Below are 57,671 nucleotides of genomic sequence, written 5' to 3' on the forward strand. Positions count from 1 at the left end.
ATGCATGGCACCATGCAATAATGAATGGCCGAAGCTAGTAATCGGAACGGTTGCACCAGCACCAGCGAAGTCTATCAGCTTGTCATAGATCCCGAATCCATCCAGTATGGCTCCTGCAACCACGAAACTGCTCATCACATGGGCAGGAGTCAGTTTGGCAAAATCCAATAGAAGCTGGCCAATCACACAAATCAATCCACCGACCACGAATGCTATAAGATATTCCATCTACTGCTCCACCCTCTCTAACACGACACCATGCGCAATGGTTGGAATTGATTCTTTCTGTTGAACCATTGTCGGACTCAACAAAGCACCAGTCGCCACAACCAACACCCTTTTCAACATGCCTGTTTTCAACTCATTGATTAGATGAGCGTAAGTAACTACTGCACAACACCCACAACCGCTTCCACCTGCGAAAACTTCCTGGTCAGGCCGGAAAATCATAAGCCCGCAATCACTATGCTTTACGGTAATATCATAGCCCTCTTCTTTTAACAGTTCTTTAAGAATTGGACTTCCCACCCCCGATAAATCCCCTGTAACAATAAGATCATAATTGTCAGGATTGACGTTAAGATCCTGGAAATGAGCCTGAATAGTATCTGCGGCAGCTGGCGCCATTGCCGACCCCATATCAAAAGGGTCTGTAATCCCAAGATCGATCACTCTCCCGATGGTTGCAGATGTGATCTTAATCTGACTCGGCTCCCTGCTGACCAAGGCAGTCCCGGACCCAGTCACCGTATATGTGGCCGAGTCAGGTTTTTGTCCTCCGTATTCTGTAGGATAACGAAATTGACGCTCAGCTGTAGCATTATGGCTGCTTGTGGATGCCAGAACTCTATTTGCAAAACCTGCATCCACCAATGCAGCTCCCAGCGCCAACGTTTCCATGGAGGTGGAGCATGCCCCGAACATACAGAGGAATGGAATCTGGTGATGCCGTGCAACATAGTTGGCTGTTACATTCTGATTCAGGAGGTCACCAGCAAGGAAGAAATCAATATCCTTATATTTCAGGTTTGCTTTTTCTAGGCAGGATTGAATGGACTGCTCCATCAGCCTCCTTTCAGCAAGTTCCCAGTTGTCCTCTCCACAGTGGAGTTCTTGATATGTTTTATCAAACAATTTTCCGAGAGGTCCATCCGCCTCTTTCGGACCAACAGCTGTACCAGACGAACTGATATAGATTGGATTTTCAAAAATCCAGCTTTGTTTTCCAACCAGTCGCATTTTCCATCCCCCTATCCTGTAAAACTCATATTGAGTAGGTATCTAATCATGCCTACAACATAAGCGGCCACCACACCAAATACGATGACACTTCCTGCAAGTTTGAACATGTTTGTTGCGACCCCAAGGACGATACCCTCGCTTCGATGTTCCATTGCCGCACTTGTCATCGAATTAGCAAATCCTGTAACCGGCACCGCCGAACCTGCACCAGCAAATTGGCCAAGCTTGTCGTAAATTCCAAATCCCGTAAGGAGGGCAGAAATAAGAATGAGTGTAGCAACGGTGGGATTACCAACATTTTTTTCCGAAAAATTAAAAACAGTCATATAGAAGTTTTGAATGCCCTGTCCAATTAAACAAATAAGGCCGCCAACAAGAAAGGCTTTTATACAATTAACGACGTAAGGCGGCTTCGGCTGGAATTTTTTAATGTTATTTTTATAGTCGTCTTTCAGCTTTTCACTCATTGTTCCCACTCCTTCACTTACTACAAATTGACGAATACAAGCCAGTGATATAAAGACCCAACTATCTTACCGAATACGATGGCCATAAGCAGGATTGCCATCTGTCCATCCACGCCAATACGTTTCGCCAATATAGGTAAGACATTCAACACTTCTGTTAGTGCTGCAGCCAACAACCCGATAAAAACACCGCAAAATAGACCTATCGGAATTGCAAGAAATGCTGGTAGGTGGAAAGCGACACTGTTTAAACTTATCCAGCTGCCAAATAGTGCACCACCTATAACTCCCCACTCATAGCCAAACACAAATTTTGTTGTCTTGGTTAGCTGGGTTAATCTCGGAATGATACCTAGCACAGCGAGAAATGCAACAAAACCAGATCCAACAGCAAGTCCGCCAGCCAATCCCAAAAACACGACAAATACAATATTAATGGTCATCAATTTTCTTCGAGCTCTCCTTGTTCTCATGCATAATGACATACTGGTCCAAGTCCTGCTGGTAATTGAACATTTCCACTTCTAGCGGGCTTGGCTCCTCATTGATCCGTTTACGAAAAACATGATTGAAAAACAAGATCATCCCGAGCCCCAAACCGATAGAGTAAGGAATTTGAAGGAGTAAAGGCTTATCATCCTCCAGCCCTGTTAAGGTTTTAAAAATTTTCTGGTGGACGACCCGCATGCTCACGTCCTCATGAAAATTCATGATGGCAAGAGCAGCTCCAAGGAATAGCAGAAGCCACACTCCAATAAAAAACAATGGCCGGAACCTTTTTTTCTTATACACGATCTCAACAATGGTTTGCGCGGGACCAAAAGTCTGGATATCGAGTTCTCCGTCCACGTTTCTTATCTCTTTAATAATCCGCATAATATCCAATACAACGATGGACTTATCACTCATATTTACTTGATGAATGGAGATGTTTCGAACCATATCAACAACCTCCGTATCGGCAACCAGCTGGGCAACATCCTCTATTTTTATCGTTTGATTTGGACGGGCTTGAATCCGGTGACGAAGGCGAACATAAAGCGATTTATCCATCTTCCAAACACATCCTGCCAAAAGATATTGTATCTGTAGTATGGTTTAGTGGGAGATTTACCATGCAAAGGAAAAAAGAACACCAAGAATTACCACGAGTTAGGGAATTCATTCAAAATACTAGAAAAACAAGCTCTGTTAAACGCCGCTGTTGATCTCCGCAAAAGGCTTCGCTTTCCGTGGGGCGACCTTGAGCCTCCTCGCTCCGCTGCGGGGTCTCAAGATTGTCGCTACTCCCCCACAGGAGTCTACGCCTTTTGCTCCAATCAACAGCTTGGCACTAGCCCTTTAATAACAGGTTAACCTTACCAGTGATAAAAACAAAAAAAACCGTATGGACATCACTCATCCATACGATCTTTCATTTGAATCAATATTTTCTTTTCTAAACGGCTCACCTGAACCTGAGAAATCCCAAGCCGCTGGGCGACCTCTGTTTGGGTCTGGTCCTTATAGTAGCGTAAATAAACAATTAACTTTTCGCGTTCATCAAGCTCTTCAATAGCCTCTTTCAAAGCTATTTTATCAAACCAGCGATGTTCAGATTGGTCAGCAATCTGATCCAAGAGCGTAATAGGATCCCCATCATTTTCATAGACGGTTTCATGGATGGAGGATGGGGCACGTGCAGCCTCTTGTGCCAGGACAACTTCCTCTGCCGTAATCTCCAGGAATTCAGCAATCTCGTTAATGGTGGGTACTCTACCATACCTTTTGGACAACTCATCTTTTGCTTTCCTAATTTTGTTCGCCACTTCTTTCAATGAACGGCTGACCTTTACACTGCCGTCATCACGAATGAATCGCTGAATTTCACCTATAATCATGGGTACTGCATAGGTGGAGAATTTCACGTCATAGGACAGGTCGAACTTATCCACCGATTTCAATAGGCCGATGCAACCTATCTGGAACAGATCGTCCGGCTCATAGCCCCTGTTCATAAAACGCTGAACCACAGACCAGACCAGTCTCATGTTTTTCTGTACAATCGTATCCCGCGCTTCCTGTTCACCGGACTGGCTTCTTTTTATCAATTCTTTCACTTCATGATCTTTTAGGTATGTTTGTGCTTGGTTCTTGACCTCGACATCCATAGGCTTAGCTCCTTAATTACAAAGCGCTTTGCTCTTAGCTAAATACTTGGTCATACGGATTGAGGTGCCAATTTCTCTTGATGAATGAATTTCTACGTAATCCATAAAGTTTTCCATGATGGTAAACCCCATACCAGAACGCTCGAGCTCAGGCTTAGTAGTGTATAACGGCTGTCTAGCTTCCTCTACATCATCAATTCCCATACCTTCATCCTTGATGGTGATATGGACAGCTCCGTCATCTAGTTCGACAGAGATGTAAACAGTGGCTTTAGGGTCGTTGTCATAACCATGAATAATTGCATTCGTTACTGCCTCTGATACGACTGTCTTAATTTCAGTCAACTCATCCATAGTCGGGTCCAATTGCATGATGAAAGCCGCTACAGTCACCCTTGCGAACGATTCATTTTGGCTAAGAGCAGAAAATTGAAGGTTCATGTGATTCTTCATTATGCCACCCCCAACTTCTGCAGGGCATTTTGTTCGCTTTCCTCTAAACGGATAATTTTAAATAATCCAGACATTTCAAACAAACGCTTAACAGCCGGTGAAATAGAACAAACCACCATCTCTCCCCCGTTATTTTTAATTTGCTTGTAACGACCTAAAATCACTCCAAGACCTGAGCTATCCATAAAGGACAAATGCTCCAAATTCAAAATAATATGAGAGATTTGATGCTTTTCAATAATAGCTGTAGCTTGATTACGTAAGTTTTCAGTCGTATGGTGGTCCAACTCCCCTGCTAATCGAACACAAAGAACATTTTGTTTTACTTCCAAATCAACGGTAAGACTCACTGCACTTTCCCCCTTGTGAAAACTTTGTTCAGTGAGTCAATTTCTATATCCGTTTTCGGAATTCCTGCCTTGAGACAAAACTAGTGCTTATTCGCTAAAATATTGGGTTCTAAAACAGTCTATTAATAATAAATGAGCAGTTGACCAAACCTGATCAATCAAGCTTACTGAAATGACCCATGGACCGTTTGAATAATTGCCACCAGCTTGCCTCTAAGCTATCTTTCGCAGCTACAAGGTCGCTTTCCGAGAGAACTTTGCCGTCTTTTTTGAGAATGATGACTCCAACTTTATCCCCTTTTTTAACGGGCGCTTTCATGTTTTCATCCACCATAATTTCTTTTTCTACGTTATCAACATTCTCGCCTTTCTTCGTCAATACGGAGATTGGTTCGCTGGTAACGGCGTCTACTTCTTTCTCGGACCCTTTACTGATATCAACCTTTGCTACAGTTACATTCCGCTCGTACATTGGGTGAGTTTTATACTGACTGAAAGCAAAATCCAGCATATTGGTAATCTGTGCATTTCGATCTTTTGGCGTTGGTGCACCAAATACAACTGCGATTACACGCATATCATCTTTTTTTGCTGTAGCCGTTAAACAATACTTCGCTTCTTGAGTGAATCCTGTTTTCAAACCATCTACTCCAGGGTAGAACCTTACAAGCTTGTTTGTATTGACAAGCCAGAATTTCTTCTCGGTGTTTTGACGCAGATAGTCTTCATATTGACCTGTGTATTTTGTAATGCCTTCATATTTCAGTAATTCTTTCGCCATTACAGCCATGTCATTGGCAGTACTGTAATGATCTTTGGCAGGCAAACCGGTCGGGTTTTGGAAAAGGGTATTTTCTAGTCCGAGATCCTTTGCCTTTGCATTCATTTGTTCAACAAACGCCGCTTCAGAACCTGCTATACGCTCAGCCATCGCAACAGATGCATCATTTCCTGAAGCAATTGCGATTCCGCGAAGCATTTCATCCGTGGTCATTTCTTCACCAGGCTCAAGGAAAATCTGAGATCCTCCCATGGATGCAGCATACTCACTTGTTCTTATCTTTTCATCCCAAGTTAATTCACCTTTATCGATAGCTTCCATAATCAAAAGCATCGTCATGATTTTTGTCATACTTGCTGGCGGCAATTTTTCGTGTCCGTTTTTCTCATACAACACTTGACCAGTGTCGCGTTCAATCAATATTGCAGACCTAGCATTTTCTGTAAGTTGAACACCTTTTTCTTCCGCCCCTACAACAGGACTAAATGCGGAAAAAGTAAAAGCAATTGCAATTATTGCGGTTGTGAACTTTTTCATCCTTAGACCTCCAATCATATTCCATACTTCACATTTTTTCCAAAAATATATGTTTTATACTAAGTTTTGGAAGTATTGGTAGATTAATTTAAAAAGCTCTTTTCTCAAAGATTGTTGCTATTGGCTTGTAAAAAGTCGGCAATTGGACTTTTTACTACTTTATCTACTAAAAATTGGCAGTTAGTCTATTAAGATAGCCAGGAAAAGAGCACGACAGCAAGGATTATAACGGTTGATTGATAAATGCGTAAAAGCAACAAAGTTTACGTAAACAGCCATTTAAAAAAAGCCTCTGATAAAGTTAACGGTTGATATCGAACTAGTTTTAGCTGTTGATTGGAGCAAAAGGCGAAGACTCCAGCGGGGGAGTAGCGGCAGCGAAGCGAGGAGGCTCAAGGTCGCACCGCGGAAAGCGAAGCCTTTTGCGGAAATCAACAGCGTAGTTTAACTAATTTTTAAAAAAATAAAAACAGCCCCACCAAAACGGCAGGGCTGCTCTCAAGTCAATTCATCATTATTCAGAAATCGTATCATATACAAGCGGTGGAATTTTCACCTCTCCACTTACCACTTTGATGCTCTCATATAATGCTTCTTTCACTTTTGTCAGATCTTCTTGGTTGCTGTGGATAGTTGCAAGAGACTCGCCTGCTTCCACTTTGTCACCAATCTTCTTGCGAAGTACGATACCTACTGCAAGGTCAATCACGGAGTCTTTCGTCGCGCGACCTGCACCAAGAAGCATAGCTGCTGTCCCAACTGAATCCGCAACGATTTCAGATACAACACCCGCTTCTTTCGCTTCAAGCTCCACCACATGTTTAGCTTGAGGCAATTTCTCCGGGTTATCAACAACAGAAGCGTCTCCACCTTGAGCTTCCAAGAACGTCTTCAGCGTTTCAATTGCCGCTCCAGATCGGATAACTTCTTCTAGCATTCCGCGAGCTTCTTCCAATGTAGATGCTTTTTCTGCTAAAAGTACCATGTAGCTGCCAAGCTCCAGGCAAAGCTCTTCCAAGTCTTTTGGCCCTTCACCACGCAATGTGTCGATTGCTTCCTTGATTTCCAAGGCGTTTCCGATGGCAAAGCCCAGTGGTTGGCTCATATCAGAAATGACAGCCATTGTTCTGCGTCCAACGTTGTTTCCGATGTCCACCATCGCTTTTGCTAGCTTTTTCGCTTCATCCAAGTCCTTCATGAATGCACCGGCACCAGTTTTCACGTCCAGTACAATTGCGTCCGCTCCTGCTGCAATCTTTTTACTCATGATGGAGCTTGCAATCAAGGGGATGCTGTTTACAGTTGCTGTAACATCACGCAAAGCATAAAGCTTTTTGTCAGCAGGAGTAAGGTTACCACTCTGCCCGATAACTGCAACTTTATTTTTGTTTACGTAGTCAATAAATTCCTGGTTGTCGATCTCTACGTGGAAGCCAGGAACGGACTCAAGCTTGTCGATTGTTCCGCCAGTGTGACCAAGGCCGCGTCCGCTCATTTTAGCAACCGGTACTCCAACAGCCGCTACAAGGGGAGCAAGTACTAATGTTGTTGTATCGCCAACCCCACCTGTACTGTGCTTATCAACCTTGATTCCTTCGATTGCAGATAGGTCAATTGTGTCTCCGGAGTTTACCATAGCCATCGTGAGGTCAGCACGTTCCTGGTCACTCATTCCTTGGAAGAAAATCGCCATGGAAAATGCGCTCATTTGATAGTCAGGAATGGATTCGTCTGTGAATCCATTAACCACGAATTGGATTTCTTCTGTTGATAATTCTTTTCCGTCACGCTTCTTTTGAATAAGGTCTACCATTCTCATCCCGAAACACCTCTTATTTTCTATAAAATAGTCTATATATAACGCCGCTGTTGATTTCCGCACTGGGCTTCGCTTTCCGCGGGGCGGTGCTTGAGCCTCCTCACAACGCTTCAGGGGTCTCAAGTCTACCGCTACCTCCCGCCGGAGTCTTCGCCCTGTGCTACAATCAACAGCTGAAATATCCTTTATTAACCGTGTAATTATCAAGAGCAAAAACTAATTCACATGCCTTTAACAATTGATTTTACGAATTGAAGGAAATTAGCTTTTACCATTTCTGTTGTTTCCATTACTTCATCATGTGTTAACGGTTGGTCAAGGATTCCTGCTGCCATGTTGGAGATGCAAGAAATTCCAAGTACTTTCATGCCGCTATGACGAGCAATGATAACTTCTGGTACAGTGGACATACCAACCGCGTCTCCGCCTAGTGTACGTAGCATTCTTACTTCAGCAGGTGTCTCATAGGAAGGTCCTGTATTTCCAACATAGACTCCTTCTTGGACTTTAAGACCAATTTCTGCTGCAACGTCTTTTGCCAATTTACGCAGCTCTTTGCAATATGGCTCAGACATATCAGGGAAACGTGCTCCAAGCTCATTGTTGTTTGGTCCGATTAACGGATTAGTTCCCATGTTGTTGATATGGTCGGTAAGGATCATCAAGTCTCCCGCTTCAAAGCTTTCATTCACACCACCAGCAGCATTGGTAACGATTAATTTCTCAACTCCCAAGTACTTCATAACACGCACAGGGAATGTAACTTTATCCATTGCATAACCTTCGTAGAAATGGAAGCGCCCTTGCATCGCGATAACTGTTTTTCCTTCCAATTGTCCGATTACCAGCTGTCCTGCATGCCCTTCCACTGTAGAAACCGGGAATTCAGGAATCTCCGTGTAAGGAATAACCGTAGGATTCTGGATCTCTTCAGCTAGGACACCTAGTCCTGATCCTAAAATAAGACCGATCTCAGGTGTAGCTGTTAATTTAGCATTAATATAGTCAGCAGATTTTTTGATAGCATCTAAATTCATTTTTAAGTTCCCCCTAGTTCAAATCTTGTAAAAAGCTTTTTCCGTGCTTAGGCATTCTTGTATTGAAGTTGTCCGCAATGGTTGCTCCGATATCAGCAAATGTTTTACGGATATCCAACTGTTTTCCTTCTTTTTGCTGCGGTGAATATACCAATAAAGGTACATATTCACGTGTGTGATCCGTTCCAGGTGCTGTTGGGTCGTTTCCGTGGTCAGCAGTAATGATCAAAAGATCCTGCTCTTGAAGGTTTGCAAACACTTCAGGTAGACGTGCATCATATTCTTCCAATGCTTTTCCGTAACCTTCAGGGTCCCTTCTATGTCCAAAAACAGCATCAAAATCAACCAGATTCAAAAAGCTGATACCTGTGAAATCCATAGCTGTCGTTTCCACCAACTTATCCATGCCGTCCATATTCGAAACGGTACGAAGAGACTGTGTTACACCTTCCCCGTCATAGATATCGGAAATCTTTCCGATGGAAATGACATCATAGCCGCTATCCTTCAGCTCATTCATGACCGTACGCTCGAATGGCTTCAGGGCATAGTCGTGACGGTTGGAAGTACGCTTCCAATTGCCCGGTTCCCCGATGAATGGGCGCGCTATAATGCGGCCAACCATATATTTCTCATCCAGTGTCAATTCACGGGCTATCTTGCAGATATCATATAGTTCTTCGATTGGAACTACGCCTTCATGTGCAGCAATCTGAAGCACAGAATCTGCAGATGTATAGACAATCAATGCCCCTGAATCAACATGATCCTGACCTAGCTGATCAAGTATTTCCGTACCACTGGCAGGAATGTTACCAATGATTTTGCGACCGGTGCGCTTTTCCAGTTCCTGAAGAAGTTCGTCTGGGAATCCGTCGGGGAATACACGAAATGGAGTATCAATTCGCAAGCCCATGATTTCCCAGTGTCCAGTCATGGTATCCTTTCCGCTTGATGCTTCTTCCATCTTAGTAAAATAAGCAAGTGGCTTATCAGCTTTAGGTACTCCTTTTACTTCTTCAATATTGCTAAGTCCTAGTTTGGCCATATTCGGCATGTTCAGTCCGTTCATGTGCTCTGCAATATGTCCTATAGTGTTCGCACCTTTATCACCAAACTGCTCTGCATCTGGAGCCTCTCCAATTCCCACAGAATCCATTACTACAAGAAAAACTCTTTTATATGTATAAGAACTCATATCATAACCTCCTGCAAACTTTCGATCTAATTTTACCTCTTGTATTTTCCCCTTTTTCAGAAAGGATAGTCATACATGTACAGACTTCCACTTGTCAGAAGTCTGACCTCTAATTCTAGTATAAACAAGCGCTTTCAAACTTGCAATTAAAATAAATAAAAAAGACTGTTCAGATTGTTTGAACAGTCTCCTCCCTGTTCCTCCACTCTCACCTGGAATCTCCCATTAGCAGGCATATTACAGCTATGCTCTTGGGTGGAACATAGAATAAACATCCTTCATGCGGGTTTTTGTTACATGGGTGTATATTTGGGTAGTGGAGATATCGGCATGTCCCAGCATTTCTTGGACAGCCCGAAGATCTGCTCCATTTTCCAGTAGATGCGTTGCAAACGAATGCCTTAATGTGTGAGGAGTCAGTTCCTTTTCAATCCCCGCCTCTTTCGTCAGTTTCTTCAATATTTTCCAAAACCCTTGCCGAGTCAGTCGATTTCCATGGAGGTTAACGAATAAAGCATCTGTGGTTTTCTTTTTGGTCAATTGACTCCGGCTTTCTTCTATATAATTGGTTATCGCTGTTTGGGCCATCTTTCCTAATGGAATGATTCGCTCTTTATTTCCTTTTCCAATACATCGAACAAAACCCATCGTCAAATGAACATCGCTGAGATTGAGGGAAGTAAGTTCCGATACACGTATCCCTGTTGCATACAGAAGTTCCATCATCGCTTTATCACGAATTCCAAACACCTTGGAGTTATCAGGGGCTTCCAGTAAGGCCTGTACCTCTTCCACGGACATTACATGGGGTAGTTTTTGCTCCTGTTTTGGGCGGTCAATATGTACGGTTGGATCCTGTGATGTGACTTTTTCCCGGAGTAAAAACTGATGAAATGAACGAATAGAAGCAATATGTCTGGCAATCGTTTTTGACGACTTGCCTTTTTCTGTAAGAAACTTCAAAAACTGAATAATGGTGGCACGGTTTACTTCATCCAAGGATGATACTTCCTCTACCTTATTTAAATAGAGAAGATAGGATTTCAAATCTCGCTCATAAGATACCACGGTATTTGTTGCCAGTCCCTTTTCCACTACCAAGAAATGAATAAAATCCTTTAATTGATTCTGCAAAGCTCTCTACTCCCCGTAATGATAGAAGAACACTAAGCGCTGCAACCAGCCCTCGTCCCTTTCCTCCACCATTTTTGTCACTTTCACCGCAGCACCTTCCGGCTCATCATAGCGGTGATAATTCTGATACTCTTGATTGATCCACATAATTCCATAGTAGAATAAAACCGTGCAGCCGGTAAATAAAATGAATACTTTAAATGTATTATAGCATGAATCTATAATATTCTTCATGAAAGTCGACCTCCAGTTGGGCAAGTTTTCCCATAAACTTGTCTTATTAGAAGGTATGACAAAATAATGAAGATTTATACCTTAAACCCAGTGATTTACTCAAAATAAAAAACCTTTCCCATTATGGTAGGAAAAGGTTTATGTATTTTCTTCTTCTGTTGGGTTATCCGGATCTTGACATCGATGACAAATGCCGTGAAAAGTCAATCGATGATCCTTAATCTTGAAGTTCCAATCACGTTCAACAATAGCCTCTACATCTTCCAACAAATCATCCTGAATTTCATCTACCGCTCCACACTCGATACAAACCAAGTGATGATGAAAATGCTTGGCTCCCTCTTGACGCAGGTCATATCGGGATACTCCATCGCCAAAATTTATTTTATCGACAATTTTAAGTTCAGTTAGTAGTTCTAATGTACGGTAAACCGTAGCTAGTCCGATCTCAGGTGACTTTTCTTTTACGAGGAGGTAGACATCTTCCGCACTCAAATGATCCTCTTCATGTTCGAGCAATACACGGACTGTTGATTCCCTCTGAGGAGTCAGCTTATAGCTTGCGGAATGCAGTAGCTTTTTAATGCGATCTATCCTATTTTCCATGTTTTGTTCCCTCCCTCGCTATACCTTTTTATTTTATCGAAAGGGAGGGTAACTGTCAAAGAAAAAATAATGATTATAAACAAGGAGAAATAATGATTATTATATAAGTTTTAATATTTTATAATCTCTAATCTAAAATAGATATGACCGATTTCATAAAAATAGGAGAAATCATCGCTTCAATAAGTGAGGCTGCTACAAGCAATAAACATATGAACCCCATTGCCATGCTATATCTCATAAATTGCTGAAAAAAAGGCTCCTGGATTCTTTTCACAAATTGTTGCCTAATCATTTTCAAGGAAAATGCCACGGACAACGTCCCAATAATTATATAAGCCGGAATGGCAATCATGTTTTGCGGAAGAATTGCCACAAAAGATAGCAAGAACCCTTTCCAGCTAAGCTGGTTCACTAGGAAACCAACCGTGAATCCTACCACAACTCCTTTCAGGAAAAGCAGTATCAAAATGACCGGAAGTCCGATAATGGAAATCCCAAGCACCCACATCAACAGGACATACTTAATATTATGAAAGTAGCTCTGAAAGAAAATATCCTTAGAATTCGCAAACTGCCCTTCTTCCACTTGACCAAAGAATCGGCTTAAATAGACAAATAAATCCTGCTTCTGTGAGAAGTTCATGCTATTGACCACAATGGCCCCGAATATCACTCCCATAAAAAAAAGTACGACTATAAATAGATATAGGGAGGAGTGTTCTTTTAAATGCCCTAGTAAAATAGTAAACCGCGACTGTTTTTTCATTCCTCTTCCTCCTATCACTCTCTTAATAGATTGTATGATAGAGGTGAGGAAGTATGACTGGAGTGTTGGGGAAATTTTTATGGTTCTTATGTGGGGGGAGTAAACACCTGACTAATGGGGCATCATTTGGCCTCTACCATGACTGGCTCCACCATCACTCCTCACTAACCCTGCCAAACCTACCTCCCCCGCCAGCTTTAAATACCAACTGCCCGTTCCTAGCAGCCACAATCAGGGACGCGACCTTCTCACCGACGACTGCCACCAACTCCTCGTAACTTGCCTCATGCAATATTCCCATCTCCGTGCCAAAAACTCCCCTTAACTTTACTAAGGTTTTCGGACCCACACCTGGTACGAAATCCAAAGGCACCTGGTGTATATAAGGCGGGCGACTCCTTCCTGCTTCCGAACAATCAGCCATCTCCGTAATTCGATCGGAAACCCCTTTTACAAACTTGCTATGTCCACAAACAGGACAAGCATCCGCCAATATCATACGCTGAGAAAAACATTTCTCACAAACTGTCGTATAATACTTCCCTAGCTTCGGACTCAAACCGTAGTTTGCAATCACTCTCCGACCGTCTGCTTCTTTTAAAGCAAGGCGTAGCTCCTCAAAACTTGCCTCCTTCATTCTAACTTTCTGGTACTCCCTAGCTATTTTGCCGACCGAATGCGCATCCGAATTGGATAGGAAAGCATATCGACCCAGCTCACTCAGGCTCCTGGCCATAGAAGTATCCGAACTTAAACCAAGCTCGACAGCATCGATCAACTCCGGCTTGAACACCTCAGTTAAACTCCATCTAACGCCCTTGCCATACAAGCTCTTAAATGGGGTGAAAATATGGGCGGGTATAAATAGCCCACCTAAACTATTAACCTTACGCTGTATCTCAACGGCATTCTCATAGACACGCTGAGTGGATAACGTCACATTTTTCATGCGCTCACTCAGCCAGTTTGAAAACTCCACCATTTTTTCAACTGTCTTCATATAACAGAGTGCATGGATCAGCCCCTGGCAGTTTTCATCATGAATTTCAATCTCGGCACCAAGAATAAGTGTGATATCACCAAAACGAACCCCGCCATCAGTCAACTCCGTAAGCTTCCCCGAAGCAAGTCCATTTCTTAATCCAACCAAAACTTCCGGCACCTGACAATCAATCACACCGACCATGTCCAATCCCTTCCGATACTGCGCCTCTTCCAAAACAGCCTCCAATGTCAACTTATTGGAGGCTGTGATTTTGACAGGCTTGCCACTGGCAGTTCGGCCTAAATGTATATGTAAGTCAACAAAATAATCCTGCATCATTTATCCCTACTTTCGCAGCAAAGTTTGCAATTGCAAATACTGCACCGCATAAGCCGTTTTTGCATCATAGATTTCCTTGTTTTCAATCAGGGTCTGTGCCTCTTCCAACGAAACTTCCATCAGGTCCACAAACTCATCTTCATCTAAATGGTGTTCTTCTGTATCTTTCCGTAACCCCTTCGCAATGAACATATGTACCAACTCATCCGCAAAGCCTGGGGAAGTATAAAAAGAAATTAACGGCTCTAGGTCGTCACAAGTGTAACCGGTCTCCTCTTGAAGTTCTCTTTTTGCTGTTACAATCGGCTCTTCTCCCTTTTCAAGCTTACCAGCTGGGATTTCGACCAATGCCCGCTCCATCGCTTTGCGGTATTGGCGGACCATAACTATTTTATTTTCATCTGTTACAGCAATAACAGCCACTGCTCCAGGGTGTTTAATGATTTCCCTTTTGCTTGTTTTACCGTTTGGAAGCTCCACTTCCTCCAAATGCAAATCAATGATTCTTCCTGAGAATAGCTTTTCACTATGTATAGTTTTCTCTTTTAAATGATCCATCGTGACCACTCCTTGTTCTGTTGTCTTCCAGTTCTTCATACATTCTACCATATAAGAGATGGGAGGAATTAATATGAAGGTTTATGTCCGGCCAAACAATATTGTAATGGTGGGAAAAGCTTGGGAAATCAGGAGCAAACTGAAAGAATACGCCCTTCATCATGTCTATGTGACAACCTGGATCAATGCTTTAAAAGATAAATAAGGGTATTCATTTGTAGTAAGGCCCTCCTTTTCGGTAGAATAGCCAAAAAGGAGGGCTATTTGTGATACCTAATAATCAACTTGGAAATTCAGATTTATATGTCAGCCAGATGGGGCTTGGCTGTATGTCACTTGGAACGGAAGAAAAGAAAGCTACAGATATTGTAAAAAGAGCCCTAGATCTTGGGATTAATTATCTTGATACTGCTGACCTCTACGATTTTGGGAGAAATGAAGAAATAGTGGGGAAGGCTTTAAAAGGCCAGAGGGATAAAGTCATTCTTGCCACAAAAGTGGGTAACAGATGGACACCCGGTAAAGAAGACTGGGAGTGGGATCCTTCCAAAAAGCATATCCTTTCTGCGGTAAAGGACAGTTTACAAAGACTTCAAACCGACTACATCGACCTTTACCAGCTTCACGGAGGGACGATAGATGACTCGACAGAAGAGACAATTGAAGCATTGGAGGAATTGAAAAAAGGTGGGTATATACGCGAATATGGCATTTCCTCCATCAGACCGAATGTAATAAAACGGTTCGTTGAAAATTCTTCCATTGTATCGGTCATGATGCAATACAGCATGCTAGATACACGACCCGAAGAGTGGATGCATTACCTGCATGAGAACAACATCAGCGTAATCTCTCGTGGTCCTCTGGCAAAAGGTTTACTGTCCGAAAGAGGAATTGAAAAGCTTCAAGAAAAATTCAACGGGAAAAGTTATCTGGAATATAGTAATGACGAACTGGCAGAACTTTTGCCAAAGCTCACTCAGGTGTCTGGCGAGAAACCTCTTCAAGCAACGGCCCTTCATTACTGTCTGGCACATCCAGCGGTTGCAGCTGTCATACCTGGAGCAAGCTCCCTCGGGCAATTGGAAGCCAATGTAAGTGCCATGCAACAACCGACTCTTTCAGAGGAAGAGTGCTCAGCTATTAAAGAGCTTGTAAAGCAGTCCATATATAATACAAACCGTGATTAACACAAAACGGGTCTTTCCAAGCAGTGTCCCGTGGAGGGATGCTGCTCTTATTGTGGCACACTTTAAAGTAACCCGCTTCACCCCAAAAAAAATGAATTCAAAAGGCTGTTTTCGTTAACTTTGTTGCTTTTTCGTATTTATCAACCAACCGTAGTATTCCTTACTGTCGTGCTCTTTTCTCTGTTATCCAAAGTAAACTACATGCCTATTTTAGAGTAGATAAGCCATAAAAAGTCCAATAGCCGACTTTTTACTAGTGAATAGCAACAATCTTTAAGAAAAGAGACATTCAAAAAGAGAGATAATGATGACATTATCTCTCTTTTTTTTCTTGTCGTTCTACTTGAATTCTTTCCAATTCTGGTTGCTCTCTTCAAAAAGTTCTTCAAAAGATTTATTTTTCTCCTTTAATCGCTTTTCCTCCTTCATTCTTGCTGCCTGTTCTTCTTTTTGCTTCTGTTCTGTTTGGACAAGCTGTTCTTTCATGGATTTCAATCTGGAAAATACATCGCCTTCCAACTGGTCTTTCAATGATATTTTATCTTCCTTTTTACTTGTTACTTGGCCGGTATTTTTCTTCTGTTTTTTCTTCATCACATACAACTCCTACAAACACTTTTTCTAGTAGTATAGCAAAAATTCCCGTCGTCATAAATCATCTGTTTAATACTTCTTTTCATAAGCATTCAATTAATAACTAGTATTACTTTATAATTATTATAAAAAAGTATTGATTTTTCTCTGATAACTGTTATCATCGAAAGTGTATTATTAATCTACTATTTGGAGTGATGAAAATGAATACAAACGATAAAAGTTTGACAACTAGTTGGGGAGCTCCCGTTGGAGATAACCAAAACTCCATTACTGCTGGGTCTAGGGGACCTACTCTCATTCAGGATGTCCACCTACTTGAGAAACTGGCTCATTTCAATCGTGAACGTGTGCCGGAGCGTGTCGTACACGCCAAAGGTGCAGGTGCACATGGATATTTTGAAGTGACAAATGATGTCACTAAATATACAAAGGCAAAATTCTTATCAGAAGTCGGTAAGCGCACACCACTTTTCGTTCGCTTTTCCACTGTAGCTGGTGAAAACGGGTCAGCCGACTCTGTTCGCGATCCTCGTGGATTTGCCGTTAAACTCTATACCGAAGATGGCAACTATGATCTTGTCGGGAATAATACACCTGTTTTCTTCATCAGAGATGCCATCAAATTCCCTGACTTTATCCATACTCAAAAGCGTCATCCACAAACACATCTAAAAAATCCAAATGCTGTTTGGGATTTCTGGTCCTTCTCACCTGAATCCCTTCATCAGGTGACTATTTTGATGTCTGATCGCGGAATTCCTGCTACCTACCGCCATATGCATGGCTTTGGAAGCCACACGTTCAAATGGGTTAACGAAGATGGAGACGGTGTCTGGATCAAGTACCACTTTAAAACAGAACAAGGAATTAAAAACCTGACACAAGAAGTTGGCACAGTGATTGCTGGAGAAAATCCTGATCACCATACTCAAGATCTATTCAACGCAATCGAAATCGGCGATTTACCTGAATGGAAGGTATATGTACAGATCATGCCTTTAGAAGATGCAAATTCTTATCGCTTCGATCCTTTTGATGTGACAAAGGTTTGGTCACAAAAGGATTATCCGTTAATAGAAGTAGGACGTATGGTGCTAGATCGTAATCCGAAGAATTATTTTGCGGAAGTAGAACAGGCAACCTTCTCTCCTGGAACACTTGTGCCAGGAATCGATGTGTCTCCTGACAAAATGCTGCAGGGCCGTTTGTTTGCCTATCATGACGCACACCGCTATCGTGTAGGTGCCAATCACCAGGCTCTTCCAATTAACCGTGCTCGAAATGAAGTCCATAACTATCAACGCGATGGGCAGATGAGATTTGACAGTAACGGCGGAGGTTCTGTTTATTATGAGCCAAACAGCTTTAATGGTCCGACGGAAACTTCAGAAAACAAGCAGGCTGCATATACTGTCTCAGGAGAGGTAGACAGTGTTGGCTATGACCACCATGATCACTATTCTCAAGCTGGAGACTTATACCGCCTTCTAAGTGTGGAGGAGCGTTCCCGCTTAATTAGAAATATTGTAGGGGCAATGACTCCGGTGGAAAGTGACGAAATCAAGCTTCGCCAAATCGGTCATTTTTACAAAGCGGATCCGGAATACGGAACACGGGTTGCAGAGGGGCTAGGTTTAACAATTCCACAAGAAGTACGCTAGTTCTAAAAACAAACATTACTATTTTATTTATTCTCACTTCTGTCAAAGTAGGCACCAGCTTCGGTGTCTACTAAAAATCTTATAAATGGAGGTAAAAAACCATGAATACAACGATATGTAAAACATGTGAAAAGCCCGCAAAAAAGTTGAAGCACTCCATTCTTTGTGGATGTGGAGTAAAAATACGAGTTAGAAATGTGCAATGAAAAATAGACTGATAGAAACTTCCATTCCACCAGCCCATTCGTTTTTAACTCCCTACTTTTTCTAGATAGACAAATTTATTCTCCTTTGACATCGAAACAGACGACAAGAGGATCCTCTACCCTTTTACCAATAAATAGAAATAACTTTTATGTATATATCATGATTATTATAACTTCTGCATACAATGACTATTTTTAGCACCAAATCGGTTCCTGTTTCTGATATTATTATTGGGAGTGCAAGTTGCAAAAGAAGGGACGTTTAACCTCTTGATTGAAACACTTTTATTAAATTTCCTGTTTTTATTATTGCCTATTATCACCTACCTAGTATTCTTTGAAAATAAGCCACACTCTCTTAATAAATGGGTTTTCAGTTTATTTGCCACAATTACCATGGTGCTATGTATGTCACAACCTATTCATTTACAACTCGGTTTTATTTTCGATTTACGATATATTCCTTTTTTTATCATTGCTTTATATTCTGGATATAAATACGTATTCCCGCTTTACATCGTACTGAATTTATATCGTTTTTACATCGGTGGAGAAGGAACTGTCAATTCCTTTGTCACTTCTACTGTCATCTTTCTATTAGTGCCCTTGCTTAGTAGATGGTTCTTACAGTTAAAACCGAAAAATAGATTGCTATTTGCTGCTGGAATAACGACGTTGTTTATGGGTATCTATCTTTTTCTCCTAAGTCTTTATTTTGATAAGCTGAACAGCGAGTTTTTCCTGCTGAGTATATACGCAGTTACCACTCATGCAGCTGTGATGGCAATTATGATTATTTTAATAGAACGAATAATTATAAATATACGAAATCGCGAACGCTATATCAATGCTGAACGGTTAAATGTGGTAAGTGAACTGTCTGCTAGTGTCTCGCATGAAATTAGGAACCCATTAACAGTTACAAGCGGTTTTCTTCAGTTACTGGGGAAATCAGATACGATCGGATCAGAAGAAAAGAGATATTTAGACCTTTCCCTGCAAGAGTTGAAACGAGCGGAAAAGATAGTAAGTGACTATTTATCTTTTGCCAAGCCCCAGTCTGAAAATATGGTATTTTCCAATTTGGAAGAGGAGGCTGAATACACCAAAAATCTTATCATCCCTTATGCCGCCATGCACCAGGTAGAGGTTCGCTATTCCTTTCATAACTCACTGAAAATGACATATGACCGCAATCAAATGCAGCAATGTTTCATCAACCTATTTAAAAACAGTATTGAAGCGATGAAACCTACTGGTGGCACATTAACCATCGATATATTGGAGGAAAAGAAAAATATTTTGATCATAATTAAGGATACGGGAGTTGGAATGACTACTGAGGAAATGAATCGCCTTGGCAAGCCGTATTTTTCTACAAAAGAAGAAGGAACCGGTCTTGGAATTCTGATGGTGTACAGTACAATCAATAAAGTAAAAGGCAGTATTTCCGTCAAGAGTAAAAAAGGTAATGGAACTTGCTTTACCTTAAAAATACCTACATAGAAAAGACTAAATTAAAGGTAGACTTCCATGAGAAGCTACCTTTTTTCTTGTAAGCATAACTTAAAGAAGCTTAGTGAAAGGAACGCCAGAACGCTCCTTTTTTATCAATGATGCTATTGATTTGTTTGAACGGAATTTCAAAAGTCGGGAATCCTGCTGCATACGGGGCAATTTCATACGGTGTAAAGTAAAGGAACAAGGAATCACTGGATACATAGAATGGCTGGTCTGGTTGAATTCCTTTAAACGCATCGGGAAAATAATTATCAGGCTGTTCCTGTATCTGCTTCTTTACGATATCACTTAGGACTTTTACATAATCACTGTTTGATTTGAATAGGTTTTTCAATTCGTATATTTTTCCTGAGCTGATATCGATTGGGACCATGATTCTGGTCGGCATTCCATGAGCTGCGCCAAATGGATAATTGTAGCCGTCAAGCTCCAGAATTAATAGATCTTTTTTAAAATATTGAACAGAAAAATCGCCAGTATAATTGTAGTCCAGTTGTTTTTCTGGTGGAATGGGGATAATTTGTGATTGCGTACGTAAAGTCTCGTTCACTTTTTTCTCCGCCTCTTTGTTTTTCATCCCTTGAAGTTGAGGGAAATACACCAAATAATCCTTGTTTGGACGGTACTTTTCTTCGCGTATGGCAACACTTCTATTTACCGGTATGACAGAATTTTGAGCATAAACAAGGTTACCGCTCTTATCATAATAGGATAATCTCTGATCAACAAACGCTTTAACTAATTGCCCTTCAATGGATAATGTTCCGATCCCATCTATAACAGGAAGCTCTTTCGCCGTTCTCCCGCTATTATTGATAAAAAAGCTTTTAATTCCTTGTGTTACAGAGCTGTATTTTCCTTTATAATTGTTGACGGTATCGTAAACAAAATCAGTCATTATCTGCCCATTTAAAGTATCTCCTATAGCATAAATTGAGCCGACAAAAGGTTCTTCGGGGTTTATCGCTTTGCCGATAGCAGCCCTGTTCCCTCCAAGCTGATTAATATCATTATATCTTGGAGGGATGATATATTTTCCAGCCTTATCAATTAATCCATATTGATTTTTATAGTCAGTGGAAGCATTCACAACTGCCCTCCCGTCTTGAAAAGGTAAAGACATTCCGAATTGAGGTTCAATAACCACTTTCCCAGTCTCATCCACATAACCGGCTTTATCCTGGTAGGTCTTCTTAAAAGAAATCAAACCTTCACTCAATCCGTTCATCTGTTCATAAGGAAAAGTTTGCAGTTTAGTTCCTGTGGAGTCCAATAAGGCATATAACCCATCGTTAACCTGAACAAGCGCTTTGCCATCCTTCATATCAAAGGCATATTGGTATTGTGCAGAAATGGCAACTTTCCCATTCAGATCTAAATATCCATAAAGTGTGGTTCCGCCATTTTTGGTTTCCTGATAAACCGCTCGCCCTCCTTGATAGGGACTGATAAATGGATACGATCTATCGGATAATATTTTCCCTTTTTCATTTACTACGACTGATCCGCCCTCTTTCAGCATGGCAATGGCCCGACCTTCCGTAAATGGAAAAATGGAACTGTAAATAGGTTTAATAACGAATTTCCCAGTATGTGTGATAACCCCTGTACCACCGCCTTTGCTGACGATTGCCAATCCATTCTGCTGGAATTCCCCGCCATTCTCATAGGTTGGCTTCAGTACAAACTTCCCTTTCTCATCAATATATCCCCACTTTGTTCCTTTAATTGTTTTGACTGAAGCAGGAAATAGACGCGGCTTGACTACTCTTCCGAACATATTTAAGGTCCCCCCATTAGTTTTTGATATCTTATGGGGGTATGCCGGGATAGGTGAACGCCTATCTTGTTCAGGGAGAGGATTAATGGACTCTATGTAAGAAAAAATCAGGTATTTCGTAAAGTTCGTGCCAAACGGAGCGGAGTTGATGCCAAAATGGCCCGAGTTCGTGCCAAAACTGGCCAAGTTCGTGCCAAAATCATATGAGTTCATGCCAAACGATTTTTCAGAAACGACGCAGCAGCCCTTAAGCTATTTAGAATATTAATACATGTCTAGCTCCATTCTTCTATAAGCCTACATCGTCTTTCTTCACTACTCCGATAGAATTCATTTCGTTAAGATGGTGAAAATAAAGGCTGTCATCCGTTTCGGTTACTCCTGTTATAGAAGTAAATGGTATGGAATTACTTTGCATATCTTCTATTACCTCGCCTGATTCATTGATTGAGATAACGTGTGAGTATCCAGACCCTTTTGGCAACAATTTAGCTGGAAGACGCATTGCCATTTTCCTTAGTATCGGTTTATCAGAACTGAATTCCAAAAAATCATTTCTCGGCATGATTAATCCAATCCAGATTCTCCCGTCCTCTCCACGCATCATATTGTCCGGCAATCCAGGTAGATTATCTATTAGAACTTCTGAAAATTCACTTTCTTCCTTTGTACTTACCACCTGAACTAATTCGAGATTTAATTTCCACACACGGTATCTTCCCGTTTCATTTATAAAGAGATATTTTTCATTTGTACTTAATCCGATTCCGTTTGCAAAGCTAATATCTTTCATCAGAACTCTAGTTTTTTTCGTAGACGGATTATACTCTAATACTCTTCCTGTGCTCCTATTCTCGAGAATATCTATTTCTCCAGCACGTCCAACATCACCGATTTCTTTCGCTTTTGTTCTTCTAGAAGCATCAGTAATATAAATGGTTCCACTATTAGAAATAACCACAGCGTCAATAAAGTTTACGGGTTTTTCTTCAGCAGTGTCTGTCAAAAGTTCAATGTCACCTTCACCTTGTTCATAATCGCTTATTTTAAGTAACCCGCCATGATTACCATACAGTGGGTCAGCCACTATAATTGATCCTTCGTTATCAAAGTCAAAGCCTAAGGGTCTACCTTTCGTATTTGCGATTTCCTGTAACCCTGTACCATCCTCTCGTACACGAATGATAGCACCAGTTTTTGTGGCTGCGTACAACCAGCCTTCACGATAAACGATATGCTCCGGCTCTGCATATTCTCCAATCGAAAGGAATTCCATCTCACTTAATCTATTATTTTTCTCAAAAGCACCGATGTATCCCTTGGTGTTTGGAGATTCCCATGCAACAGGGTCAATCGAAACAGGCCAAAATAATAGGTATAAAATTAATATAGAACTAATAAAAGTAAGTACTTTAATGATGACGTGCTTTTTCATAGTTATTCCTCCATCTCCAACAAATACCATATACTAATCATTATCTCCTATATATTGGCAACAGTCCATAAAAACAAGCAGGTGCACTCTCACTAGAGTCACACCTGCTTCTCTTTCTCCCTTAATACTCAATAATGATGTTGGACAAGTCCTCAAGGGAATGATTTACTCCCAAGAAGCTCATGTTTTCTTTCATTTTCAGTTTCTTTAAATAATCTCACACCATCCCCAATTAACGTTGGAATAGTAGAAATGACATACTCGTCAATCAGGTTCTGCCTGGCAAAATTGCCTTCGGAATTTCTAAAAATTTTTCAGAGGTAACTAATTATTATGTCGTTTGTTAACTTCAATCGTAATAAACTCCGGCAAATAACTGGGAGTACATCCTTTTGCTACTATTTCATCTTTGTATAGACCCGTTTTCTCACCAAGTTTAATACAGCGTGCACGATTCTTTTCATCATAAACGCCTATCCAGCCTGCGGTGAAATTCATAGCCCATTGAACTTCCGGTTTTTCCTGCGTAATATTAGCTTCTAATGCAGATAGCAAGTCTGCGGTGTTATCAGGCGGTGTTTGCCCAGTCCATCTCAATCGCCCTTGATAATACCAGTAAGCTCGCCTTTGAAGAGCAAAAGGACTATTTCCCCATGATTCCATCAAAGCAATTATCTTCTTGTCTTTGGTGAGCTGATTAGCCATTAACCAATCCATTAAGTTATTTCGTTCATCAAAAGTGTGAGTCTGCATATCCTTATCAAGCTTATTTAGCACATCTTGTGAAAGAAGTTTTTTGTCCATAATTAAGATTGCTAATAGTCTGGGCAAAAACTCTTCGGTTGACCAAAGTTCCATAGCTAGTTCGTGATCTTTTTTAATGTCCTTCGCGATTTTACGTAAATCGCCTAGCTTAGTTTTACTATTGATCTGAGGTAGAATGTTTTCTACTTTTGAAAAGCGTTTTATTTCTGTATCTTTTTTTTCATCCATTTTATACTCCTTTATTAAAGCACTGTTTCATAATATGTCCTTGACGGGATATATCAAGGACTTAATTTCGTTATAAGTCTTATTGCAGTGGTGTGCCTCCAAAGTTTACCATTTATAATATTTTAGCATATATCGTATTAAAGCTTTCTCCACCTATAATAGAAGAGTAACCATCTTTAATATTATAATAGCATTTACTTCCTCTTAATTGGATACGAAAAGAGCATTCCTTTTTAAAGAAACGCTCCCATATAATTGAATAACATCTAATGAAAATTAAACAAATTATATACTACCACTTTTTCAGCTATATTCTCATTATTGGAGTTGGTGGAATACCAAACTCTTACTCTTTGTCCTTTTTTTAAATCTTCAAAGCTGTCTACAAAGAGAGCTGTTGGACCGAAGCCTGATATTTTGGTTTCATCTGTAATTTTTACTTCTAAAAGCATATACGAAGCATCAGGTTCAACTCTAAGAACAGTTAGAACTAAAGTATCTCCTTTTACTTCTTCTATTTTTTTCTTTCCATCAAAATTACTATATCTAATAAAATCAATAGCATTCCAAACTACAATTACTCCTATAATTAATAGGATAGTCGATTTAAGTAATTTCAAATAAGCCCTCCTTCCTTCGAATAAAGACTAATACCTTTGTTAAACAATTCTGCCCTATTGGTTAATACCAATTATTTCAAATATTAGACATTTACTCAAGATATATTTTCCATAAAAAAGAAGCTTACCTTGCTGCTGATAAGCTCACAGTTTGTTCAAGAAGGTATTTAATTACTGACTAATCCTAAAATAAATTTAAATTCTTTTCGACTTTTCTTTATCCGCTTAAAACCCTCTTTTAAATCAAGTATTAAAACGGTCTTACCAATCCAAATTCTTATATAAAAAGAGTGGAAACTCACTGGTCCTATTATTCCTTTCTCCTCATATTCTGTGCCATTTTCAAAATCTGTTTCTGTCCTAACCAACCAAGTGTTTCCTATGCCAAATTCTATATATTTCATACTATCTCCCCTTAAAATTAAACAAACAACTTACCAAATGCTTATTTCACTAGATTCCTTTAATTATATTTAGACCTAAAAAATGGACTGCTAAACAGTCCATCGTTGTTCAATACTTGCGCTGATAGTGAATATTCACACTTAAATTTGACGGGAATATCTCAATGATATATAGTACTCATCCTCATTTCTATAACTCTTTTGTTCGTGTTCGCAAATGAATCCTTTACCTTCATAAAAAGGAATACCTTTTAAGTTGCCTTTTTGTACAGATACCCATTGCTTATTTGCATTAAATTCTTGTTTCTGTTGTTGAGTGATAGCATCTAACAAAATAGTACCTATTCCTTCATTACGTCTTTCTGGGTCTAAATATAAGACAAAAATCTCACCTTCAGTCTCACCAATCATTCCTCCTCCACCAGCACCAATCACTTCATTATTTTCAATTGCTACAAAATAACCTCCCCAATGTCTATTCGTTTTTGTCACTTCATCCAGTATCCTTTCAGTGTTATAAAACTCTTTTATCACTTTCTCAATATATTCCTTTGTATAGATATCTTCATAAGTTGCCCAATAACCTTCAGAACAAACTTTTTTAATACCTTCAACGTGACTTGGCTCTGCTTTATATATGTGTATTATGATGAGCCCTCCAATCTCTACTTTACACTTATTCAATTAAACCCGATTATCTAATACCATATTTCAAATTAAAACCATAAACTCAATATAATCTTCACAAAAAAAGAAGCTTACCTTAGTTCTAGATAAGCGTCCGATAGTTTAATAATTACCGCTTTAATGCATCTAAAATTAAAGATGGGAAAACAGGCTTCCCCCTTGATTTCGCGGGTCATACTTTATTGAACGAAAAATAACACCATCGGCTCCATCCCACTCATTATGATGGAAATTACCCTCTTCATCACAATATTCAAGTAAAAAAATCTCAAATCCAGCAGTTTCAAACATTTGCTTTAAAGTTTTATAATTGTGTACTATTTTATGACTTGCTGCGGGATGGTCTTTAGGTCCTGGTCCACCAATTTTAACTATATTTTGATATGAATCATCTTGAAAAAATGCATCAGGAACTGCACAACGAATATATCCTTTTGGCTTAAGATACTTAAAACACATCTTTGCAGCTTCTGTACCTTCTTCATAAGTAAGATGTTCCCAAACGTGTTCAGCCAAAATAGCTGTAATCGAATTAATATCGAACCTGTTATTCCAAGTATCTCTATCTAGTAAATTCAGTTCTTCCTCCTGTGTATGTATCCACCCTGGATTGTTATTATATTCCCCTGCACCAATCACTAGCTTAATGTCTTTTTGTTTTTATAGCCAACAGCTTCACACCTCTTAATTTACTATTCAATTCTATATCTCTCTTTATATTATTCAATCTCCTTCTTGAGCGAATCTGCATTAAACCAATTATTTCATAAAATTCTTACAATAAGTTATTCTTCTTTCTGTTCAATACTGAAAATGAGCGCTGATCCTTATTCATAGATGCGCCCTTTAATGGTATAACTAATATATTGCCATAATCCTTAAAATCACTGTACTACAACTATCGCTCCGCTTATAGAGGAAAATCGATGTATTGATTTTTCAATGAGAAAATGGTCAGTTTTCAAATAGTTTCCCAAGTTTGAATTATGTTCATTTATTGATTAAATTCAGTTATTTTGATTTTCTCTAACAAAAATTGAAAGCAAAGTTCCTAACAATATAAAAACCCCTGAACCAATTAAGACCTTTATGGGCGATGTCGAAAAATGATGTGTAGTAATTTTAATATCGTTGTCTTCTGTATGGGTTTCTTTAATATATTTTACAGTCCACCAATCATCAGGAGTAGAGTGATTAGAAGCGAGATACAACCATAGTAAATAACTAAACAAACTAAATAAAAAGACTCACACTAACCTATTCATAAACCCTCCCACTACACAACCCTATTACTTAATACCAATTATTTCATATTCTAATAATTCTTTCAATTAGATATTTTCTTTGTCCAATATAATAACGAGCGCTGATCCTTGTTCCTGGATCGCGCCCGATTGCGGAAGATGCTCAACTTAAATCCTACAAAAGTTATTTTTCATCCTGCCTAAATAAAAATGAACGCGAATCTATTGTTACAAGATCGCGACCGATTTTTGAAGATGGTATGAAATTAATTACAATGTCTGTTTATATTGCTCTAATGAATCATTGTTATATTCGAGATTATTTAGCAAGGACTTTAAATTCCTTAGCAACTCTTTATCGTCCATTTTTGATAGCTGAATATAATTGATGTTTTCTTTAATGTTATTTATATCTTTCAACCAAATATTAAGTAAATCCAATACCTCCTCTTCGCTATAATTATTCCTTACCAATTCCTTCAATTCTGTTGGTATATGACTATAAATACTTAGTAGTTTCACAAGACTACTATATTCTCCATTTTCTGCTCCAATATCTTCTAATGTCCAAACAGATAAAGCCAAACTCCAATGCATTGCTGTTAGATACTCAACCTTTTCATCAATTGTTAACCGGTTATATTTTTGATTAAGCGCGTCTCCAAAATCATACGAGTATCTTATTCCGTTATGAATCTCTTCAAAATGTGCTAATCTTGATTCATCTTTATTGTTATATATATTTTGGAATAAGACCAAATTTAAGCTTATTGAAACTATAAGTCCAAACATAATTAGTTTACTTTTCTTCATATTCTCTCCCTATATTTTAATTTTTCGCAAAAAATTTTTTTATATCTCAATATGCTACAATCGCTCCTAGTTTGTTGAGTAATCGTAATTCAAAAATTAACTATTGGTACATTAAAGTCAGTACCATTAGGAGTTTCTATCCTTTTCAAGTAAAGCTATAATTTTATCAAGTTTCTTTTCAATCTCACCTGTTTTTTTACTTTTAGCAGAAGAATTAATATATAAACTTCGGATGATAAATGTGAAGGAAACAACACTCAATACTATTAGACCAATAAGTATCAAATAAACTATTGAACTAAAATCAAAACTTCCCATACCATAAAACCTTCTTTCAAGGTAACTCATTTATTAAAAATACTGCCATAAACATGTAAGGAGCGAGCTACTTTGCTATAATCGCTCCTAGATTGTTGAATTAGCTCTTAAAATTATCTTCCTTCTCCCCTTAATTGTGTTCCATTTGGAGAAGAAATGACGTCTAAATAATATCTCTCTTTACCTTCTTCACTTATTGATGAAAAGGAAAACATATGCTTTGTTCTTTTTCAATAAGGTTATAGACATTTGCATCTTTAAAATAGACTTTAAAATATTCTCTGTTTTCTTCTTTTTCAGCTCCGTTATAACCAACTACCCACATCTCCATGTATTCACCTGGTTCAATATGATGCTCTTTTTCCATCACATAAAAATCACCAAATGTTTGAGAACTATTTGTTAATTGACTATTGCCTTGAGGATTTCCAAGATAAATAAAAATGCTCGCAATAACAATTAAACCGATGAAGATAGAAATCCCTTTCTTTTTCCTACTCATTTTATATTCCCCCTCCTCCACAAAACTGCCCTATTCCTTAATAAGAAGCGATAAGCTATTCTGCAATCGCTCCTAGATTACTGAATAGAAATATCCTATAAAAATTTAATTTGAATAATTTTCAATTGTTGTAACACCATACTCTGTAACTAAAATGCGATGCGATAATTCTTCTAACCATATTTTTTCATTAAGTCTAATTAATCCATACTCATATTGATATGTACGACTGCCAATATTGATTTTGATGTGCTTTGGATTATCTAAGACATTTCGAATGGATTCCTGATACCATTGTTGTACAGGGATTCTATATAATTCAAGAACATCTCCTACTTCCATATACTTATCTATATAAGTCCAGAAGTCTTTGTTGCCCAATCCCCTTGCTTCATATAAATATGGCAACGTTAATATTTCTTGAACTATTTTAATCCAATATGGATCTAAATCAAGAACAAGGAAACCCAATCCCTTTTCAAAAAAACCTCCATTATTTTCTTCAATTTCCTTTGGAATAATAAAGGGCTTTGTTGAGGCTAAAAACTGAATTTCAGACAAAGTATCACTTCCTTCTTAACAACTATAATTTCCTCGTTATTCAGCTATCCTGCCCTATTGCTTAATACCAATTATTTCAAATCTCGGCTGTTTACTCAATATATATTTTTATATAAAAAAGAAGCTTACCTTGTTCGAGATAAGCTCCAGATTGTTGAAGATATTTATACCCTTGTAAACACCCAAATTAAGATATATCGCTGTTTTTTCAAATTAAGTGACTTTTAAATGTAAAATAACAATGCTGCTATGCCTAGTGAAACTAGTCCCAATAAACCTGAAAATAACCCTATCTTTGTTCTAAAGCTTCTATGATTTGTGGTTTCAGAATGATAATTTGCTCTTTGTTGTTGCCCGCTTGTCCATACTCCCAAAAAAACTCCTGAAATAATGATACCTATAATTCCAATTATAAGAAAAGCCTGTAACATTTATTTCACTCTCCACTCTTTAATATACGTTTAATAAAGTTAAATAGTTTCAAATATCAGATAATGAAAATTATAAAAAAAGAGATGCGCTAATTTTTCCATTTTTTACACCTTTATGCGACAGTCCTGCCCGATTGCTTAATACCAATTATTTCAAAAACAAGTGATAAACTCAATCTTTTATTTTCATTCAATTTAAAAAATCACGCTCAATTTCGAACGTGATTTTTTAAAAGTATTTGCTGTAGAGATCTTTTCTCAATTTCCCACTTAGCTGAGCATATATTCTTGTTGTTTCACTTTTTTCATGGCCAAGTAACTTTGTATTACTTCCAGTGGAGCTCCATTGTTAATCATATGAGTAGCATAGCTATGTCTTAATTGATGTGGATGAATGTTCTTCTTAATCCCGGCTCCCGACGATATACGCTTAATAATGTATCTTATTAAGTCGATACTCATTCTTCTCTTAGGTCTCCTCTCGGTTATGAACAAACACGGGTCCTGATCATCTCGCTCATCGAGATATCTCTTTAACCACAAGGAGCACCGAGTATTGAAATATACCTCCCGTTCTTTATCCCCTTTTCCATGAACGATGACCGAATTTGACACGAAATTGATATCATCACGATTAAGTTTAACAACTTCGCCAATACGGCAACCAGTTGAATAAAAAAATTCAAATAACGCATTCTCCATAGCATTTTGACAGGACTCACGGAGATGTTCAATTTCAAGTTCGGTTAGAAATTTTGGAATTCGTTTCCCAAGCTTTGGTTCTTTCAGCTTAGCTGCTGGATTCTTTTTTATTAACCCTTCGTCATTTGCCCACTTGAATAATGACCTAATACATCGAACTCTATGCCCCAAGCTAGAGGGTTTTAGATGTGTGCTTCCCTTGATCAGATACTCTTTTAACTGATCTGTGGTCATTTTGTTCAGGTCGATATCTCCAAAGTAGCGCAACAACATATTATATTGAAAACAATAGGTTTTTAATGTTAGCGGCGAATACCCCTCTATCTTTTTATCAAGCTGATATTTCTCCCAAACTTGTGACAATAACATCTACTTCACTCTCCTAGTTTACAAACCAATTAATCTTAAGAATAGTCTTGACTAGAAAGGTAGGTTTTATACGATTGTTAAATACTCGCTTTCATTACTTCTGAAACTGCCTCACCCTTCAAAAAAGAAAAATCCCCCTTACTCTTTTCGAATAAGAAGGATAAAAATTGTATCAACTAATAAGATCAACTATTTTCCCATCCAAAAAATGAACGATTCTTTCAGCCCGGTCTGCGATGGTTTGATCGTGTGTAATGAGAATAACGGTGACGCCGTCTTTATGAATTTCCTCAAGTAGTGAGATGATGTGATGACTGTTTTCTGAATCAAGGTTTCCTGTTGGTTCATCAGCCAGTATAATGGATGGTTCTGTCACTAGTGCTCTTGCAATGGCAACACGTTGTTGCTCCCCACCTGACAGACGAGAAGGCAAATGATGGATGCGCTGCCCCAGGCCTACCCTATTTAACGCTTCTTCCGCTTTTAATCTTATTTCTTTATTAGAAAAAAACTTAAGCAACGGCATCATCACATTTTCTAATGCGGTGGCAGAAGATAATAATTGAAACTGTTGAAAAATATAGCCTATTTTTTCGGATCTGATTTTGGCGAGCTGGGCTTCCTTAAGTTGATGAATCGGCTGTTCCTGAATCCAAATCTCTCCGTTATTAATGGATTCTAACCCACCGATGGCATGTAATAGAGTGGATTTTCCTGAACCAGACGGGCCGGTAATGGCAACATAAGAACCCTTTTGGATAGATAGGTTGACGCCTTTTAATATATCCAGCTTTTCATGGTCCAACTTGTAATGCTTTTCGACATCCTTTAGAATTATCATTTCTTCCCACCTCCTAAGCTGAGTGTTGATCTTTTACTGTTCCCTTCATATCAATGAATCTTGAAATAATGAACGTGCACAACAAAAACAGGCCGATAGATACTAAAATGGCTAATCCATAAATCCAAAGCGGCAAGGATATCTCTGTCCATGCATAAATTGCCCAGAAGGCACACAACGAACCGACTATGGAGCCTGTCAAAGCAATGAAACTAGCTTCTAGCCCTAAGAATAGTTCAATTTGTTTTTGTGACCATCCGATGGAACGCATAATGAAGAATTCTTTTTTTCGCTCGGTTGCATTGAGATAAAGGAGGAAAAAGATACTTACGATGGTAAGACCCAATCCCCCGAAAATGAACATCTTCTGATAGGATTGAATCTCCAAATCTATCGTCTCTCCAAGCACACTTAAAAATAGAAAATCAGACATTCCTTGCTGGGTTGCATTAAAAAGAATGCCGATAAACAAGGTAAGCGACAAGGAGCCTGCAAGCAATCCAAATCGCAATGGCCTTCTCATTACTTGATGGAAAACATATGTGCCAATACTGGTTATCGCTAAAAAGCCTCCCCCACGCCAATTACGATTTTCTCCTGACACACTAGCCCGCGGAGATTTACTCAATGCTTTTCGGCTACCTGTCACATATCCAACGGAAATAACGATTATAAATATCCCCCATATGAGAAGGAAGTCCAAGGCACCCAACAGCTGAAAGTACATGTCAGCAAAGACGATAGAAAGCAAGCCCACAGAGCTGAGTACGACAATTTCAAAAGCCAAACTGAGCATAATCTTCTTTCGCGGCCAGCCGATGGAACGCAGTGTCGAGAATTCCGTTGCGCGCTTTAAGAGGCTGTGTGTGATAGTTGTGTAGATGAAAATAAAGCAAATGATGAGCAGATAGAGAAACAGCCATTTGTTTGTTTCGTTCATCTGCTTTTCAATGCTCCAGTTTACCCCCTGCTGCTGCCAAGCTTCCTCTACGGTTCCAACCTCTCCTTCACCTGTACCCTCTAGTTCTATATGGACCTTTCCACCAGCAGAACCAAGCATAATTTCCACATGGTGACCGGTTTCCTCCATAATGGCTTGGGCGACCTGCTCTATTTTCCGCTGGCTCTCCTCAGACCTTTCCTCCACTCCCTCTACTAAAACCCTTACGGATGAAAGTGGTGGCGTGTTTTGATAATAATATTTTGCTACTTCAATAGAAGTAATCAAATCCGGTGCTCCTGGGTAGTACGCACTTTTTAATGGAATGGGAATCAGTGGAGTGGGCTCGACAGACCTTCCCGCTCCGTCTTTTTGAATCATGCTGTGGTGAGGCGTATAAATATCGACCGGATCCCCTTCTTGCCAGGAGGTTGCCACCACAGGCTTTATTTTTGCTGCATCATAATAGCCAATAATGTTTGGCGTGACTTGCTTGTCCTCATCACCATATTTTTGACGATAGCTAGGAAAGTCGATGGTGAATTCCGCAAATTCTGGCGGTGGAAAACGCTTAGCTGTAACGGTCGGTATGGTGTTCGCCCCGGTAGTTTTAGTTTCGTATAGCAGCGGGCTGTACTTATACAAGGTCGAATAGGTGGAATAGGGCAAAGGATTTTCTTGAATATTGTTTTTATCAATGAACAGCTCTACCTTCTTATTTTTCCACTTCTCCGAATGGGTAGGAAGACTAATGGAAGCGATCGTTTCCCGTGGCAGATTATATAAGTAGTTCTCCACTCCTCCACTCAAATCTTGCTTCATGACAGTATCCGGAACCTCTATCCGACTAACCTCAAAGGACTCCTCCACAGCATATCCTTGATTTCGCAACGCCAAAAAAGGAATATGTGGCAAAAACTCCCCTCGCTCTATCGTCTCATTCAAGAGAGAAAGATCCACATCGGTGCTTTCTGAGAGCTGAAACAAACGCTCTTCTGCTTCTGGATCAATGGCAACCACCAACAATTCATTAGGATAGCGAAAATGTGAGCCCGGTGGAACTTGGATGCGGAAGCCTTCTGGAATGTTCTTTTCTTCATTAAAACGCTGAAACAGCAGCGAATCTTCCATTTCAGGCTCATAATAATTGGTCATATATTCCAAGGAGTGAAAAGTATATTCCCGTAACCCGTCATATGCCTTCTTTTCTTCATTTACTATATAAAACTCACCAGGCGTGACATTCTCGGCCTGCACACTCATACTGTCACCCTGATAAAAACCAATGATTGCAAGTGGCGCGGCTGTTTCCACACCAGAAATCCCTCGAATCACTTTTAGCTCTTCCAGCGAAATGCCTCCATAGCTTGCAATATTGGATTGCGGAGGAACCCAGCCATCCTCTAAGGCCCTTTTCTCGCTGACTTCCTTTGGTAGCACCAAAATATCATACTGATACCTCCAGTGCTCCTCCAAATTCTTGTTGGCACTCAAGGTCATCTGGTCAGACACCGCCAACGCACCAATATAACCAAATCCAACAACATTCAAGATAATAAAAATCACCAAAAACAAGATTGCTCTTTCCCTGAAAGAAGACTTTATGTAATGGAACATGGTTATCCCTCCAATTGGTTGGGAGTTGATACTTCTATCTAAAACAATAATTCTATGTTATTGAATTGGACAGGTAGAACCAATAACAGCATATAAATTACGATAATCCCATGAACCATCTGAAAGATGTCTATGTTGTTGAGTAACCTTATTCCAATTTCCACCTATACAAGAATAGTAAGTATTATGTGTAACCCAATTTGATCCCCCATGGTGAGCATTAGCACCAAGCGGACTCACAAAAAAAGTTGTTACTAGTAAAGCACTACATAAAAACATAGTTAATTTCTTCTTCATAAAATATAACCTCTCCTTTTACATTTTTGGTATCAAATCCCAATATTAGGCTACATTTTTCCTAATACCTTTTCAATAGTTTTTAGAAAATTAATAATATTCTTATAGGAATATATAACCAATACGCCTGATTTAGTATTTTTCCACGTCTTGTATATCTTATAATTTCAAGAAGCTCGACCTAATTTCCTTCGTCTTAAAGAGTCTTCTTTAAAAAAGAGCGCTGATCCTTAATTCAAGGATAGCGCCCGATTGTTTAATATCTAATTATTTCATAATCAGTAAAATACTACAATAAGTTGTTCATTATCTAAGCAAAATTAAAATGAGCGCAAACCCTTATTACAGTATCGCACCCATTCGTTTAAGATTGACTTGAGAACACTAATCAAAACAGTAATAATTGCTTGTCTAGTGCCCTTCAGCTCTTGGTAAGTAATATAATTGAACTCAACATTTTGATTTATTTTAGAAATTAAAAGGCTACAATATTAATTCCCTGCAAATAATGTATAATTATACTTACTAAAATCCATTTTATGTTTTATTTTTTTCTGAAAAAAGTTTGAGTGCTCCTTTGAAATTGGGAAAGCACCAATTACGGGATGAATATTCGAAAGGCAAAGTTCTCTTCTAAATTCTTCAAGAGTTATATTCATAAGTAACTCTTCTCCTTCAATAATACTTTCACCCTTTCGATTCCATTCCAAAATTCTTTTTACATTTTTTTCAGGAATGTAATATGGAGAATGCATTTTTTCTATAAAGATTTTGTCATTTTTGCCAATATCCAATAAATCACTTTGTATAGAATTAGACCCAAAAAATAAATATGATTCATAAGCAAAGTGTATAAAAAATTGTTCCGAAATAAGGTGACAGAATATATATTCCCTTAAAATCATTTTACATACAGTTGGTATATTTTCAATATCTATTTCTGAATCCTCTGTTAAATTAAGTGAATCGAAGTTTGGTTCATACAATGCAGACTTACTATCTGAAGTACTTTTATTAATTTCTAGACTATATATTCTAATACTTGTAAACTTATGAAGTTTTATAAACCTCATAATAGAATCTATAAATGCTTGCTCTATTTCTAAATACTCATTTATGGTAAAAGGCTTTCCATCGATTACTTTTCCTAGCTCTGACACGCTAGTCCATTCATCCGTTTTAGTATAAATACCTTCGCTGTCTCTAAAAATAGGATTATACTTTGATATTCTCCATTGATTTTTTATTTCTTTACTCACATTATATCCTCCTTAAAATCTTTACTGTCGTGCTTAACTTTATTTTACATTAATAAGAACTATTAACCAATGTTCGGTTAATAGTTCAATATATGCATTGTATAATCAAAAATCAATTAATCTCCAATTCTTTTTAGCACAGCGTCGTATGTACCAGATCTTGTATTTGGTCCTAATTTGTCAGTCGCTGAGCCACCTTTCCAAACACCGCCAATATGGCTAGTATTGTCTCGTACTATAAATTTAGGGCCTTTTACAGCATCTTTCGCTTCTCTTTCAAATATCTTAGCACCCTGTGACATATAGTTTGTAGGTTTATACCCAAGTTCTTTTGCCAATTCCCTTGCTGCTGTATCTGTAGGTAATTTTGTTTTTGCAGCATTACTTACTGTTGCCTGTGCAACTCTTGTTGCACCATGTTTTGTTATTGCTCTAGTAATACCATACCTTGCAATAGTCGCTAAAACAACAACAAGTGGGGCCACAGATGCTTGGACTTCTTCAGAATTCACATAAATTTCTTCCCCAGTTTGTTTATCTATAAAAACTGCCCTAAAGTTTTCCCCTTCTATCGTTAAGAAGTAAACATCATATTGATTCTCTTCAACTATATCACTTTCACTATCTTCTATTAAGTTTTCTATAACAATTTCACTAGTTTCCAAATTAATAATTAACTCACTTTTTGCAAATAATTCTTCGCTATCCAGGGTTGTAGTAATAATCGCTTCATCATCATTAATTATCTCATCTATAATAATTTCATCTTGGCTCCCATAATTAATTGAATTTCCTTCATTCTTTGAAATTGCTTGTGCATACTTTGGTAAAACAAATGAAAGTAGTAATATAAATACTAAACTATTAATGAATATTTTCTTCATTGTTATTGCCTCCTCATTATTTTATCTTTAATAGCCCTTTTCCGAATTTTTCCTTATCCCCAATATTTTTTGACACTATTTTTATTTCTTTATTAGTTTTAGTGCTAGATTTCACCACAGAAATTATTCCTGTAGCATATGCGGTTGAAAGCGATGTACCACTTTCAAACAGCTTTTCACCTTCATGATTTATTACCGGAATATTTACACCCGGAGCAACAAAATCTATTTTACCTTTAGCCGCTAACTTATAATTATTAAGGTTCTGTTCAACTGCAGAAATTGAATAAACACCCTTGTATTTTGCTGGATATTCAGTAGATAAACCCAAAGTGTTTCCTGCAGAAGCAACAATAATTATATTCTTGGATAAAGCTAATTCTATTACTTCTTTCAATCTAGGATCATCTTTAGGATACCCAAAACTCATGTTTATAATGTCCACATTTTTATTAATACTCCATTTAATACCCTCTACTAAATCCTCAATTCTACCACCCCCCCTATGGTTAAGTACCTGAACATCATAAATTTCTACATTTGGATTTACTCCAATTATTGTATGTGAATTGGGATTAGCAGCAATGATACTTGCTACCATTGTTCCGTGGCCATACTCGTCATTGGTAACACTACTTTTTTCTATAGTGTTATAAGTTTCCTTTATTTTATTTTGCAATATTTCAAGTTCACTATTAATACCGCTGTCAAGAATAGCAACTTTAACTTTTGAGCCTGATAAGTTTACAACTTGTGAGTCATTGATAATACAAATGGCCCAATTCTGTTCACATTGTTCTGCTGAAAAAACATCCATATTATTACATCCACTACCAAATAGAACAACCATAAGGATTACAATGAGATTAAAATACTTAATTTTAAACACCTCTATTAATTTTATTTCAAGAAGTATAATATCATTAAATTTTACATAATAGTACATTTATTTACATATTTTTCTTGAATATTTGTATAATAATCTAAAAATATAGCAATTAAGTAGTTCAACCTCTAATCTTCTTCACTTGCTTTTTTTCTTCTGTAATGTGATTTATTTGCAAATGCACCATTAAACTATGCTTGGATGTTTGTAGAGGTTCGAAGGAATGTTTAGTATTAGTTCTACTCATCCGTGCTTAGTATCGGTCTAAATGCAACTGGCTTTAATACCTGGGCTCTTCCACAAAATTTCCAGGTATGTTAGACCCTTACAAACAACTTTGCTAAAGGTGGTGGTATAGGGGTTTCGTACCGGGCTACTTGTTCTAATCTTTTGACTTTGGGCAATCTCTTATTCCATTAAATGGCCCGATTGTTGAAGATTTATATCTACTTTTAAAAGTTAATTCATTTTCCAACTTCATGGTTTTTTGGGAAAATAAATAATAAAAAAAATAGAGAAACGATTAATTCATTTCTCTAAAGTGTTTCCATATTACTTGCCTTTTCAGAAAATGATGAAACTCAATCCGAAAAATTGTGAACATATTCCGAAGTATTATGAAAAGTTATAACAAGAAAAGCTACGGCAACCATACATTGCACGCAAAAATTGCTCGCATTTTCAAGGAGTCTCCGCCTTTTGCTCCAATTCACAACTAGAATTCTTAAGTGAGTTTGGTTAATGGCTACTTAAGTCACTTTTAGCTTTTTAGTAGAGAGGATTATCGTTCTTCTAACGGTGAATGAAATTACCTAGTTGATTGAAGTGGCTGGCGCGCAGACTCCAGCAGGAGAAAGGGACAGGTAAGACCCCGACGGAGTGAAGAGGCTTACGGACCGCTCGCAGGAAAGCGAAGCCCCTGAAACGGAAATCAACCAGATACTATACTTACTTTTAAAATAAAACAGGAACAAGCACGAGGTGCATTGTCCCTGTCTCTCTACACTATTGTTCAGACACTTCAAGAGGGAACATTCCTGCTTCCTTTAACGGATCCAAATCTTCATCATCCATCGACATTTCAATAAAAATACCATCTTCATCTACTTCAAATATTTCAGCTAATTGTGCGGATGATTCCTCAAATCTTTCTAACAGCGATAGATAACATGCCCGGTTATATAACAGCTGGGCATCTTCCGGATCTATTTCTAGCGCCTTATCCACCATTTTCAGTGCGGCAAGGAATTCGTCATTCAACCTTAAAGCTATACTGGCTTCATTCATTATCTGAATGTCTTCTGGAGCAATTTCTAATGCTTTCCATATCGTTTCTTTCGCTTCTAAAAAGCGATTGGTTTCTCTGTAAAGTAGGGCCAGCTGGTAGTAAGCAGCCGGATCATCGGGTTCGGACTCGATCACTTGGCTAAAGGATGATTCTGCTTCCCCGAGATTTCCTTGTAACTTGAGTACATATCCATACTGCAACAGATACATCGAAGATTCTTCTTCTGCCAGACACTTTTCAACCATCTCTTGCGCTTGGAGCAGATATTGATGATGTTTTTTCTCAGGTGCTTCTTCCAAATACTCAAGTATGGTAGAAGTTAGTTGGTAAGCGACATCATGATCCCAGTGATGTTTCAGGAATTTTTCATACGTTTTGATGGCATCCGTTTTCATATCGAGCTGTAGATAGACATCTGCCAGCCAGAAGACCGCTGTTACATTCTCCCTGTCATGCTTGAGCGCATTTTCGTAAAGACTGATCAGCACGCCAAAGTCCACACTTGCTTTGCCAAAGCTTTTTAGCTTCTTGAACCAGTTTGTTTTGGTAAGGTCGTACTCTTCCTTTTTCCTTCTTTCCAGAAGCACTTTGTCATAGGCAGCTGCTGTGTACATACTGACTTTACTAGTTTGATGATCAGAAAGCTTTAACCGGTTTACTACTTTTTCTAGGGTTAGCATAGATCCGGCTCTTGCATGGATATCTACAAAAAGGTCATACAGATTGCGGTCTTCCATGTCCTTACATATTAATGGAAGAATCGCTTTCTTGGCATCTGCAAAATTCCTCTTATTTATCATAATTTTTATCTGATGCATAAGGAGTGGTGTCTCCTCAGGTTCTAAGGCAAGGGCTTTTGACACAAGCTCCTCCTCTTTTCCCTGGTCACCTAACTTCCCATACACATACCCAAGGCTGTCATATACAAAAGAAGCATTTCTTTCATTGAGTAAATTTTCTAATTCCTCCTTCAGTTCAACCAATTCTTTTTCCTTTAATAGGGAGACAAAATACTCAATATTTATCGTATAAGGATTAAGATCAAATGCCTTACGGATGTGAAAAAGCTCTTGAACTTTATGGTTCAGACGTTGACAGATATCAGCAATGTTGATATGGGCTTGAACGTGAGTTGGGTCAAGCTCGATTACCTTTTTGTAATATTTTCTGGCTTCCTTATCTTCCCCGAGTTTAACAAATATCTCCCCTAACCGATAAAGAGGAAGAATCTCGTATGCCTTGGACAGCCCCATCTCATAACACTCTTTTGCTTGATACCACAATCCGCTACTTTCGTACAGACATCCCATATAAGTTGAATAGAGGTGGTTTTCCGGATCTTCTTCGTGTTTGGCCTGGAGGAATTCGATTCCTCTTTCATTATAAGGAGTTTCTTCAATCAGATTGACATACAGTTCCAATGCGTCTTCGATATTTGCAGGAGTATGGTTGATACCCTTTTCAAGAAAAGCCAGTGCCTGTTCCAGATGACCAGAGGATGCATCCATTTCAAGTCCGGCTTCCCACATATATTTCCCCGCATTCACTAAATACTCACTGTCGTCCTCGAACCTCTCATAATGCTCATTCAGCCAATTGTACGCGTCACTGAATTTGCCTTCTTCTTTTAAAAGATGACCAAGATTTACCCATCCTGCCGGATCCTCTGGGTATTTCTCTGTTGTACGTAAGTATAGTAATCTCGCTTTCTCATACTCTTTCTGGCGCTCATAGTAGTCACCAAATTCCAGTAGGAGGAGAATAGCTTCCTCCGATTCTTTTAACCCATTCTGTAAAAGGGGCTCCACCTTCTCTGGTTGCATAAAGACAAATTCGTAAAGATGCGAAAGTTCACGATACGGGGCGGCTATTTCTGGATCTAAGGAAATGGCTATCCTGAATCCTCTTTCTGCATGACGGTACCGTTCCAGTTCTTTGTCACATCTTGCTCTTTCAAACCATGCATGCCCATGCGCTTTTACTTCCTTTAAGACCGAACTGAATTGTTCTTTTGCCTCTATAAATAACTTATTATCAAACAAAATCATTCCGTGGTTTATTCTGGTGAATGTATCCAAATCATTAATATCCATGGCAATCGACGAATAACTCAGAGCCAGTTCATCCAACCCTTGGAAGGAAGTCGAAAGGGCAAGATAGGACCACAAAACAAAATCATCCGCTTCAAATGTGATTCCTGTTTTGAGACATCTTGCTGCTTCTTCATGTTCGTTCTTCTCGTAGTGGATCCTTCCTTTTAAATACCAGTAGGCAGATTGATAATAATGAGATTTTACTTGTTCAAGATATTCCTCCGCTTTGCTCCATCTTTTAACACGGACATAAGCCATCGCAATGATAAGGTACTTATACTCCTTTTCAAAATCGGACTGTTCCACTGCGGCTGCAGCTTGTGCGAGCAGTTCTTCCTCATCATGTTTGGCAAGGAATTTCAAGAAACTTGCAGCAACGATAATGTCTGTTATATTATCGCGGATAAAGATTTTATCCTCTTCCTCAAATTCGTCATTACAGTTTTCTCCAAGCAACTGTATTTTAGCTGCAACCTCATGTTCCTTTTCATCCAGGAAATGGAGAGAAGCAGCCTGTTGTGATGGAACGACCGCAATTGCTAACGCATGACTATTACTAAATTCATCATGAAACTTCTCATATTCCACATAGATGACATCGGTCAAGTTGGGATCCTGGATAAGTAGGCACTGCAAATTATCGTCATAACCGACAACCACCTGCACATGGGAGGATGTAGGATACTCCAAACTCATGATGACAGAAACATCGGATTGTAGTAGCTGCTTGATCAATTCAACATTGCTATAGAAATATCTGCTATAGAATCCCTTGTGCTCTAGAAAGGTGATTGCCTTTGATATACTTGAACCTGTCACCGTAAAAATGGACTCTGCCACTTCCTCTTGAGGAACATGAAGGTCATACATGCTAAATACCATCTCAAGACTCGCAGGTACACAGTAGTTGCTCTTTTGGATGGTAGGTTTGTAATCCTTAATAAAAATGGATTCTCTTTTGATTGTTTCCGGCAGATGTTTAAAGTGGGTCTGATTAGCTATTACTTCTTTCTTTTGCAAAAAATCCTGTAAGGCTGAAATATTATGTTCATGGTAATAGCTCTCTGCAACCCACAAGCTGTTGACCGTCTGATAGCTATGAAAAGGCGTAATCTCCTGAAATGCGATAACCGTTTCCCTCAGTTCAGGCCACTCTTTCGTTTTATAATGGTATCTCAGTTTCTCCATATGCACTCTTGGAAAATCAGGGTATTGAAGTGTCGCTTGATCGATATAAGCTTTCGCTTCCTGCCAATTCCCCTGGAGCATATAATGTCTGATCAGCATTCCATAAGCATAGACTCCGTCCTTCTTATCGTGTAATCCTTCAAGGAGAAACTTTACACCTTCGTCCCATTCCCCTTTTTGAAGATAGTAATAGCCCCAGCGGGTTTGCATGGAATTGGAAGTCAATTCCTCACACCTTTTCATATAATCATAGGCGGCTCGGAAACGTCTCATCCGCATGCAGGCAATAGCAAGGTTATATGCGATTTTTTCTTCTTCCTTCTTCGTGATTTCCTCCTGTAACAACGTTAACAGCAAGTCCTCCGCTTCAATGAACTCTCCCTGGTCCATCAGCTCCTCACAAAACCAGATGGTGGAAGAAACCGTCTTTTTTCTACGATAATTGGCTCTTATCAATATTCCTGAAACATCATCCATCATAGCAACGTCCATCACCTGTAAGATGGGCCTCAAATCATCATCAGATAGTGCTAGGACCTCCCTGAAAGCAGAAAGTATTGGTTTTTTCGTGAAATCAGTATAAGCATCTATAAAAAGTTGTAACGCAGCTTGATAATTAGCTTCTTTCAGTAAATGTGACAACTGTTTGGTTTTCATCATGAACTTCTCCTCAGATTCAATTCAAAATTTTTACATAACTAAATTAAATATACGACGTTTTTTTTAAATTTACCATCTATTTTTCGTAGGTGAAAAGAACAGTAAATGAAAATAAAAAGCTGCCCATACAGGCAACCTTTCTCCCTAGTTTTATCCACTTTTATTGAAAGTTCCTTTTCCCATCTGAGAATTTTTAACTCTATATACAGAAGAGATATATTGAATCCGATCTGACCTCATTATATCTAGAGGTGTTACATCACCTGTGACCAAATCCTCCACTAGATCTATCCCTAGATGCTGAAAGGCCTTGTCAATTATTTCAGAACAAATGTAACGGTCCTGCTCATGGATAATGATATTCCAGCGAAAATAACGTTTGATACATAATGATATCAATCGCCACCAATCATACCCTATGGAAGTGGAAACTTTTTTATGTAAAAAATGAAGGAGTTCTTTTTGTTGATCAGGCGTCAAGTTCACTTTCAGTCTGTATAGATCGTACTCTTTATAAGGATTCTTCAAAATTTCCATTTTACGATACAGATCCACTTCACATATATGCTCTTCATCCACAGCAATGGTCACATGGGTGTAATCAGATTTAAGAAAAAAACGTATAAAAGGGCTGAAATTACAATTCCCCTTAACAAAAAGCAAATCACCGACTTCCATTTTCAGCTCCACCCCATTAACTATAAAATTAGGTAAAATATCCCTATACTAATTTTCCCTCATTATATAACAAACGTCATGGGTTTTTTACTTAAAATTCAAATTTTTCTTAAAAGAGAACAATTAGTTGTTCTAAATAGAGATAAGGTTGGTTCCCGTCCTGATTTGCCTTATAATGAATTTACTAGAAAGGCTCTTTTCTCATAAATTGTTGTTTTCCACTAGTGAAAAGTCGGCAAGTTTACGAAAACAGCCACAAAATTAAAGGAGAAATTACATAATGGATAAAAAAGAAATGGAACAAGCAATCATACAAAACTATCAAAAAGAAGAAAATATGATGATATTAGTATTTGCACAGTGGTGTATCAATCATAACTTGGATCCATTTACGCTTTATACGAAGGCATATCCCCACCAGGCAAACAACCCTACGCTTGCTCAAGCTCTGGAGCTTACAGTGTCAAAGGAAGAGGCCGGGGATATTTCATATGATACAGTTTTAGGAGTTCTTTCTATGTTTGGTAATGACGATCTGGCATTTGTTGTGTCCGAGGAGATGGAAAAGGTTAAGGGGAAATAAGTAAACTATCTATCTGTTAAACTCCTGAAGATTTCCTTTTCGTGGGTTCTCTCATCCTAAGGGCGGTGCTTAAGCCTCCTTAATTGGCCTGAGAGTTCTTAAGTCTACCGCTATCCCCCTCCTGCTCTGCAATCAACAGGGGGGATCGTTATTTTCATAGGATATCTTTTCAAAGATTGTTGCAGTGCTACTTATTTTGCACATAGGGAGTGGGTGGGAATCAATCACTTCTCAACTTTCTAGCCTCATAAACTTATAATTATGACCCTATTTCCATATTCAATCATTTTTTCTTTCTAATCCCCCCACTCAAGTCGTTATTCTCATCAGTATAGGTGCTTATTTCAACCATTAATTGAGGTGAATCCCCCCATTTATCACATCAATTCCCCCATCATCATCAGAATCCCCCCAAAGAACAGATTATTCCCCCCATAACAGAGTGGAATTAAACCAGTAAACAAGATATTCCCCCCATAAGTCAATATATTCCCCCCACCACTTTTATTTTCAAAAAAACAGCGTACACAGTTTGATTGCTTCTTACGCCGTTTTTTTATTTTTCTCGTGTTTGGCAACCACGTTTCCTCTGCTGGCCCAGATAATCAAAGGCAATAACAGAAGGGATAGTAGTCCACCACCTATGGAAAGCATGGCATAACTCGTCTGGGCAACTATCATTCCTGACATCATGCCACCAGTGGCACCTGACAAGGCTACCAGCACATCCATGGAGCCCTGGACCTTTGCACGTGTGGCAGGTGTTGTGGCATCCACGATTGTTGCAGTCCCACTTATTAAACCAAAATTCCAGCCCATCCCAAGTAAGGCCAAAGCCAAAATCAGAACAAATAAATTGTCACCAGGAGCTATGGCAGCGACGATTCCAGCAAGCAGTAACGTTACACCTGCTGATGATGCCATTGCCGTTCGGCCGACCTTATCTACCAGCACTCCTGTAATTAATGACGGTAGATACATGGCCCCGATATGAATCCCAATTACAAGCCCGATTGCGTCCAGTCCATGTCCGTGGTGCCCCATATGAATGGGTGTCATGGTCATGATTGCAACCATTACCATCTGAGTCAGAACCATTACAGATGCACCAACGATAATTCCACGGTTATTTTTTGAAGGAATTATATTTTGGATATCCTCTGTATTTACAGGGGTCACTATATCCAATGCTTTAGATACCAATAAAGGATCCGGTTTCATGAAGACAAGTAAGATCAATCCCGCTATTATAAAAGCAGCCGCTCCCAAAATAAAAGGACCAGCTAGTGAAGGAACGCCTATTGAAACCGCGAAATTCCCCGTCACTCCGACTAGATTCGGACCTGCTACTGCCCCAATTGTAGTAGAAACTAGTGCAATACTGATTGCCTTTCCGCGCTGTTTGGCAGATGCCAAATCTGTTCCGGCATATCTTGCTTGAAGATTGGATGCCGTCCCAGCTCCATAAAATAGTAGTGAAAAGAACAGCAGCCACACATTATTGGTTACAGCTGCAAGCACTACCCCTAAAGCGCTGATTCCACCTGTTAAAAAGCCACCGGCCAAACCGACCCGTCGCCCAAATCTTTGCGACATTCGACCAACCAAATAAGCTGCACCAGCTGAACCTAGTGTCAATAAGGCTACAGGAACACCAGAATAAGCATCAGTACCAAGCATGTCTTGAGCAAGCAGTGCACCAACCGTGATTCCTGCTGCAAGTCCGGCCCCTCCAAAAACTTGGGATAGAACGACAATGATGAGTGTTCGTCGATATAATTGCTGTAGTTTTTCAGGGGAATATACTACTTTTTCCGTTGTACTTGTTTTTTGTGACATATCTTTATTCCGCCTTCCGGTAGCAACTCATAAATATACACCCTATTTTAGCATGCAGACCCCCATTTGACTTATTGTTTTTAACATATATTTTTCCATCCTGTCATAAAGAATTAAAAGAACTTACTAAGGGGTTGAACTTCATGCGTTCAGAGTATAGACGTTGGTCCCAATACCCATATCAAGGGGAACAAGCCCCACCAATCGGAAATCCTAATGCTGGTTATTGGCCGATGTTTTTCATAAGACGCGAGAGCGGGAACAGATTCTTGGATCCCTTTGGCAAGGAAATAACATGGCAGATAAAAGATCCTTTATCCATTGACTGGAATAGAGAGTTGGATATTGTAGAACAAACGATGAGGTTCTTAACGCCACAACAGATCCAAAGTGCTCAATACTGGGCTACAGGAGAAATTGCGGAAAGATTTTCTACTATGCTTTATGACTGGGTTGCTCAATATCCAATGGGATCCCCGAATTGTGCCCGCATGCAGGGGTTTTTTCACGCCACTATGAACGATGTTTTCGTCGTTTCCTGGTACCTGAAGTACCTATGGGACGTAGCCCGTCCTAACCAATACGGCAGAAATATTAGAAAGATCATGGACACACCACGTTTTCCTGCATACCCTTCCGCTCACGCCTGTTTGGCTGGGGCTGCGCAAGAAATTATGACTTATTATTTTCCACAGGAACAAGCAACGATCAAGGCTACAACGGATGCTTGCGCCCAGTCCCGTTTGTATGCAGGTGTACATTTTAAAGTGGATAATGATGAAGGATTAAGGCTTGGCAGGCAAATCGGCAGGATGGTGGTGGAGGTGTTAAGGGAGCAGGATGTAAAGCAATAACCCTTTCTTTTGGGGTTTGGTATAAAATATATCTATTAAACCATACGACTTAGTTAATTCACTACTCTCCTAACATAAGAAAATGAAACTTTCCAAATCTATTCTACGTATATTATCTAAGACAAGAAAAAATTACGGGAGCAGATAATGAATAGAAAACTGACTATGAGAAGCTTAATGAATTTATTGGGAGTTATGATCTTTCTCGGCATGATTATCATGGCCATGACAAATCCTATGACAATAGACCCTAATTTAGGATTTCATCAATATGAAGGGGCTATTATGACACAAAAGAAACTTTTTAAGTTTTCTATTTTTCTACTAATCTCCGTCTTCATCTATTTCTTATTGGTTTATCTATACTTTCTCGGGCCAAAAAGAAGAGCGCTATTTTTTACCATACTTTCGATTTTGGCAATTGCTGCACCGGTGGTAGCCATCATTTTAGAAAGGTGATTTCATCAAAAATCACCTTTTTATTTAATAATCCTATTTTCCACATTACAGAAAACCCTAAATTGCTCTCGGCTAATTAATCCAAGTTCTTGTTTTTAGATTCAAAAATCTCAGGTACCTCATCTACTCCCCTTAACCAAATCTTCTCTTTACCTTCTAAACCTTCTTTTATCAACACATTATTACTTGCTTCATCTTTTCGAACCCAAGTAACATATTGCTGAATAGCCTGAGGGCTCCTATCATATTCCTCATTCGCCGGAAAAGTTATCTGCCGTTGCTCCCCTGAAATAATGTTAATGACATATAGACTCGTGTGCATCGTTGGAACTGGTCCCTCATCCCATTCTTTATTTTCAACAGCCCTGGCCACAATCACTTCGTTTTCTGAGAACCAATCAAGATCCAGGTCCACATAACCTTTTGGAGTGTATTCCTTCTGTTGGCTAGAAATGGGGATGTCGGCAATCTTCGTTTTCTTGTCAGTGACAAGAAACCTTCCTTCACCCGATATGTAGGCAAGCTTATTTTCTTTTGGTGCCCACTTAAACCAATCACTATACCATAGCATGTTTCCTATCACTTGGAATTGATCGCCTTTGGATGAGAGGACACAAAGTGTGTTACTGTCGTTAGCCCAAGATGCAGTGGGAATGGCCAAAAAACTTAACCACCTATTATCCTCACTCCATTTGAAATAATTTGCATCAATAGCAAATAAATCTTTATCCGTTTCAATGGTATAGAACGGCTTGACCTTGCTTCCGTCAAGTTTTGCATCTATCGGAACTTTGAATAAAGGAATCGGTCCCCAACCGGTAGGAAGCAGGTCGGCCTGGGAAGATACAATAAATCCCTCCCCGCTCGGCATCCAAACAAAGTCGCTTACACCAAGTACGACATTTTCAAATCCCATCGGTAGTCCATTCATTATTTTCGTCACATTTAAGATACCTCTTGAATTATAGGCAATCTGATTAGAAATCGGAGACCATTGAAAATCTCTTGTTTCTATGGTTTCATAAGGCTGGTAGTTTTTTTGCGTTTGTGTATCATAGACCCACAAGTTGGATTTTTCACCGTTTTCGTCTGAGTCTATATAGGCAATGAAACGGCCGTCTCGGGACCATTTTGGTGAGCGAACGTATTGATCAGTGGTTAATTGTTGCTCTTTATTTCCCTCCAGCATCCAAAGTTGTTTATCTCTGATGAATGCGGCTTTGAGCGGGGAGTCTGTATTTGCAAGAGCTATAGGTGTATGTATGAGGCAATAGGTTATGAATAACAATAAAACTCTAAGAACCATTTGGACATCCCTCCTGTTGGTAGGATATCCTTATTTATGCGTTTCTATTTCTTATGTGGGGGGTGCAGTGAGTAGAGATGAATTCTTTTTCAAAATAGCTTTTTCCATGTTTAAAATACTCTCCATTGTTTCATTCTTCCCACAAAAAATAGTTGAAATGAGCATCCCTTTTTCAGATGGTGGACGTAAGATCAATCTTCCTGTTTCATTATTCAATTGTTTGATACAATACTTTTTGATATAGATTTTATTAATCTTTCAATTGTGTTTATCACCAACTGCGGTTCATCATTTTGTATATAATGGGTACTATTTTGTGCATTTACAAATTGACCATTGGTTGAAAACCTTAGAATCTCCTCTTGCATCCTATGCCATAAAAGTTGAGATTCCTTAGTGTAATGTTCCTTTCTTCCTGCAGACATCACAATAGTAGGTGTATCCAAAACTTTGTTACTTATTTTCAGCTGTTCTAAACTCTCCATGAACTCTCTGTAGTTGCCTTCATAATTGAACTGTTTATTGTAGGCTTCCTGGAATTCTTCAGACATGGTGGTAAGAAATCGTTCCCGATATTCTTCTGGAGTAGAGTCTATCAGTACTAGTCCAACTACCTCCTGAGGGTACAGGTTGGAGTATAACCGCATGTTCACTCCTCCAAATGAGTGTCCTACAAGAATATACGGTGCCTTAATATTCCTATTCTTCAAGAGTTCTCTTAATTCTTCTACCATAAATATGCTGGTTCTCGGATTAGGGCTTTTTTCACTTCTTCCTAATCCTGCCCTGTCATATAGAAAGACCTGGGTGAATTTTGAGATTGCAGGATAGATAGATTCCCAAGCCTTCGAATTATCTCCATACCCCGCATCCATGATAATAGTGGGTATTCCATTCTTATCTCCATATGTTTCATGATACAAATGGAAACCGTTTAAACTGCTGCTTGATTCTTCTTGATTATTCATCTTTACTATCCCCTTATTTCCTCTAATGTCTTCAATAACTGATAATCTACTTTATCTACACAATGTACTCCCTACTTTACAAAACTAATAGTCTGCTTTTGCTTCTTTATATTTATTTCTGGTTTATGGATTTCCACAAGTTTGATCACATCTAGGACTAACAGTTCCATTCTTTCGAGACTTTCCTCAGGGTTTCCTTTTAAAACATTGTTCATTCTAGGGAGGAAATCAATTGGTTTTACATGCAACTGCTCTGTCTTATATGGCATCCACTTGAACGAAGGATGATGCACATATATGGAGTTCAACCCAAATAAAACTCCCATTAGTTTCTTTTGCACGTCACAAATAATCTCATAATACATTAGCCAATCCTGACGTCTTAGAAGAGCCTGACGGTTATTCCACCTACTGCCGAACTCAAGATTCTCTGAAATCATTTTAACGGCAAGTTCGTTTGGATAGTTTACCACGCCGTTTTTAAATGCATGAATTATTCTTTCGCCATGTAAAGCAATACCATCATGTATAGAAGAAACCAGGCATTGCTTATCATAACAAGGGTTATATTTGACCACTACATCATTTACAGTACGATTGATGGTAGAGGAAAGAAAATTACTGATTTCCATTTTGATTCCTTCACCTGTTAAATAAGATTCAGACCATTCTTCGTCTTCATAAGGATGAAAGGTTAAAATTTCCCCTTTTACAGAAAGAATAGGTCCCCTTCTTTCCCAGTCCATCGGCGGTTCCTTCCAGAATAGATGCAATTCTATATCTGAAAACTCATCCTCCCATCCCTGTGCTACCGAGCCCGCAAGGAGGATTGCTTCAATTTTCGTATTTTCCTTATAGATTGCTGTCATTTCAATTGCTTTTTCTTTCAAGTTCATTTTTTCTCCACCCATAAATTCTATTTTTCATAAGACTGATCTCTTACCACGACCGTCACAGGTTTAAAATTAATTAATACATTAGATGCATCTAAGTTTTGAAAACGCCGATCCCATTTTGTTTCATCTATACCAAGATATTTCGAAATTATTTTATATGCTATATCCGGATCAAAACGTTCTACAGTCCCCGTGCCCCGGAATCCTGCATGTAGAACTTTACCTGTAGTGGAATCAAAATCGACAATACCAATCGCACACTTTGGGTTGTGCTGAATTCTTTTTGGGAAAGTATCTGAGGCAGTTCCGATTATCCATAGTTCGTTGTTGCCCCAGTGGAACCAAACTGGAGAATCTTTTGGTGTATCATCCTGAACGGTTGCCAAATGAGCAAAAAGTGGTTTATTAAGCATTTCATCCAACTCAAAGCTTCTATTTTTATCCCGGATAATTTTCAATGTAAACCTCCTCCTTTCAATTTATCAATAGTCCTCCAGATGCTGCTCTTCTATGATGTTAATGTTGCGTTTATTTTCAACATATCGGAGAATATGTTCCCTGATATTCGGATATAGTATTACTTGATCTAATTCAGATAGTGAAATCCATTTCACTCCCGTCTGATTTGGATCAGGGTTTTCCGGCAACTTAGCTGTACAGCCTTCTTTTATTTTGCATTCAAAAATTAATCCCAATGAGTGCGTTTCTCCATACTTATTGTTGTTTATGTGTGGCGCGTATTCATATACAAATGCTAAAGGTCCCACTTTCACATCAATGGACGCTTCCTCTAACGCTTCTCTTTTTACAGCTTCCAGTACTGTTTCCCCTGGCTCCGTTCCGCCAGCCGGCAAGTTATAATGCAAGCCATTCTCGTACTTGAATTCAATCAAAAGAATGGATTCGTCCTGTACGATCATTGCGCCAGCTCTTACTCTAATATGATATGACATGTATGTACCCCACCTTATTGCGTTTTACTTTAAGTCGCTTGGAATGGTTGCTTTGCTTGTTCTATGTATGATCCACGAAACAATCGTTGTGCTATCCCGGACGTCTTTTGATTGGATATCCTCCAGTACTCTCTTAACTCCTATAGAGCAAGTCGCACCCTGAAAATTATGGAAAATTTCTTTTGCATCACTATAGGACGTATTCGGACATTCCACCAGCCCGTCCGTTGTCATCAATATCTGGTTTTCACCTGTTCGCAGTTCCTTCACACCAGTGCTATAACAAGGAACGTCCTTGTTGAATGTGCTTTCCTTACCGACCCACTCATAAAAGCTGCGATGGTTCTGTTGATATTCGCACAACCTCTCAAGTTCCGGATGATGTAGAAACAATAGGCAGTCCCCCACCGAAAACCACCATAAATACTTATCTATTCTAAAAGCCAATAAGCAAGCTGTTTCCCCCTGGACTCTCTCACATTCCCGTTTGAAGCTTTCGCTTTGAAAGATCTCTAGGACAAGGGCATTCAGCTTTGCGAATAAACTTTTTACCGGTAATTGCATGATGGCTAGAAACCTTGACTCATTCTTTTCCAAGATTGATAGGACAAGTTCCGCGCTTTCCGCTGTATAATGTGCGTCTAGTATTGCTACAAACTCCCAATCACTTTTTTCGTCACACCAAATCAGACACCCATCTTCGTTTTTATATTGTCCTGCTGAGGAATTTCCACCGAAACGACCCAGAACAATTTTATTACCTACCTCAATTACACTAATTTCGTCCACATAATCTTTATTACTTCCTACCCAGCTTATTTTGTTAAACACCCTTGTCTTCCTCTCCTAATTGTGCCAAATATTTAGTTGGAAGTTCTATCTCATTCAATCCTTTTTCAGAGAAAACTTTATATGCTTTTGCGTTTGGCCTTGAGCTGACAATATGCTTCAGTTTATTATTCACATAATGGATGCCAACACCATCATCGGTTGCTATACCAGGAAGGATTTTGTCGTCTGCGACCATTTCTTGATACGATGGCCTTCTATCCTTTTCCCCGTCATAATGTGGGCAGTTGCTGCCTTCTAGAAGTCCGAGACACTCAATCGGTTCCAACTCATCTCCAAAAGAGTCTGTCACCCCTTCTTGAAACCAGCATATGGATCCTGCGCTAATACCTGCCAATAAAACACCTTGATCATATGCATTTTTGAGAACAGTATCAAGCCCCCATTCTCTCCAAAGTGTTAATAGATTCCGAGTGTTTCCTCCACCGACATAGATGATATCTTTTTCCAATATGAATTTTTTCAAATCCCTAGTAGGTGGGTTAAAAAGAGAAAGATGGGAAGGATTACAGTCCTGTTTTTCAAAAAATTGATAAAACCTTTCAATATAGTTGTCCGCGTCACCGCTGGCAGTTGGGATAAAGCATATTTTCGGGGTGGTTTTACCTGATTGTTTAAGGATATAGGTATCTAACAATGGATTTTCGGGCTCCATGGAAAACCCTCCTCCACCAAGTGCGATGATTTGTTTCATATATTAATCTCCTTTTTCATTTAGGTTCTCATTCTATAAAAACAAATGTTTTAGGTAGGTATATAAAATTATTACGAAGCTAATATCCATATTGTACCATAGCGAAAAAGAAGAATATTAATAATTCCGAAATATCCTGTTGCAATTAAGTTAGCAAGCAAAAACACCGAAGCTAATCCGGTGTTATAAGATTTTCATTAAATTTTATACTAAGTTTATCAATAAGGGATTTATTTGATGTGGGATATTTGTGCCATTGTGATGTTAGAAAGATAATTGGTTTAGAATCTTTTTCAGTTTTCAAGTAAAACACCCTCAGTTTGAGGGTGTTTGGCATGAACTTTCAGAATAATACAAGATCAAGTTGACATAGTGTTTTATAAGGATTTCTTATTTCCTAATCAGTTTACATGCTTCAACAAAGGGGCGGAGTGTCTTGAATAGGAATAAACATAAACACTTAATTATTTTTTTGGGTATTTGCTTATTAGTAATGCTTGTTGTTAATATTGTTCGTCACGTCCGGATTTATGTTGTTTATAGTTCGGGTGTGGGTCCATTCTTTCTAGGAGGACTAATAATATTGGTTATAGTTGTTCTTTATTTAAGAAAATAAAAATATGGTTCCAGATATAAAAAACAGGAAGGATAACTGCTCCCTCCTGTTACCTTAAAAACTGAATCTCTTAAAAAGCCTCCAATCTCACATGCTCATCCACAATCAAAGTTGGCTCCGTCGTGTTCTGGATATCCTCCACTGTATAGCCGCTTGCAACCTCCACAAGCTTCAAGCCCCGTTCTGTTACATCCATAACTGCACGGTCTGTTATGATTCTATCCACCACACCTTTACCGGTCAGGGGTAGTGTACATTCTTTCAAAATTTTAGCTTCTCCAGCTTTGTTGACGTGATCCATGATGACAATGATACGCTCTGCACCATGTACAAGATCCATCGCGCCACCCATGCCTTTGATCATTTTCCCTGGGATCATCCAGTTGGCAAGGTCGCCGTTTTCACTTACTTCCATGCCGCCCAAGATTGCGATGTTTACATGACCGCCACGAATCATTGCGAATGATTCGGCGCTGTCAAAGTAGGCTGCTCCGGGGATGGCTGTTACAGTTTCTTTTCCTGCATTAATCAAGTCTGCGTCCACATTCTCTTTTGTCGGGTATGGCCCGATGCCTAAAAGGCCGTTTTCTGATTGCAGAACTACCTGTTTGTTATCGGATATGTAATTCGCCACAAGGGTGGGCATTCCGATTCCAAGGTTCACATAGTAGCCATTCTCGATTTCTTTTTCTGCTCTTTTCGCTATTTTTTCACGATTATTGATGGTTGTCATCGTTTGTTCCCCTCCTTGCTAGTCTCTTGTGGTAACGCGTTCAATTTTCTTTTCCTGTTGTCCGACGATCAGGCGTTGGACATAAATACTTGGTGTTTGAATCAAGTTTGGTTCCAAGTCACCGATCTCCACCAGCTCTTCCACTTCCGCAATGGTCACTTTACCTGCCGCAGCAATCATTGGATTAAAGTTGCGAGCCGTTTTGTTGTAGATGAGGTTCCCCATTTTGTCTGCTTTCGTTGCTCTGACTAAACTGAAGTCAGCACTGTATGCCTCTTCAAGCAAATATTCTTTTCCATTGAATTCACGGACTTCCTTGCCTTCTGCTATTGGCGTCCCTACTCCAGCTGGTGTGTAGAACGCAGGAATTCCCGCTCCTCCTGCTCTGATTTTCTCAGCTAGCGTCCCTTGTGGAGTCAGTTCGACTTCAAGCTCACCAGATAATACCTGGCGCTCAAATTCTTTATTTTCTCCAACATAGGAGCCTATCATTTTCTTAATCTGTTTGTTTTTCAATAAGAGTCCAAGGCCCCATTCATCTACGCCGCAATTGTTTGAGATGACTGTCAAGTCTTTGACGCCTGTTTCCACAAGCGCAAGGATCAAATTCTCTGGAATTCCGCATAACCCGAATCCGCCAACCATAATTGTTGCCCCATCATGGATGTCTTTTACCGCTTCTGTAAAGGATGTATAAACTTGTTTCATCTTAAGTTGCACCTCTCTCTTTATATGTTTTCCACTATGGTAGCGACACCTTGTCCGCCGCCGATACATAATGTTGCAAGACCTTTTTTCGCTTCACGACGTTTCATTTCATGAATAAGCGTTACTAAGATTCTAGTTCCACTTGCACCAATCGGGTGACCAAGTGCGATGGCACCACCATTAACATTTAGTTTTTCAGGTTCGAACTGCAATTCCCTGCCGACTGCAAGTGCTTGAGCTGCGAAGGCCTCATTTGCTTCAATAAGGTCCATCTCTTCCATGGACTGGCCGCCTTTTTCCATCGCTTTTTTCACAGCTGTAACAGGTCCGATTCCCATGATGCTTGGATCTACTCCACTGCTGGCATTTGCCACAATCCTCACAAGAGGCATGATGCCAAGCTCATCCGCTTTTTCCTTGCTCATTACCACTACCGCTGCAGCTCCATCGTTAATCCCAGAAGCGTTACCAGCTGTTACAGAACCATCCTTTTTAAAAGCAGGACGTAATCCGCCTAGCTTTTCAGCTGTGGTTCCTTTTCTAGGATATTCATCCGTATCTATCGTCAGAATTTCTTTTTTCTTTTTCACTTCCACAGGAACAATCTCATCTTTGAATTTGCCGTCTTCGATTGCCTGGACAGCTTTTTGTTGGCTGTTTGCCGCGAACTCATCTTGTTCTTCACGGGTTAATTCATATTTCGAGCAGAGATTTTCTGCTGTTACTCCCATATGGTAGTCATTGAAGGAACAAGTCAGTCCGTCCGCCACCATGCTGTCCACTACCTTCTGGTCACCCATACGTAATCCGTCACGTGCGCCTTTTAGCAGGTATGGTGCCTGGGACATGTTTTCCATGCCACCTGCTACTACAATGTCAGCATCTCCAGCAAGAATGGCTTGTGTTGCAAGATGTACTGCCTTCAACCCTGATCCACAAACTTTATTAATTGTCATGGACGACACTTCCTGTGGAAGACCTGCCGCCATCGCCGCCTGTCTTGCAGGATTCTGACCAAGACCCGCCTGAAGTACATTCCCCATAATCACTTCATCAACACTATCTGGTGCAAGCCCGGCTTTTGCGAGCGCTTCTTTTATTACTACTGATCCCAATTGTGGAGCGGAAACATCTTTAAATACCCCACCAAAATTTCCTATCGCTGTTCTGACAGCGCTTACAATGACTACTTCTTTATTCGACATAATTTCCTCTCCTCTCGCCTGATAATTTCTAGATTCATGTCGAAAATCCTTCTTTTTTTATAAAATTTCTATAATTCTTGCTTTTATCTATCCATATTCACTAATATTAGGGGTAGGGGAAAATTTTTCGCTAAGGGGGAATAAGACCATGAATTTACCATCCAAAGCAACCATTATCGAAGTTGGTCCGCGTGATGGATTACAGAACTTGAAAACGTTCGTGCCAACAGAAGCAAAGATTGATTTTATAAAAGAATTGAAGAAAGCCGGAATTCCGGAGATGGAGCTCACCTCCTTTGTGTCACCAAAGTGGGTGCCGCAAATGTCGGATGCGGCTACCATCATCGAAAGCTGTAATGATACAAACACACGGAATTTTGTCTTGGTACCGAACCAAAAAGGCATAGGAAGATTACGTAGCACCTCCTGTAAGAATGCAGCTGTTTTTGTAGGAGTGAGCGATACGTTCAATAAGAAGAATATCAATAAGACAACCGAGGAAAGCATGGTAGAATTGGAGCCCTTGGTAAAGGACCTGAAAGACCAGGGATATTTTGTGAGAGCATGTATATCTACTTCTTTTTATTGTCCATATGAAGGGAAAATCGCTATAGAAGATGTCTTGGCATTATGTAAGCGCTTTGCCGAATTTGGAGTGGACGAGTTAAGCGTTGCAGATACGGTTGGGATGGCAAACCCTAAAGAATCCTACGAACTTTTCTCTGTTTTACAAGAGGAACTTGTAGATGTTATGATAACAGCCCATTTCCATAACACGCGCGGAATGGCTCTGGCAAACATCTTTGCTGCCCTGCAAGCAGGTGTGGACCGTTTTGATACGTCTGCTGGTGGACTTGGAGGATGCCCGTTTGCACCGGGAGCATCCGGAAATGTGGCAACAGAAGACGTCGTTTATATGCTTGAACAGATGGGAATTGAAACAGGTATCAACCTTAAGCGTGTAGTGAGAGCATTGGAGAACCTCTTGCCACATTTGGATAAGCAATACGAAAGCCAATACTATAAGCTTGTTCAAGGAGACGGATCTCCTGTCCCTCCCCGTGCATAAATCTTTGCTTCCTAACTCACATTAACAAGTGAGAATAAGGAAGGGAGATACATACATGTCAAAGCATAATAAGCAAGGTCCGAGTCAAAAGGGACAGCCTAACGCTGAGAACGTGAAGCAAGTTGTTTCTGCAGAAGAAGTGGAACGTGCTAGCCATCCGACAAAACGCCAGAATTCGGAGCAATAAACAATATTATTGATGGAAACTGCAGTGTTGCAGTTTCTTTCTTTTGGAGATTCATCCTGTATGAAGCCCGGCAACTTGGAATTAACCTAGACATTTTCCTCATTGAACCCCTATGAACCCCGGTAACTTGGAATTAGCCCAGACATGTCCTCATAGACTCGCTTTGAACCCCGGCAACTCACAATAGTTACCAACATTGTCCTCATTCCTTTCTATCAACTCCTAGGTGCGAATAGCATGACACTCACCCCGACCAAACAGATACCAGCTCCAAACCAGTCATAAAAATCAGGGGTCTTTCTATCCACGCCCCAACCCCACAGTACGGAAAGAATTATGAACACCCCTCCATATGCAGCATATACCCTACCAAATGAAGGGAAACTTTGAAATGTTGCCAAGACCCCATATAACGCAAGAGCAAGTGC

At 39.3% G+C, this 57,671-nt stretch carries 59 protein-coding genes and 2 pseudogenes (2 of these 61 only partly in view); 9 read left to right on the top strand and 52 right to left on the bottom strand.

Annotated elements, in window-relative coordinates; translation table 11 throughout:
• The 18 genes from spoVAE to AB685_RS02955 all read right to left on the bottom strand — a co-directional run.
• On the bottom strand, positions 1–228 hold the 5' portion of the coding sequence (gene spoVAE / locus AB685_RS02870; RefSeq protein WP_047969025.1) for a stage V sporulation protein AE. The gene continues 123 nt to the left of window position 1, outside the view; the window shows 228 of its 351 coding nt (coding positions 1–228); its start codon is at positions 226–228; the stop codon falls past the left edge of the window.
• Positions 229–1,239, bottom strand: coding sequence for a stage V sporulation protein AD (gene spoVAD, locus AB685_RS02875; RefSeq protein WP_047969026.1), 1,011 nt, complete (start codon positions 1,237–1,239; stop codon positions 229–231).
• 11 nt (positions 1,240–1,250) lie between these two features.
• Entirely contained in the window at positions 1,251–1,709 is a 459-nt protein-coding gene (spoVAC, locus tag AB685_RS02880; RefSeq protein WP_047969027.1) for a stage V sporulation protein AC, read from the bottom strand.
• A gap of 20 nt (positions 1,710–1,729) precedes the next feature.
• On the bottom strand, positions 1,730–2,152 hold the full coding sequence (locus AB685_RS02885) for a stage V sporulation protein AB (protein WP_047969028.1): 423 nt from the start codon (positions 2,150–2,152) through the stop codon (positions 1,730–1,732).
• Positions 2,142–2,762, bottom strand: a complete 621-nt coding sequence (locus AB685_RS02890; protein ID WP_047969029.1) for a stage V sporulation protein AA — start codon at positions 2,760–2,762, stop codon at positions 2,142–2,144. The genes AB685_RS02885 and AB685_RS02890 overlap by 11 nt, the downstream gene beginning before the upstream one ends.
• Before the next feature lie 341 nt (positions 2,763–3,103).
• Positions 3,104–3,859 (bottom strand): RNA polymerase sporulation sigma factor SigF, encoded by a 756-nt coding sequence (gene sigF / locus AB685_RS02895; protein ID WP_047969030.1) that lies wholly within the window; start codon positions 3,857–3,859, stop codon positions 3,104–3,106.
• Between the two features lie 12 nt (positions 3,860–3,871).
• The gene (spoIIAB, locus tag AB685_RS02900) at positions 3,872–4,312 is read right to left on the bottom strand and encodes an anti-sigma F factor (protein ID WP_047969031.1); all 441 of its coding nucleotides are present in this window, start codon (positions 4,310–4,312) and stop codon (positions 3,872–3,874) included.
• The gene (gene spoIIAA, locus AB685_RS02905; RefSeq protein WP_047969032.1) at positions 4,312–4,662 is read right to left on the bottom strand and encodes an anti-sigma F factor antagonist; all 351 of its coding nucleotides are present in this window, start codon (positions 4,660–4,662) and stop codon (positions 4,312–4,314) included. Before spoIIAA ends, spoIIAB begins: the two co-directional genes overlap by 1 nt.
• A gap of 154 nt (positions 4,663–4,816) precedes the next feature.
• Positions 4,817–5,980: a D-alanyl-D-alanine carboxypeptidase family protein gene (locus AB685_RS02910; RefSeq protein WP_047969033.1), complete on the bottom strand. Its 1,164-nt coding sequence runs from the start codon at positions 5,978–5,980 to the stop codon at positions 4,817–4,819.
• A 514-nt stretch (positions 5,981–6,494) separates the two neighbouring features.
• A complete protein-coding gene (locus AB685_RS02915) occupies positions 6,495–7,799 on the bottom strand; it encodes a pyrimidine-nucleoside phosphorylase (protein WP_157860690.1) in 1,305 nt (434 codons plus the stop codon).
• 221 nt (positions 7,800–8,020) lie between these two features.
• Positions 8,021–8,836 carry a purine-nucleoside phosphorylase gene (locus tag AB685_RS02920; protein WP_047969034.1) on the bottom strand — a complete coding sequence of 272 codons (816 nt, stop codon included), beginning with the start codon at positions 8,834–8,836 and terminating at the stop codon, positions 8,021–8,023.
• Between the two features lie 13 nt (positions 8,837–8,849).
• Entirely contained in the window at positions 8,850–10,034 is a 1,185-nt protein-coding gene (deoB, locus tag AB685_RS02925) for a phosphopentomutase (RefSeq protein ID WP_047969035.1), read from the bottom strand.
• 243 nt (positions 10,035–10,277) lie between these two features.
• Entirely contained in the window at positions 10,278–11,168 is an 891-nt protein-coding gene (gene xerD, locus AB685_RS02930) for a site-specific tyrosine recombinase XerD (protein ID WP_047969036.1), read from the bottom strand.
• 6 nt (positions 11,169–11,174) lie between these two features.
• On the bottom strand, positions 11,175–11,402 hold the full coding sequence (locus AB685_RS02935) for a YqzK family protein (protein WP_010194376.1): 228 nt from the start codon (positions 11,400–11,402) through the stop codon (positions 11,175–11,177).
• Positions 11,403–11,540: 138 nt separating this feature from the next.
• Positions 11,541–12,008, bottom strand: coding sequence for a Fur family transcriptional regulator (locus AB685_RS02940; RefSeq protein ID WP_047969037.1), 468 nt, complete (start codon positions 12,006–12,008; stop codon positions 11,541–11,543).
• Between the two features lie 127 nt (positions 12,009–12,135).
• Positions 12,136–12,777, bottom strand: coding sequence for a stage II sporulation protein M (gene spoIIM, locus AB685_RS02945; RefSeq protein WP_047969038.1), 642 nt, complete (start codon positions 12,775–12,777; stop codon positions 12,136–12,138).
• A gap of 154 nt (positions 12,778–12,931) precedes the next feature.
• Positions 12,932–14,098 (bottom strand): endonuclease Q family protein, encoded by a 1,167-nt coding sequence (locus AB685_RS02950; RefSeq protein ID WP_047969039.1) that lies wholly within the window; start codon positions 14,096–14,098, stop codon positions 12,932–12,934.
• 9 nt (positions 14,099–14,107) lie between these two features.
• Positions 14,108–14,659, bottom strand: a complete 552-nt coding sequence (locus tag AB685_RS02955; RefSeq protein WP_047969040.1) for an NUDIX hydrolase — start codon at positions 14,657–14,659, stop codon at positions 14,108–14,110.
• A 73-nt stretch (positions 14,660–14,732) separates the two neighbouring features.
• Between AB685_RS02955 and mciZ the strand changes: the two genes are divergently transcribed.
• Positions 14,733–14,864 carry a Z-ring formation inhibitor MciZ gene (gene mciZ / locus AB685_RS02960; protein ID WP_047969041.1) on the top strand — a complete coding sequence of 44 codons (132 nt, stop codon included), beginning with the start codon at positions 14,733–14,735 and terminating at the stop codon, positions 14,862–14,864.
• A gap of 64 nt (positions 14,865–14,928) precedes the next feature.
• Positions 14,929–15,849 (top strand): aldo/keto reductase, encoded by a 921-nt coding sequence (locus AB685_RS02965; protein WP_128755806.1) that lies wholly within the window; start codon positions 14,929–14,931, stop codon positions 15,847–15,849.
• 339 nt (positions 15,850–16,188) lie between these two features.
• On the opposite strand, the gene AB685_RS02970 is transcribed toward AB685_RS02965, so the two are convergent.
• Positions 16,189–16,443 carry a YqkE family protein gene (locus tag AB685_RS02970; protein ID WP_047969042.1) on the bottom strand — a complete coding sequence of 85 codons (255 nt, stop codon included), beginning with the start codon at positions 16,441–16,443 and terminating at the stop codon, positions 16,189–16,191.
• Between the two features lie 203 nt (positions 16,444–16,646).
• On the opposite strand from AB685_RS02970, the gene katA reads away from it, so the two are divergent.
• Together katA and AB685_RS02980 are read left to right on the top strand one after the other, a co-directional pair.
• Positions 16,647–18,107 carry a catalase KatA gene (katA, locus tag AB685_RS02975; protein WP_047969043.1) on the top strand — a complete coding sequence of 487 codons (1,461 nt, stop codon included), beginning with the start codon at positions 16,647–16,649 and terminating at the stop codon, positions 18,105–18,107.
• Positions 18,108–18,550: 443 nt separating this feature from the next.
• Positions 18,551–19,819 (top strand): ATP-binding protein, encoded by a 1,269-nt coding sequence (locus AB685_RS02980; RefSeq protein ID WP_241773251.1) that lies wholly within the window; start codon positions 18,551–18,553, stop codon positions 19,817–19,819.
• A 70-nt stretch (positions 19,820–19,889) separates the two neighbouring features.
• On the opposite strand, the gene AB685_RS02985 is transcribed toward AB685_RS02980, so the two are convergent.
• The 21 genes and pseudogenes from AB685_RS02985 to AB685_RS03085 all read right to left on the bottom strand — a co-directional run bounded on the left by AB685_RS02985 (position 19,890) and on the right by AB685_RS03085 (position 43,324).
• Positions 19,890–21,614, bottom strand: coding sequence for a WG repeat-containing protein (locus tag AB685_RS02985; RefSeq protein ID WP_047969045.1), 1,725 nt, complete (start codon positions 21,612–21,614; stop codon positions 19,890–19,892).
• A 289-nt stretch (positions 21,615–21,903) separates the two neighbouring features.
• On the bottom strand, positions 21,904–23,049 hold the full coding sequence (locus AB685_RS02990; RefSeq protein ID WP_047969713.1) for an SMP-30/gluconolactonase/LRE family protein: 1,146 nt from the start codon (positions 23,047–23,049) through the stop codon (positions 21,904–21,906).
• Between the two features lie 324 nt (positions 23,050–23,373).
• Positions 23,374–24,042, bottom strand: a complete 669-nt coding sequence (locus AB685_RS02995; protein ID WP_047969046.1) for a DNA alkylation repair protein — start codon at positions 24,040–24,042, stop codon at positions 23,374–23,376.
• A 266-nt stretch (positions 24,043–24,308) separates the two neighbouring features.
• Positions 24,309–24,662: a hypothetical protein gene (locus AB685_RS03000; RefSeq protein WP_047969047.1), complete on the bottom strand. Its 354-nt coding sequence runs from the start codon at positions 24,660–24,662 to the stop codon at positions 24,309–24,311.
• A gap of 167 nt (positions 24,663–24,829) precedes the next feature.
• Positions 24,830–25,066: a DUF3977 family protein gene (locus tag AB685_RS03005; protein WP_047969048.1), complete on the bottom strand. Its 237-nt coding sequence runs from the start codon at positions 25,064–25,066 to the stop codon at positions 24,830–24,832.
• A 141-nt stretch (positions 25,067–25,207) separates the two neighbouring features.
• Complete coding sequence (locus AB685_RS03010) at positions 25,208–25,714, bottom strand: GNAT family N-acetyltransferase (RefSeq protein WP_047969714.1); 507 nt, start codon at positions 25,712–25,714, stop codon at positions 25,208–25,210.
• A 148-nt stretch (positions 25,715–25,862) separates the two neighbouring features.
• Positions 25,863–26,401, bottom strand: a pseudogene (locus AB685_RS03015) (SAM-dependent methyltransferase).
• A gap of 866 nt (positions 26,402–27,267) precedes the next feature.
• Positions 27,268–27,810 carry a hypothetical protein gene (locus AB685_RS03020; protein ID WP_047969049.1) on the bottom strand — a complete coding sequence of 181 codons (543 nt, stop codon included), beginning with the start codon at positions 27,808–27,810 and terminating at the stop codon, positions 27,268–27,270.
• A gap of 126 nt (positions 27,811–27,936) precedes the next feature.
• The gene (locus AB685_RS03025; protein ID WP_347230859.1) at positions 27,937–28,158 is read right to left on the bottom strand and encodes a DUF4083 domain-containing protein; all 222 of its coding nucleotides are present in this window, start codon (positions 28,156–28,158) and stop codon (positions 27,937–27,939) included.
• 163 nt (positions 28,159–28,321) lie between these two features.
• Entirely contained in the window at positions 28,322–28,630 is a 309-nt protein-coding gene (locus AB685_RS03030) for a hypothetical protein (RefSeq protein WP_047969051.1), read from the bottom strand.
• A 105-nt stretch (positions 28,631–28,735) separates the two neighbouring features.
• Positions 28,736–29,191, bottom strand: coding sequence for a hypothetical protein (locus AB685_RS03035; RefSeq protein ID WP_047969052.1), 456 nt, complete (start codon positions 29,189–29,191; stop codon positions 28,736–28,738).
• A gap of 224 nt (positions 29,192–29,415) precedes the next feature.
• The gene (locus tag AB685_RS03040) at positions 29,416–29,622 is read right to left on the bottom strand and encodes a DUF5316 family protein (protein WP_047969053.1); all 207 of its coding nucleotides are present in this window, start codon (positions 29,620–29,622) and stop codon (positions 29,416–29,418) included.
• Between the two features lie 229 nt (positions 29,623–29,851).
• Positions 29,852–30,693 (bottom strand): annotated as a pseudogene (gene xerA / locus AB685_RS03045) (site-specific tyrosine recombinase/integron integrase).
• 172 nt (positions 30,694–30,865) lie between these two features.
• Positions 30,866–31,534, bottom strand: coding sequence for an ABC transporter ATP-binding protein (locus AB685_RS03050; protein WP_047969054.1), 669 nt, complete (start codon positions 31,532–31,534; stop codon positions 30,866–30,868).
• Positions 31,535–31,547: 13 nt separating this feature from the next.
• Positions 31,548–34,091, bottom strand: coding sequence for an ABC transporter permease (locus AB685_RS03055; RefSeq protein ID WP_053073705.1), 2,544 nt, complete (start codon positions 34,089–34,091; stop codon positions 31,548–31,550).
• A 57-nt stretch (positions 34,092–34,148) separates the two neighbouring features.
• Positions 34,149–34,388 carry a hypothetical protein gene (locus AB685_RS03060; protein ID WP_047969055.1) on the bottom strand — a complete coding sequence of 80 codons (240 nt, stop codon included), beginning with the start codon at positions 34,386–34,388 and terminating at the stop codon, positions 34,149–34,151.
• A gap of 491 nt (positions 34,389–34,879) precedes the next feature.
• On the bottom strand, positions 34,880–35,647 hold the full coding sequence (locus AB685_RS03065) for a hypothetical protein (protein WP_047969056.1): 768 nt from the start codon (positions 35,645–35,647) through the stop codon (positions 34,880–34,882).
• 116 nt (positions 35,648–35,763) lie between these two features.
• Entirely contained in the window at positions 35,764–36,531 is a 768-nt protein-coding gene (locus tag AB685_RS03070; RefSeq protein ID WP_053073706.1) for an SAR2788 family putative toxin, read from the bottom strand.
• Positions 36,532–36,547: 16 nt separating this feature from the next.
• Entirely contained in the window at positions 36,548–37,477 is a 930-nt protein-coding gene (locus AB685_RS03075; protein ID WP_053073707.1) for a S8 family serine peptidase, read from the bottom strand.
• A 945-nt stretch (positions 37,478–38,422) separates the two neighbouring features.
• Positions 38,423–42,646 (bottom strand): tetratricopeptide repeat protein, encoded by a 4,224-nt coding sequence (locus AB685_RS03080; protein WP_082153477.1) that lies wholly within the window; start codon positions 42,644–42,646, stop codon positions 38,423–38,425.
• A 150-nt stretch (positions 42,647–42,796) separates the two neighbouring features.
• A complete protein-coding gene (locus AB685_RS03085; RefSeq protein WP_047969058.1) occupies positions 42,797–43,324 on the bottom strand; it encodes a hypothetical protein in 528 nt (175 codons plus the stop codon).
• 280 nt (positions 43,325–43,604) lie between these two features.
• Here AB685_RS03085 and AB685_RS03090 point away from each other — a divergent pair, with 280 nt between their 5' ends.
• On the top strand, positions 43,605–43,907 hold the full coding sequence (locus AB685_RS03090; protein WP_047969059.1) for a hypothetical protein: 303 nt from the start codon (positions 43,605–43,607) through the stop codon (positions 43,905–43,907).
• A gap of 543 nt (positions 43,908–44,450) precedes the next feature.
• Here the strand turns inward: AB685_RS03090 and AB685_RS03095 are convergent.
• Entirely contained in the window at positions 44,451–45,746 is a 1,296-nt protein-coding gene (locus tag AB685_RS03095) for an MFS transporter (protein WP_047969060.1), read from the bottom strand.
• A gap of 143 nt (positions 45,747–45,889) precedes the next feature.
• Here AB685_RS03095 and AB685_RS03100 point away from each other — a divergent pair, with 143 nt between their 5' ends.
• Together AB685_RS03100 and AB685_RS03105 are read left to right on the top strand one after the other, a co-directional pair.
• Positions 45,890–46,600 carry a vanadium-dependent haloperoxidase gene (locus tag AB685_RS03100; protein ID WP_047969061.1) on the top strand — a complete coding sequence of 237 codons (711 nt, stop codon included), beginning with the start codon at positions 45,890–45,892 and terminating at the stop codon, positions 46,598–46,600.
• 147 nt (positions 46,601–46,747) lie between these two features.
• Complete coding sequence (locus tag AB685_RS03105) at positions 46,748–47,059, top strand: hypothetical protein (RefSeq protein WP_047969062.1); 312 nt, start codon at positions 46,748–46,750, stop codon at positions 47,057–47,059.
• Positions 47,060–47,135: 76 nt separating this feature from the next.
• Here the strand turns inward: AB685_RS03105 and AB685_RS03110 are convergent, their stop codons facing one another.
• From AB685_RS03110 to AB685_RS03155, 10 genes are all read right to left on the bottom strand, one after another.
• On the bottom strand, positions 47,136–48,365 hold the full coding sequence (locus AB685_RS03110; protein WP_047969063.1) for a hypothetical protein: 1,230 nt from the start codon (positions 48,363–48,365) through the stop codon (positions 47,136–47,138).
• Positions 48,366–48,577: 212 nt separating this feature from the next.
• Complete coding sequence (locus AB685_RS03115; protein ID WP_047969064.1) at positions 48,578–49,333, bottom strand: alpha/beta hydrolase; 756 nt, start codon at positions 49,331–49,333, stop codon at positions 48,578–48,580.
• Positions 49,334–49,404: 71 nt separating this feature from the next.
• Positions 49,405–50,229 carry a DUF4037 domain-containing protein gene (locus AB685_RS03120; protein ID WP_047969065.1) on the bottom strand — a complete coding sequence of 275 codons (825 nt, stop codon included), beginning with the start codon at positions 50,227–50,229 and terminating at the stop codon, positions 49,405–49,407.
• Between the two features lie 20 nt (positions 50,230–50,249).
• Positions 50,250–50,687 carry a pyridoxamine 5'-phosphate oxidase family protein gene (locus AB685_RS03125; RefSeq protein WP_047969066.1) on the bottom strand — a complete coding sequence of 146 codons (438 nt, stop codon included), beginning with the start codon at positions 50,685–50,687 and terminating at the stop codon, positions 50,250–50,252.
• A 24-nt stretch (positions 50,688–50,711) separates the two neighbouring features.
• Positions 50,712–51,182 carry an NUDIX domain-containing protein gene (locus tag AB685_RS03130; protein WP_047969067.1) on the bottom strand — a complete coding sequence of 157 codons (471 nt, stop codon included), beginning with the start codon at positions 51,180–51,182 and terminating at the stop codon, positions 50,712–50,714.
• A 24-nt stretch (positions 51,183–51,206) separates the two neighbouring features.
• A complete protein-coding gene (locus AB685_RS03135) occupies positions 51,207–52,013 on the bottom strand; it encodes a protein phosphatase 2C domain-containing protein (protein WP_047969068.1) in 807 nt (268 codons plus the stop codon).
• The gene (locus AB685_RS03140) at positions 52,006–52,725 is read right to left on the bottom strand and encodes a peptidase E (RefSeq protein ID WP_047969069.1); all 720 of its coding nucleotides are present in this window, start codon (positions 52,723–52,725) and stop codon (positions 52,006–52,008) included. Before AB685_RS03140 ends, AB685_RS03135 begins: the two co-directional genes overlap by 8 nt.
• 686 nt (positions 52,726–53,411) lie before the next feature.
• Positions 53,412–54,074: a CoA transferase subunit B gene (locus AB685_RS03145; RefSeq protein WP_047969070.1), complete on the bottom strand. Its 663-nt coding sequence runs from the start codon at positions 54,072–54,074 to the stop codon at positions 53,412–53,414.
• Positions 54,075–54,092: 18 nt separating this feature from the next.
• Positions 54,093–54,782 (bottom strand): CoA transferase subunit A, encoded by a 690-nt coding sequence (locus AB685_RS03150; protein WP_047969071.1) that lies wholly within the window; start codon positions 54,780–54,782, stop codon positions 54,093–54,095.
• A gap of 20 nt (positions 54,783–54,802) precedes the next feature.
• On the bottom strand, positions 54,803–55,987 hold the full coding sequence (locus tag AB685_RS03155) for an acetyl-CoA C-acetyltransferase (protein ID WP_047969072.1): 1,185 nt from the start codon (positions 55,985–55,987) through the stop codon (positions 54,803–54,805).
• 148 nt (positions 55,988–56,135) lie between these two features.
• Between AB685_RS03155 and AB685_RS03160 the strand changes: the two genes are divergently transcribed.
• Both AB685_RS03160 and AB685_RS32325 read left to right on the top strand, forming a co-directional pair.
• On the top strand, positions 56,136–57,056 hold the full coding sequence (locus AB685_RS03160) for a hydroxymethylglutaryl-CoA lyase (RefSeq protein ID WP_047969073.1): 921 nt from the start codon (positions 56,136–56,138) through the stop codon (positions 57,054–57,056).
• Positions 57,057–57,111: 55 nt separating this feature from the next.
• Positions 57,112–57,243, top strand: coding sequence for a hypothetical protein (locus AB685_RS32325; protein ID WP_277814266.1), 132 nt, complete (start codon positions 57,112–57,114; stop codon positions 57,241–57,243).
• Positions 57,244–57,458: 215 nt separating this feature from the next.
• Here the strand turns inward: AB685_RS32325 and AB685_RS03165 are convergent, their stop codons facing one another.
• A protein-coding gene (locus AB685_RS03165) for a YnfA family protein (protein ID WP_047969074.1) crosses the window boundary here: on the bottom strand, positions 57,459–57,671 show its 3' portion. The gene runs 114 nt beyond the window's last position; the window shows 213 of its 327 coding nt (coding positions 115–327); the start codon falls outside the window, past its right edge; the stop codon is at positions 57,459–57,461.

It is taken from the genome of Bacillus sp. LL01 (genome assembly GCF_001037965.1).

What these genes read in the sequence shown, in the direction of transcription:
- AB685_RS02990 (WP_047969713.1), bottom strand. Translation starts at nt 23,049, where the DNA reads ATGAAAAAGCACGTCATCATTAAAGTACTTACTTTTATTAGTTCTATA.
- spoIIAB (WP_047969031.1), bottom strand. Translation starts at nt 4,312, where the DNA reads ATGAAGAATCACATGAACCTTCAATTTTCTGCTCTTAGCCAAAATGAA.
- AB685_RS02995 (WP_047969046.1), bottom strand. Translation starts at nt 24,042, where the DNA reads ATGGATGAAAAAAAAGATACAGAAATAAAACGCTTTTCAAAAGTAGAA.
- AB685_RS03155 (WP_047969072.1), bottom strand. Translation starts at nt 55,987, where the DNA reads ATGTCGAATAAAGAAGTAGTCATTGTAAGCGCTGTCAGAACAGCGATA.
- AB685_RS02950 (WP_047969039.1), bottom strand. Translation starts at nt 14,098, where the DNA reads ATGCAGGATTATTTTGTTGACTTACATATACATTTAGGCCGAACTGCC.
- spoVAD (WP_047969026.1), bottom strand. Translation starts at nt 1,239, where the DNA reads ATGCGACTGGTTGGAAAACAAAGCTGGATTTTTGAAAATCCAATCTAT.
- AB685_RS03110 (WP_047969063.1), bottom strand. Translation starts at nt 48,365, where the DNA reads ATGGTTCTTAGAGTTTTATTGTTATTCATAACCTATTGCCTCATACAT.
- AB685_RS03005 (WP_047969048.1), bottom strand. Translation starts at nt 25,066, where the DNA reads ATGAAATATATAGAATTTGGCATAGGAAACACTTGGTTGGTTAGGACA.
- AB685_RS03040 (WP_047969053.1), bottom strand. Translation starts at nt 29,622, where the DNA reads ATGTTACAGGCTTTTCTTATAATTGGAATTATAGGTATCATTATTTCA.
- AB685_RS03145 (WP_047969070.1), bottom strand. Translation starts at nt 54,074, where the DNA reads ATGACAACCATCAATAATCGTGAAAAAATAGCGAAAAGAGCAGAAAAA.
- spoIIM (WP_047969038.1), bottom strand. Translation starts at nt 12,777, where the DNA reads ATGAAAAAACAGTCGCGGTTTACTATTTTACTAGGGCATTTAAAAGAA.
- AB685_RS03105 (WP_047969062.1), top strand. Translation starts at nt 46,748, where the DNA reads ATGAATAGAAAACTGACTATGAGAAGCTTAATGAATTTATTGGGAGTT.
- AB685_RS02955 (WP_047969040.1), bottom strand. Translation starts at nt 14,659, where the DNA reads ATGGATCATTTAAAAGAGAAAACTATACATAGTGAAAAGCTATTCTCA.
- AB685_RS03140 (WP_047969069.1), bottom strand. Translation starts at nt 52,725, where the DNA reads ATGAAACAAATCATCGCACTTGGTGGAGGAGGGTTTTCCATGGAGCCC.
- AB685_RS02910 (WP_047969033.1), bottom strand. Translation starts at nt 5,980, where the DNA reads ATGAAAAAGTTCACAACCGCAATAATTGCAATTGCTTTTACTTTTTCC.
- AB685_RS02890 (WP_047969029.1), bottom strand. Translation starts at nt 2,762, where the DNA reads ATGGATAAATCGCTTTATGTTCGCCTTCGTCACCGGATTCAAGCCCGT.
- AB685_RS03080 (WP_082153477.1), bottom strand. Translation starts at nt 42,646, where the DNA reads ATGATGAAAACCAAACAGTTGTCACATTTACTGAAAGAAGCTAATTAT.
- AB685_RS03060 (WP_047969055.1), bottom strand. Translation starts at nt 34,388, where the DNA reads ATGAAGAAGAAATTAACTATGTTTTTATGTAGTGCTTTACTAGTAACA.
- AB685_RS03055 (WP_053073705.1), bottom strand. Translation starts at nt 34,091, where the DNA reads ATGTTCCATTACATAAAGTCTTCTTTCAGGGAAAGAGCAATCTTGTTT.
- AB685_RS03095 (WP_047969060.1), bottom strand. Translation starts at nt 45,746, where the DNA reads ATGTCACAAAAAACAAGTACAACGGAAAAAGTAGTATATTCCCCTGAA.
- AB685_RS02970 (WP_047969042.1), bottom strand. Translation starts at nt 16,443, where the DNA reads ATGAAGAAAAAACAGAAGAAAAATACCGGCCAAGTAACAAGTAAAAAG.
- deoB (WP_047969035.1), bottom strand. Translation starts at nt 10,034, where the DNA reads ATGAGTTCTTATACATATAAAAGAGTTTTTCTTGTAGTAATGGATTCT.
- AB685_RS03085 (WP_047969058.1), bottom strand. Translation starts at nt 43,324, where the DNA reads ATGGAAGTCGGTGATTTGCTTTTTGTTAAGGGGAATTGTAATTTCAGC.
- AB685_RS02985 (WP_047969045.1), bottom strand. Translation starts at nt 21,614, where the DNA reads ATGTTCGGAAGAGTAGTCAAGCCGCGTCTATTTCCTGCTTCAGTCAAA.
- AB685_RS03120 (WP_047969065.1), bottom strand. Translation starts at nt 50,229, where the DNA reads ATGAACTTGAAAGAAAAAGCAATTGAAATGACAGCAATCTATAAGGAA.
- AB685_RS03050 (WP_047969054.1), bottom strand. Translation starts at nt 31,534, where the DNA reads ATGATAATTCTAAAGGATGTCGAAAAGCATTACAAGTTGGACCATGAA.
- AB685_RS03020 (WP_047969049.1), bottom strand. Translation starts at nt 27,810, where the DNA reads ATGAAGAAAAGTAAACTAATTATGTTTGGACTTATAGTTTCAATAAGC.
- mciZ (WP_047969041.1), top strand. Translation starts at nt 14,733, where the DNA reads ATGAAGGTTTATGTCCGGCCAAACAATATTGTAATGGTGGGAAAAGCT.
- AB685_RS03090 (WP_047969059.1), top strand. Translation starts at nt 43,605, where the DNA reads ATGGATAAAAAAGAAATGGAACAAGCAATCATACAAAACTATCAAAAA.
- AB685_RS02940 (WP_047969037.1), bottom strand. Translation starts at nt 12,008, where the DNA reads ATGGAAAATAGGATAGATCGCATTAAAAAGCTACTGCATTCCGCAAGC.
- katA (WP_047969043.1), top strand. Translation starts at nt 16,647, where the DNA reads ATGAATACAAACGATAAAAGTTTGACAACTAGTTGGGGAGCTCCCGTT.
- AB685_RS03115 (WP_047969064.1), bottom strand. Translation starts at nt 49,333, where the DNA reads ATGAATAATCAAGAAGAATCAAGCAGCAGTTTAAACGGTTTCCATTTG.
- spoVAC (WP_047969027.1), bottom strand. Translation starts at nt 1,709, where the DNA reads ATGAGTGAAAAGCTGAAAGACGACTATAAAAATAACATTAAAAAATTC.
- AB685_RS03150 (WP_047969071.1), bottom strand. Translation starts at nt 54,782, where the DNA reads ATGAAACAAGTTTATACATCCTTTACAGAAGCGGTAAAAGACATCCAT.
- AB685_RS03130 (WP_047969067.1), bottom strand. Translation starts at nt 51,182, where the DNA reads ATGTCATATCATATTAGAGTAAGAGCTGGCGCAATGATCGTACAGGAC.
- AB685_RS02915 (WP_157860690.1), bottom strand. Translation starts at nt 7,799, where the DNA reads ATGAGAATGGTAGACCTTATTCAAAAGAAGCGTGACGGAAAAGAATTA.
- AB685_RS02920 (WP_047969034.1), bottom strand. Translation starts at nt 8,836, where the DNA reads ATGAATTTAGATGCTATCAAAAAATCTGCTGACTATATTAATGCTAAA.
- AB685_RS32325 (WP_277814266.1), top strand. Translation starts at nt 57,112, where the DNA reads ATGTCAAAGCATAATAAGCAAGGTCCGAGTCAAAAGGGACAGCCTAAC.
- AB685_RS03160 (WP_047969073.1), top strand. Translation starts at nt 56,136, where the DNA reads ATGAATTTACCATCCAAAGCAACCATTATCGAAGTTGGTCCGCGTGAT.
- sigF (WP_047969030.1), bottom strand. Translation starts at nt 3,859, where the DNA reads ATGGATGTCGAGGTCAAGAACCAAGCACAAACATACCTAAAAGATCAT.
- AB685_RS03025 (WP_347230859.1), bottom strand. Translation starts at nt 28,158, where the DNA reads ATGAGTTACCTTGAAAGAAGGTTTTATGGTATGGGAAGTTTTGATTTT.
- AB685_RS02885 (WP_047969028.1), bottom strand. Translation starts at nt 2,152, where the DNA reads ATGACCATTAATATTGTATTTGTCGTGTTTTTGGGATTGGCTGGCGGA.
- AB685_RS03070 (WP_053073706.1), bottom strand. Translation starts at nt 36,531, where the DNA reads ATGAAGAAAATATTCATTAATAGTTTAGTATTTATATTACTACTTTCA.
- AB685_RS02935 (WP_010194376.1), bottom strand. Translation starts at nt 11,402, where the DNA reads ATGAAGAATATTATAGATTCATGCTATAATACATTTAAAGTATTCATT.
- AB685_RS03075 (WP_053073707.1), bottom strand. Translation starts at nt 37,477, where the DNA reads ATGTACTATTATGTAAAATTTAATGATATTATACTTCTTGAAATAAAA.
- AB685_RS03030 (WP_047969051.1), bottom strand. Translation starts at nt 28,630, where the DNA reads ATGAGTAGGAAAAAGAAAGGGATTTCTATCTTCATCGGTTTAATTGTT.
- AB685_RS03100 (WP_047969061.1), top strand. Translation starts at nt 45,890, where the DNA reads ATGCGTTCAGAGTATAGACGTTGGTCCCAATACCCATATCAAGGGGAA.